Raw genomic sequence first — 55404 nt, 5'->3', positions numbered from 1 at the left:
CGAAACCCACAATACCCACCAAGTCATGGTGTGTGCGCCGAGTTTGTCGGAGAAGTAACCACCGACCGCCCGCAACACCCCGCCGGGGATACTGAACGCGGCTGCCAAGAACGCGGCGGTTTTCAGGTCGAAACCGTATTCGCTGACATAATATTTGGTCATCCACAGTGCCAACGCTACATAGCCGCCAAACACGATGGAATAATATTGGCTGTAACGCCATACTTTGGGGTCTTTGAACGCAGCGAGCTGTTCGCGTACCGTGACGGATTTACCGACCTTGTGACCCGGTTCACTGAAGGTGAAAAACCAGAACACAATCGCCGTAACCAACATCAGCACCGCGTAAACTTGCGGAACCATTGTCCAGCCATACCCAACGACAATGATGGGTGCGAGTAATTTGGTGACAGCCGCGCCGGTATTGCCTGCGCCGAAAATCCCCATCGCCAAGCCTTGGCGTTCTTTCGGGAACCATCGGGCGCAATAAGCAATCCCGACGGTGAATGAACCACCCGCTACCCCGACAAACAAGCCGGTCACGAGGAAATGCCAGAATTGGGTTGCCTGCGAAATCATCCAAATCGGGAATACCGTGGAGAGCATCAGGATGAGGAATACGATGCGCCCACCGAATTTATCTGTCCACATCCCCAGCGGGACACGGATCAATGAGCCGGTCAGTACCGGTGTTGCGATCAAAATCCCGAACTGGGTTTCGTTCAAACCCAAGGTTGCTTTGATAGGAATCCCGATGACGGCAAACATCATCCAGATCATGAAGCACACGGTAAAAGCCAGCGTACTCATGATGACGACCGACCATGCCTTGTATTGCTGCGTTGCCATAATTCACCTCGTGACGGAACCATAAGTGGTTTCAAGGCGATTCTATGCCGATAAAATCCTAATTCCAGTGGGGGTAATGACTGAGGAAAGAGACTAATTACCACTTTAGTGGTAGTGGTGTAATTATTTAATGCATTGTTTTATAATAATATTTTATTGAAGTCACAAACAAATGCAGAGTGCAGTAGCGCAAAAGTGGTACGCCTTTATTTTTCACACCTCCCACCCCTAAATATATTAACCTAGAATCGAAGTGCAGCATCCAATAACAACACTAGGAAACCCACCGCGTGAACCGCATTCTGTGGAAAAAACTCCAAAATTCCTTGCTGCTACGGCTGGGCGGGATGATCGCTGCCATCACGGTTCTGGCGATTGTCGGCATGTCCACGTCATGGATGGTCGCGGAAACCACCCAAGGCAACGGCGAAGCCATCAACGTCGCTGGAAGTTTGCGGATGCAAAGTTGGCGCATGGCATCCCTCTACCAACGCATCCTGCATGACCCCAACCCCACGCACCGCAGCGACTTGCAACAAGCCATCCAACGCTTTGAAACCGATTTAGCGGCGGACTCGATCCTCTCCGTATTGCCCACCGACGAAACCACCCCGCTCAAGCAAGTGTATCGGCAAGTCGAAAGCGGCTGGCAGCAACGCATCAAACCCGACCTGATTCCCTTACTGACCACGAGCACCACCACCTCCGCCGATGCCGCATTGCTCGATGCCATTCCCCAATTCGTTGCGCACATCAATGATCTGGTCAAGCAGATTGAAGAAGCCACCGAAGCCAAGATTTTGGTGTTGCGGGTGATTTTGGGTGTTGCCGTGATTGGCACGATCCTCGCCGTGATCCTCTCCATTTACTTGGTCAACAACATTTTTGTCACCCCGCTCAAAGGGCTATTGGGGCTAACCGACCAAATCCGCCAAGGCAATCTCGCGGTACGCACCGACCTTGCGGGTGAAGACGAAATCGGGCAACTGGGACGAGCTTTTGACCTGATGGCAGAGGATCTCTCCAAACTTTACCAAGACCTTGAAGCACGGGTCGAACAAAAAACCGCCGAACTTACCCGCAGCAATCGTTCACTGGATTTACTGTACCGCTCCATCACGCGCTTACACGGCATAGCCCCCGACCGCGATGTCTTCCACAACGTGTTGAAAGATGCTGAAGCGGTGTTGGGCTTAGGCAATGGCACGATTTGCCTCAAAGAAGACAATGACCAACAAGGCGATGTCGTCGCAACTACTTCCAGCGATGGCAAAAGCCCGCTGTGCCAACGCGCCAACAGTTGCGCCGAATGCCACGACCCGCACGCCGCCCGCATGGACACGCTCCCCGACGGTCGTCAAATCTTGCGGATGCCGCTCACCGATGCCGAAAAACGCTACGGCATGTTAGCTGTCGATGTCCCCGCCAACACCACTGCCGAACGCTGGCAAGTGCAATTACTGGAAGCATTATCGCGCCACATCGGTGTCACCATTGCCTCCGAACAACGCAGCGAACAGCACCGCCGCGTTTCCCTACTGGAAGAACGCGCCGTCATCGCCCGCGAATTGCACGATTCCTTGGCACAATCGCTGGCCTATATGAAAATCCAAGTCAGCCGCTTGCGCACGGCGGTAAAAAATCCGGCGGATGTCACAGAAGTTACCGCTGCACTGGAAGAATTGCGCGAGGGCCTCAATAGTTCCTACCAGCAATTGCGCGAACTGCTCTCCACCTTCCGTTTGCGCATGGAAGACGATGATTTAGGCATGGCACTGGCACAAACCACCACCGAATTTGCCGAACGCGGCAACTTACCAATTACGCTGGAGGTTAGTTTAGGCAACCTCAACCTGACCCCCAACGAAGAAATTCACCTGCTGCAAATCGTGCGCGAAGCCTTATCCAACACCCTCAAACACGCGCACGCCAGCCAAACGTGGGTGTCGTTGCAGCGTCAAGACGATAACAATAGCCTGCAATTGCGCATCGAAGATGACGGCGCAGGTATCCAAAAAACCGCCAACCTGCACCATTACGGCATGGCAATTATGGACGAACGCGCCCGCGCCCTGCATGGCATACTGCAATACCTGCCGCGTGCTGGTGGTGGCACTTGCGTACAACTCGATTTCACCCCCAAAACAAGGATTGCCCATGCCGCTTGAAACCCCGCAAAGCCTGCTGATCGTGGACGATCACCCCCTGTTTCGCAAAGGCGTGCGCTATTTGGTCAATATGGTGCCTGATTTCATCATTGTCGGCGAAGCCTCCTGCGGGCAGGAAGGCATCGACATGGCGTTGGAACTTGCCCCCGACATGATCTTGCTCGACCTGAACATGAAAGACATGAGCGGCATTGAGGTATTAAAAGTCATCAAAGCCTCTGGCAGCGATGCACGGGTGGTGATGCTCACGGTTTCCGATCAGGCGAGTGATTTGGTGGCAGCGTTACGCGCAGGTGCAGACGGCTATTTGCTCAAGGAAATGGAACCTGAAGATTTGGTGGAAAAGCTGGCGGAAGCGGCGGCGGGACGTATTACCCTCACCGAACGTTTGATCAACTTGCTGGCACACGCGATGCGCCACGACGCGATTCACCCCAAAACGCCTTCAGAAGCAGGCTTGACTGAACAGGAACAGCGTATTCTGGAGCGCGTCGCGGCGGGTAAAAGCAATAAGTTGGTAGCGCGGGAACTGGGCATTACCGAAGGTACGGTCAAAGTTCACGTCAAGCATTTACTGCGCAAACTCAACCTGCGGTCGCGGGTGGAGGCAACAGTGTGGTTTGTGGATCAGCAGAAGTGAAGCGCAAAATGTCGGAACGGGTGACTATCCCGACGACTTGCCGTTGATCATCAACAATCACAAGGCGCGTTACTTGATAACGGCGCATCAGCTCCAACCCCTCTTTCAGGGTTTGCTGAGGTTCGGCACTAACCACGGAACGGATCATGACTTCACCTACAGTACTCGAGGGACTGGTTGAGATCGGGTGTGGGTGTAACCACGAATCAGAGACTGTAAACTGAACTGTGTAACTGCTATATAACGTGAATCCCAAGAAGGAGCAGTAACATGGAACGCCTCGACCCGAAACTCATGGATGACTTACTCAGCGATTGCAAAACGCCTGCTGATGTCAAAAACCTTTACAGCCAGCTCTTGCAGCGGATGATCAACCGCAGCTTGGAAGCCGAATTGGATGTGCACCTAAACTACGACAAGGGTGAGCGTAGCGAAGCCGGGCAACGGCGCAGCAATACCCGTAACGGCAAAGGCAACAAGACCATCAAAGGCGAATTTGGTGAGTTGCAGGTAGAGACACCGCGTGACCGTGATGGCAGCTTTGAGCCGAAGTTGATACAAAAACGCCAAATACGGTTAGCAGGGATGGAAGAACACATCCTGACGCTGTACGCCAAAGGCATGACCACCCGCGACATCGAAGACACGATCAAACGCCTGTACGGGGTGGACATCTCGCATACGCTGATCGCGGAAGTAACCGAAGCCGTTCAGGGCGAAGCTAAAGCGTGGCAGACGCGAGCACTGGATAATATCTACCCGATTGTCTGGCTCGATGGGATTGTCGTTAAAGTTCAACAAGATAAGCAGGTCATCAATAAATCAGCCCATGTGGTATTGGCGGTCAACTTACGCGGTGAAAAGGACGTGTTGGGCATCTGGTTGGCAGAAAATGAAGGTGCCAAGTTCTGGTTATCGGTCTTGACGGAACTACGCCACCGGGGCGTACAAGACATCTACGTGGCGTGCATGGATGGCTTAAACGGCTTGCCTGAAGCCGTCAACGCGGTCTTCCCAAAACGCTGACCCAGTTGTGCATGGTACACATGGTTCGCGCCAGCTTGCGCTACGTCACCGCCAAGGATACCAAAGGTGTGGTCGCTGCCCTCAAGCGCATTTACCAGTCCAGCACTGCTGAAGAAGCCGAACACGAACTGGAAGCCCTCGACACCGAATGGGGTAACAAATACAAAGCAGTCGTGCGTCTATGGCGCGGTAACTGGGCGAATGTCATCCCGTTTTTCCAGTTCCAGCCGGAGATCCGCAAAGTGATTTACACCACCAATGCGATTGAATCCCTGAACATGAGTTTGCGCAAGTTTACCCGCAACCGGCGCATCTTTCCCAATGACAGTTCAGCCCTCAAAAGCCTGTATTTGGCGGTACGCGAAGCCTCGCAAAAGTGGTCGGTCATTCACCACTGGAAACCCGCTTTGCAGACTTTTTTACTTATGTTCGGTGAAGAGCGGGTTCCGCTCTCCGCCCTATGAAAAACGTGTTACACAGTTTATTTGACAGACTCACGAATCAAGGGCTTTTTTCATCCGTGAAGTTTGGGCAGCCCTCACTGGCACACCAAAACCTGCCATCAAATCACCTTCAGTAATAATGCCTACCAGCATCTTATTTTCCACTACAGGCAAACCGCTGATACGTTTTTCCAACATTAACCGCGAAGCTTCCATCAAGAAAGCCTCAGCACTTATTGTGATGGCAGGTTGCGCCATTAAGGCTGACAACGGGTAAGCCGCTTTTTCACGGATAACGGAATGAGTCACAGCAGATTGATAAATCGACCATAGTTCATCGGGCAATATACTGGGTTCTTCACTGTAGCTTTGTAAAGCAGCAATAAAGTCCTGTTTTTCCAACGTCATGGCGGTATCCTCGTAATTTATCGCGTGACTTGCGGATACCCTAGCCTAACCATCATTATTCCGTGGGACAATTACACTTTGGACGTAACCGAACTACCACGTAGGTGGTATTTTATTGGCTTGAAAAATAAACTCCTAAAAATTGAAACGAGTATCGTGTGCAAGAAATGCCGTCAGCTCATCCGTGCTCTAACATTTAGCCCTTTCGGATAAGTCCATTCCCTTATCTTTCCATTGCCCTTAACAGCCCTTTAATCCTTTTGCCCTTTCCCTTTGTTTTCCTTGTGCATTGTCCAAATTCGTTTGACTTGGCTCTCGCTACATCCCGCTAATTCAGATGTTCGGGAAATACTGTTTCCAGCTTGGCGCAGGGCAATGATGCGCTCATGCAAATTGGTATCTGGTTTCCGCCCTGTGTACTTGCCTGTTAGTTTGGCAAGTTCAATGCCTTGCCGTTGGCGTTCTCTACGATCTTCGTAATCATCTCGTGCCATTTGTAGAGCCAGTTTGAGTAGCATGTCTTGAACTGACTCCAAAACAATCTTTGCTACCCCTTGGGATTCGGCAACCAGATCAGACAAATCCACGACACCCGGTACGGCAAGTCTTGCTCCTGTTGCCCGTATAGAAGCAACCAACTGTTCTGCTTCAGGAAGGGGGAGTCGACTGATACGATCAATTTTTTCGGCGACCACAATTTCACCAACTTGTAAGTCAGAAATCATCCGCAGAAGTTCTGGTCGGTCAGCGCGTGCACCAGATGCTTTCTCACGATAAATGCCAGCAACATAACAACCACTGGCACGGGTAGCGTCAACAATCGCTGACTGTCGGGCAAGGTCTTGTTGCTCAGTGCTTACCCGCATATAGATACGCGCAATTTTCATACTGCTGGCTCATTTGGGTGGTTAAAAGCAAGGTGGTCAATTTAAGTTGCACATCTATTCTATTGGCCACCCAAATACTGCATGGCTCATTTGAGTGTACTCATTTTAACCTATTTCATCCATGAATTGTCTTTAAATATTAATATATTTATGAGACACTCGGAGTATAACATGATAAGCATGGTTACAATTGAGCTACTGGTTGCAACTTTAACTCTTTAAGTGTAAGACCTCTGTAAAGTGGCTGCGGCGGTGTTTCTCCACAAGTTGCAGCTCTTTTTATTGCTATCAGCTTCAACCTAGTTGAAGCAAGAGAGAGTTAGATCGTGAAACGCTCCATTTTTAAAGAAAATAAACGCTATACCTTTAGCGATTATTTCGACATGACCGCACCGACGGATGAGATTGTGGCAGAGTTTGGTTACAGCTTCGGCATGGAGATGCTGGAATTACCACAAGTCGCTCACCCTAATCCAGAAGCTGTCCAGCGTTTGAATGAATTGTACTACGCCATTCTTCCGCGCATCAGTCTCACATCGGAAATGGCGAAACGCGAATTTCTGATTGCGCCTTTGATTCTTGAAATTGCACGGAACACAACCGCCAAGATTAACGTGGAATACCTGTTGGATGTCAGTGACAAGCTCAGTGGCTCACTTGACTATTTGCTGCGTTCCACTCAAGAGTTGATTGTGATCGAAGCCAAGAAAAAAGATGTGGACAGCGGCTTCAATCAATTGGCTGCGGAAATGATCGCCCTTGATCAGTATCACGACAGAGAAGCCAACATATTATACGGGGCAGTGACATTAGGTGACATCTGGAAATTTGGCACGCTGGATCGTAAGCGTAAGCACATTGCCAAACATATCCGTACCCAAACCATTCCTGATGATACAGAAGAAGTGTTCAGTATTTTAATGGGGATCGTGGGCTAACGATGAGAATACAGGTCACTGAGGCTGGGAAATGGACATTGGATGCGCCACAGCAGGTATGGCGCGGTGAAGATGGCAAGGCTGACAGCGTACTGCAATCGGCCTTATTTGCTGGGCAAGCGATGTTAGTGGTCAAGGAAAGTGATGACACCGTAGGCTTTAGTTTGCGTTATTTGGGATTTAAGGCAACCGGATTCATGACGATGACGGCGGCAAAACAGAGCGCACCAGACTTTGCCCAGCGCGTGTTGGGACGAATGTTGAATATGACATCAAAATGAATATTGGTTATGCGCGATTCAGCACCACTGGGCAAAGTCTGGACATACAGCTAGAAAAGCTGCGGCAGTACGGTTGCGATACGCTGTTTCAGGAAAAGGATAATACGCTTGCCGAATTGGATGCGGTATTGGAATTTGTCCGGGAAGGTGATGCGCTGGTTGTTACTCGGCTAGATCGGTTAGCCTGTTCGCTGCATCACTTAGTTCAGGCTATGCTGGCCTTAGCCCATAAACAAGTGGGGCTGGTAGTTCTGGATCAGGGACTTGACAGCAGGAAGGCAAACTTGTACCAGACTGTATTGGCGATGGCGGAGTTTGACCGAAGCTTAGTCAATGAGCGCATTGCGGAAGGTGTGGCGAAGGCCAAGGCCGCTGGCGTGAAGTTTGGGCGTAAGAATAAATTGACTGCGGCAGAACTGAATGCGCTGCGGCAGGAGTTTCAAGCGTCAACCAACAAGGCTGAACTGGCAAAAAAATACGGCCTGCACCGTTCCAGCTTGTATAGGCTGGTGCAGGAAAATAATGGTGGGAATGAATAGAGGTTCATCATGGAAATCATACAATTGATTATAGGTTTGGCAAGCATCGTTCCCGTCGTTGCGGTTATATGGGCATTGCGTAAGGTGATGAAAATTTATGACATCACTGTTGATAGTAGTGGGTTTGATAAATATAAGCATGGTATCGACCCTTCTACAGGCAAATACGACTGCTATCCGAAATCATTCGATAACACATTTAAAACCCTGTTTAAGTGAGTGCATTTTTATCTTAAGGGGATTGACGCTGAGTGAAGCTACTATGCTGCAAAGCAGCTTCTGCGTCCGATTCGCTTTCCCAGTATTCAACCGATTCACGAGAAACAGGCATGGAATCCATGCTCGTTCCAATGTAGTAACCAGCACTGGATTTTAATACGGATAATTCCAGATCATAGCCCAACTGCCCTGCAATAAAACCCGTTGCATTCATGCCGTTGTTGCCCCACGTCGTTCTGTCAGCCCCGCTTTCCAGCCTTCATGTTGCGCCATTTTGTCTACCATGCTGGAGAATTGTTGGTCGCTTAACTCGCTGATCCGGGCAGATGGCGCAACCCCAGCAGCGGTGGCAATCACGGTGGCGTAACGCCCGGTATCGTTTTCATGCGGTGGGGCATACGCTGCGACCATACTGGCGATGGAGTGATCGCCGTACTTCCCGCGTAATAAGGCGACTCTCGCGGCATCACCCGTGGCTTTATCAGGGAACACTGCAAAGCGACCATCCGTGCCAATCGCGCCATGTTGTTTAGCGAATTTGCCGTATTCCAAGTTACCGGGGTTGTTGTTGCGCCAAGAGCGTGACCCGCCAATACGGGTTTCACCATCGGGGTAAGACACTTCTTTGCCCCGGCTAGTGGATACCACCGATGCAGCCCCTCCATGATTACCCCCACCATTGCCACCTTGTCCCGTTTCACTCAGAGAGCTTTTTTTTGAGCCTCGGCTTCGTCTTTGCCGTACAGCTCGTTATAAATGTCCTTGGTTGAGCCGTTCTGTGAAGGGGTGAGTAGTTCACTTTGGGCAACACGGTTAAACCCGGCACTGAAATCGGTGTTCCAGTCTTGCTCACGTCCGGTAGCAACCCGCTCCACCGCCCCGGCAATGCCTTGCGATAAGCCAGAACCGGTGGCAACGATGTCTGTTATGCCTTTATTGGCAAACTGGGCGGCGGCAGCAAGCGGTTCCGGGGTTACGGACAGCACGTTGTCAGAGGTGCGTTCTGCGGCAGCTTCACTGGCATCGCGCTTTGCCATGTCTTGGATCAGGGTACTGTCCCGGTCAGCCGTCTGCTGAATCCCCTCCTGCGCCACACTCATGTCCGTGCGTGTCTGTGCCATGCCTGCTTGTGCGCCATCGACTACGCCTTGATAGCCAGCCGGTACGGTGCGGTTAATGTCCAATCCAGCATTACCGGATGCGCCACTGATCGCACCTGCCCCAGTGTGTTGTAACCCCTGAACCCCCGCATGACCTTGTTGGGTAATGTCTGCGCGGTTAGCCGTATTAAATTCATTAACGCCAGTGGCCGTGGGTGCAGCCTGCACCCCTACCAATGCTGCTGCACCGCCTTGGTTCACAAAGCTGTCGACCCAACCCTGCATTTTCTGGATAGCTGCGGCGGCAACCGCCGAATCATTGGTTTGGTAAGCCATTGCTTGGGTGGAGGTAAACTCATTCGGGCTAACCCCTAAACGGTTACGCATGAAGTCGCTGATGTCCCCCCCAAAGCTGATCCCGTGTTCCTCCAACCGCGCCCTGACGGTTTCAAAGGCTTGCGCACGCTGGTAAGAAGCCGCTGCCTTTTCTGCCAAGGCGTTATTTTGCTGTAACCCGGCTTGCAGGTTACGTGCGGTGGAGTCGGATACCCCATCCTGACGGGTAGCCGCGAGCTGAGTGGAGAGCTGTTGGGCAGTTTGCATCGAATCCTTAAAGCCAGAGGATTCCGCCACTTTCACCGCTTCCCGGTAATCTTCTTGGGATTTGGCATCGGCTTTGCCACTTAAACCAACACCTGCGGATGCTTGTGCCAATAAACCCAAACCGGTTTGGTAACTCAAGCCCCGGCTAGATGCAAAATCACGCCCAATGTTTTCCATTTTATCCACGGATTGCGCCAATTGTGCCGATTTTTGCTGCGTGGCGGTGTCGGTCGTGCCGGTGGATTGCTGCGCCTGATGGCTGAAGGATTTCATATTGCTCAACAAGGACGAGGTGGAAGCCATGTATTCAGCGGAATCCATGCGGGCAGCAGTCACGGATTCCCGCGCACTGGCACTGACCGACGACTTAATCGCAGAATCCATCTGCGTGCCGTAGGCGTAATTGCTTTTCATCATGCTGGTGATTGTGCCACCCGTTGATGTGGTCGTGGTGGTCGTACCATCACCACCAGCGGTCACGGAGGTCATGCCAGCAGCCATGCTGCGGTTGGTGTCCATCTTGTTGGCATTCATGTTACCCCATGAGGCCGTGTCCATTGTCAGGGTGTTCATGCTCATGGCTCCGCTGGTTTGCTCATTGGCGGCGGCAGAGGCGGTACTGTTAGCCGGTTGCATCAAGCTGCTGTAGACCGCACCACCGGCAGCCATACCACCTTTGAGTAGCATGTAGGAGATCATCGGGATGCTGATTGCCATGTAACCCGCCAATGCCACCATGTCGGCATTGACGGCATTGACCGAGTTCATGCTTTCAAGGGTTAAGCCGTGCGCACCGTTGGAAAGCAGTGCGGCATTCAGGCTGCTTTGGGAGCCGTACCAGTACATTACTGAGTTGATCACCGCGTACAAAATAGGCCACATTTGCAGCCATACCATGAACATCGCGTATTGTCCGAGTGCGGTAACGCCACCGGGCATTAAAATAAACAGGAACACCAGCGGTGCAATCGCGTAGGCAATGGCCTCCATCACCGCTTTCATCACCGGCAAGGTACGTGAGGCGGTGTTGCCCATCATAATGTAGGTATTACGTTGCTGGGATTCGGCCTTGGCTTGGTAAATGGCTTGTGCCATTGATTGGTTGTCTGAGTCAATGCTCGCGCCCTCCAACGCCCCGGACACGGCTTTGATCATCATCGCTTGGCGGGTGAGATCAGCTCCGGTTTGGGTGTAACCTAAAAAGTCCGTGGCGGTTGTGCCACCGGCACTGGCTAAAAACGCGGCTTGCGCATCCGACACACCCTTGGTTGGCCAGATTTTCTGCCCTGCCTGCCCAGCAGCATTGTTGACCTGTGCCGTCATGCCGTTAGTACGTGTGTCCAGATCATTGGCGGCCTCACGGCAGGTGCGTGTCACCCCGTCACTAAATTCGATCCAGCGGTTGGTTTGGGCATAGGTTTTGAGGTGCGTCCACAAGTCACTACCGGTGGCAAACGCATCAATCGACAAATTGCCAGCGGTAATCTGCGGAAACAAACAATGCCCGATGAACTGGTTGATGTCGCTGGAGAACCGCGCATCCGGGAATTCCATTTCACCGAAGGAGCGCATCACATTGGCTCCAAACAACATCCCGTTGGTACTGTACTTTTGGTCGCCGGGAATGGTGATAAAGGTTTCGTACTTGTCCACCAAGCCCTTGCCAATGCCACTGGTTATGTAGGCAATAATCCCCAATCCCAGCGGCACATCCGTTACCACGGGTGAGGCCGTGGTTGGTGGATCAAGCGGGTCATTCACAATCAGGTCAACTTTGGGAACCAGCAAGCCGACGTAAAAGAACGCAAAGAACAGCAACCATGACCAGTCAGCCTGAATCCCCCCACCGTTTTTATTGCGTAACGCGACCAACATCACCCACAGCAACCCAATCAAACCCGCGATGCGTACCAGCGTGGTGTAACTGCCCGATCCCATGAACATCTTGACCGCGTGCAGGGCTTCCACCACATACGAACCACTCCCGAAGGTGTAAATATCCAATGCCATGCTTTTACTCCCTTAACGACGCAACACTTGTGCTAAACGTAGCCGTTGCGTCAGCGACGGTGCATAACGGGCTGTCGCCATTTTTTTCATTTGCATGTAGGTGCTAATGACATTGGTTAGCCCCCCTTTGCGCTGCTGCTCGGCATTGAGTTCTTGTTGTGACGACTCCAAAATGTGCCGCAAGTTGGCGGCGAGTTCCGCCCGCATCCCTTCCGTCCCTGCCACCGCTTCACCGTCATTGGCTAACGCGGTGAGTAACGGGGTAGCGGCTTTGGCAAAGAACCGGTAGGCGATTTCTTTGGCTAACAATTCCCGGTACTCGTTAGCGACTAACGAGCCTTGCATCCCGGCATCGTATTCGGCTTGCAGCATCGCAAAGATCGGGTATTCACTGAGTTCAATCACCGTGAGGGCATCCCCCGCATTGGGACAGGTGCTGCAATTGGCAATGTTCATGCTGGGATCAGCCACGGCCTTCACCACATGGTCGATCCCCAGTTTGACCCGCTCACGCAGTTGTGACAGTGCTTTACTGTTGCTGTACTGTTGTTCGGCAATTCCCATGCACTTCTCATGCTCGTTGCAGTGCATCAAGATAAAGTTGGTGTCACCCCGCAGGAATTGTCGTAGGTAATGGTGGCAGGCATCACTTGCGGCTTGGCAGGGTCTTTAGAATTCCCTTCGGGAATAATGATTGTGCCGGTAATCGACATGATCAGTTCGGCAAGGTTATTGTCACGGATACCTGCACCCTTGAGCGCACGCCACACAATATTGCCTGCCACCATTTCTTTCATTTTGCGGTCATCGTCATTTTTAGCCATGCCGGGAACCCAAGAAAAATCCCAGCCATCGGTATCACACGCCATCTTCGCGGTGAACTCATCCGCCAACACCCCTTTGCCGCCGTGATAACGTTTACACAAGTCGGTTTTATCCCCGCCCATATTGCGCCATAAGGACGCGCCCATTTTAGTGCCTGCCTCACACGAGTTAATATTGAACTGGTTGGCTTTGTTCGCCCACTCCTGCAAGCGTTTCATTAAGGCGGAGAGTTCCGGTGACATCGAGTCCAGTGCCAAATAAAACGCGGTGGATACGGCAGTGGAGCCGATTTGCCGCGCCATTGCGACCAGTTGTTCCTTGTTGATAAAGCTAAACCCACCAAGGAACGCATCAATCCCGCCACAGCCGTATTGCAGCTTCGGGGCTTGGAAGCTCATGAGCTGGTAATTGTTGACCGGCGTGCGGATACGGATACCACCACCAGAGAAGTGGTTAGCTGATTGCCCTTGGTACATGGCACTGGGCGAGAGCGACGCACCGCCGCCCAAGGAGCCGTAATATTCATTGAGCTTACCTTCCAGATCAGCCTGTGCCGTGCCACTGACCGCTACCAGTAGCAGTACCAGTGCCGCACGGGTGATCAAGCGGATGATTATTGTCGTTATTGAGGTGCGTTGCAGTGGCATCAGTACACTCCCGGCTGCATGGTCAGTAAACGGCGGATACGGGTTTCAATCTCATCCAACGGAATAACCCCGTAACCCAACGGTAGGGATTCTTTGGTATCAGGATTGACAATGAATAATGCTGGTGCATCCTGTACCCCCATCTTCGCCGCAATCCCGTTGTCGGGTTTGGCGTTCGGGAAATACGGGTTGGTTGACCCATCCAATGAGATCGGCATGATGGTCATGCGGTATTCGTTGGCGACGGCTTGCAAAATACGCCCTTGTTCATCACAAAATGGGCAATTGCGCTTAAAGAAGAAAAACAAACCGTTGTCTTTAGCCACGGCTTGCACCGCCGCTTTTTGTTCGGCACGGGTAAGCTGGCGGTCTACTCGTACCCCACCGGCTGCGGTCGGGTGAATAAAGGCGTAATCCAGTGCCGGATTTGCCCAGCGTACCCGTTGCCACATATCGGTAAACAACATGGCTTGGTTCATGGTCTGCTCTTGCAGCGTCAGGTACTTCGCCAGATTGTCCGGGGTTGGGGTGAGAATTGCGGCATTTTTGGCTTCTTCCAGTTCAGCACGCACAGCTTCCATGCGTTGCGTAGCCGTGGGTGGCTGCGGCATGGCTACTGGGGTGGGTATCGTTGCGGATACGGGTAGTGCAGCAGCCACAGGCACGGGTTCTTCCGGTGGTTTAATCGCTGGTGGTGAAGGAGGAAGCTCCCGCCAGAACCAACCACGTTCCTTGTCGTCGTACCATTGCGCCGCTGCCAGTGCGGGTGCGCTCCATCCACCGACCACTACCAGCAGTGCCAGACGTAACAAAGCGAGGCGATACGTTGCCAAAGGCTTTACCATAGCACCCGCCCTGCAATCTGTGCCGCACTCACCAAGCCGACATCCTGATAGCGGCTGTCGTAAGAATCCGGGTGTGCGGTGGCCACAAAATAATGCTCAGGCGGAATCACTCCTGCTGGGGTGCGTACCAAAACATCGCCACTAGGGGTGTGCGAATGCGCTACTCCCACGCGCCGTCCGCCGACATACGCGGTGTCACCTTGCCATACCAATACATCCCCCGGCATCCCCAAAACCTGCTTAATGAAGATCATGCCAGTGGGGTAGTGGCGTACACTCGCCCCAATCCGAAACGGCAATAACTCGCCGCGCTGCGGTACATGCTGACCCAGTGCCACAATAAAAAACGCATCGGGCAGGCTGTCGGTTTCATTACCGGCAAACCGGTAATGGGCAATCACCCACAACAAGGCATAGCCCCACACAGAACCCACCACCACGCTTAATAGCAGGTAATTGCGTAACCGCCGTGCCTTGTGCCAACGGGCTGTTGTAGCCAGTGTCGGGTTATTAAGGGTCTGTTCCAGCATCACTGTCTTTTACCGGGTTCAAAGGCAACAAAGGAGCATCTGGCGTTGCTGGTGCAGCCTGCGGTGCTGTTGGCGGGACTTGGTTCGTCACCTGATCGGCGGTCGGCATCGCAGGTGCAGGTACATCCTCCAGCTTGTTGAATTTGCCAGTACGCTTGAGCAACAACACCCGTAACTCGTCGGTGAAATCCGGGATCGCGTCACTGTGATACGCCAGTGCTTGCGGCTGGATCAAGGTGTAGCCGGGATGCACCTCAGTAACAAGGTACTTCATCAGCGGATCAAGCTGGTTTGCTGCCAATGCGGACTCTTCCAGTGCGTAATTCACCGCATTGGGATTATTAGGATCACGCAGCACCCGCTCGTTAAATTCCTGCATGATTTTGGCAATATCCGCCGTTGCCAATTTGACTGGTGGTGTCGTGGCAGGTTTAAAAAACACCTGCGACACCAGTACCACGGCGGTGGCGGCAATGGCTCCCCATAGCAGTGGTAATGCGGCATCCAGCCAACCTTGCCAGCGGTTGGTGGGTTTGGTGTGATTCACTGGGTTGTCCTTAGTGTCCATGTTTACTTGCTTCTTCTTGACGTACCAATTCCTCCACGGCATCGGCCAGCGAGTAGCCGCGTGCTACCAATTGATTGACCGCGTGAACCTCTTCGGCTTTGGTGGAATACACTTTAGCGGTATAGCTATCGACGATCAGTCGCCCGACAGCACCACCACCGGGCATGTGAATGTACACTTCCGAATATCCGCCGTGGCGGGTGCGGATGGAACGTAACACGCGCCCCAAATACTCACCGACCGAGAACCGCCCGGAGGCTTTGAGCTGTTCAATGGATTCGTCTTTTTGCCGCAGCATGAATACCCAGTCGGAGTTTTCCCACGCGGCTTGGGCTGCTGGGTTTTTGTAGTAGTCATTGACCGCCTGTGTGGCGGTTAGGAATGCCCCGCCGTATTTACGTACCCGGCGATAACCGGTTTCAATGAACTTGGTGGCTTGCCCACCGCTCATCAAATCCCATGCTTCATCAATCACGCAGATTTTGCGGCGGTTACGCTCACCGAGGTACATTTCCTGTTGGATACGCAGCATGATGATTAACAGCACAATGCCCTGTAGTTCCTTCTTGGATTTGAGTTCTTCCAGCTCCAGCACGATCAAATCATTGTCGAAGGTTAACGTGGATTTGCCTTCAAAGAAGCGTCCGTAAACCCCATTTTTGGTGTACGGGAACAGGATTTCGCCCATGTCCTTAGCGCGGTGATCCGGGTGGGTCAGTAGGAATTGGGCAATGTCAGTAAAGGTGGCAGTGTTGCCTTTGTCCTGCCATACCGAGGTAATCGCCTGCTCAATCCATGACATGGAGAGGTCATCAATCCCGCCTTCCGAGGCAATGGCTTGCGCCACGATTTGTTTGAGCATGGTCAGCTCGTCATCGTCAAACTCGCGGATGGTGCTAAACGGGTTAATGTTAATCCCGGCGTTCTCAGTAAACTCAATAAACTGTCCACCCAGCAACTTACAAGTACGCTCATACGAACGCCCTACGTCAATAATCCACGCTCGTCCCCCCGTACCCACCACGGAACTGACGATCTCATTCAAGAAAAACGACTTGCCCGAACCGGAGGAGGCCACTACTGCACCGTTGTAGTTGCCTTGGTTATTATCGAACATGTCAATGAACATCAATTGCCCACGTCGCCCGGACAACATCAGCAGCGGTGATGCAGTACCCGACCATTCCGCCAGTACCGGCATGGTATTCACCACGTTGAATTGGGTAATGGTGCGCAACCGCTTGAACTGGGCAAAATCTTGAGCTAAATGCGGGTCAAACCGTCCCGGTAATCCGGCAAGGAAGGATTGCACTTGTAAGAAGCGGTCAACCTCTAATTTCCAGCCCTTCGACAGATACAAACTTTTGACTTGGCTTTCGGCTTGATCCGCGAGTCCAAGCTGCGGGTACAACGTGACCCCGTGCCATACCCGCGCCAAGGAAATCCCGGAGTCCACATCGTCTTGCACTTTGCGCCATTCCCGTCCCCGATTCAGCAAGTCCGGCAGGAATTTCGCCATCGGTGAATCCGCCGTTTGAATAGCGCGACTGGCCTTCAGCGTCACCATGCGCTGCATTGCCTCCCTATCGGGTATCTGAATCCCGATGGTAGACACAAACGCGCACGGCACTTGCAGGGTTTCTTGGAAATAATCCCCAATGAAATCCTCCATCATCGCCAGTGACCATTCTTTGGGGTAGCTATTGACCGACAAGCAACGCACCGCCTTGTCACCGATCACTAAGCCGTCTTCCTTCATTTGCAGGTTGACCTCGCGGGATACCGCCTGCTCCCGTAACGGCACATGCGCATCGTACTGCGGCTTTAAATGCTTAAAGTCACCTTCACGGGCAGGACTCACCAGCTCATCCACCAATGCCAGCAAGTCCGGTGGAGCCACTACCCGTGCCGGAAACCCGGCAGCACGCAATACCCCCATCAAACTGTCACGCAATGACAGTGCGTCACTGATGTCGCCCTCATCGGGATTACCCGGCATCATCAAAGCAAAAGTACAACGGTAATCACGCACCAAGTAGGTGGAATCCTTAAACAAGGAGCGGCGTGTACCTTTTAACAGGTAATCGGCACGGCGTTGTGCCATGCGCTCATAAATCGAGCCGGATTGCCGCGCACCTACCCACGCCTGACACATCCCGGCAATTTCCGGGGAGGCGTACAAGCAGCATTGAATAGTCGATCCAGTCGGGTACTGCTGGTTAAACATCCCCAGCAGGATTTTAGCCATTTCCTCATTCGCACCCGCCGACGGCGGGATTTCTAAAATGAAACCGTAACTTTTTGGGCGTTCCTTGGGGTTAATAAACGCGGCATTTAAGCTGTTGTAGTAAAGCTGCGTTTCCGGGTCGTAGGATTCGTAATGCAGCAAATCCGCCAAGCCATAACGTTTAAAATGCTCACTAAAAACCGCAATGCTCGGTGGTGGTTCACCGCGCAATACATTGGCATCCGGGGTGGAACGCCGGTTCTTAGGGGTGATCAGGGCGGCAAGTTTGGCTAACATTACTCACCCGCCATGAAGTCAAGGGCTTGATCCTGCGCTTGTTGCGTGGTCATCGCCGCCTTGGGTTTGGCATCCGCCTTGTTGTCAGCCGGTGCAGCCGTTTTATCGGTAGGCCGCTCTAACAGCGCGTAGCCGTTGGGATACAGGCTTTTTTCGGTGTTGGCACGCAATGACCATTCCCCGGCATCCGCCACAAAATAGCTGTAGGATTGGTCGTGGAATACCCCGTTATTGTCTTCCCACGGCGCAATCCATACCCGCATCACTTGCGGTAGGGAGCGGATCGCCACGCCTTCGGGAATGTATTGTGTCACCCGTGCGCTGGCTTCAACCGCAGGCTTGCCGGTGGTGTTGGTCGTCTTAGTAGCCGTTGCATTACCTTTAAGCTTTTTACCCAAAGCACTGAGGTAGGAGTCAGACACCGATTGGCATTTACCGCCTTGCGGTGTACCGCACGCATAGTTGGGGCTGGTGCTGCACCCACTGAGTAACAAAACACCCAGTAATACAATGATCAGGTGGAAGGGCATCATCATCATGGGGTTGTCTCCGTTGTTGTCGGATTATTGGGTTGTATCCGTTGGTTTTTTTTCAGTTGGGTCAGGTCTTCGGCAGTGCTGAGGTCAAACAAATGCCCTACCAGCAAATACGGCTTACCGGGCTGCATGTAGAAAATGTTCTGACCTGCCACCACTTCGTACATCCCGTCCAACGGGGTTGGGTTAATGGCTTGGATGTCCGTACCGGGAACCAGTGTGTGAATGGCTGCATCCACACTCGGACGTGTTACCTGTACGACCCCAATCCACCCCAGCGACGGCACGAAAGCCAGCAGGGGTAGCCATAAACAGCGCGGAATACGCTTTAACCGTTGCATTACCATGCGGCTTCCTCCTCTCGGCGCAGTGATTTACTGGCCTGTCGCCGGTCAGCGTCGGTCACAATGCTGGTCAAGCCTTCACGTCCACCGGCACTGCCTGCGTCGGCCTCAATGTCCAAACCGGATAACAGAATAATGGTCACATCACGACCGGCTGCGACTTCCAGAATCGGGAAGGTCTTTTCAGCGGCTTTTATGTAGTATTCCGCCAGTTTGTTCAAGGCTGTACCCGATCCACTGTACATCCCAAACTCCAAGGCTTGATTCGGGGATACCGAGGTGACAGCACCCGTGCCAGTTTGGGTCACGGTAGTGGCGGCTTGCGCCAAACCTTGCCCAACACCGCCTAATGTTCCCGCCAACATCGCATTGGCAACCAACGCACCTTGCTTGGATACCAGATTACCGCGCAGCCCTGCCTTACCGTCTTCGCCTGCGACATACGCATCCAGTTTAGTGTCCACCACCGTGCCGTCTTTGAGCACACACGACAGTCGTTCGGTGCGCAGGTTGACCCGTTCAGACGAGATGTCACCGTACCCGGAGGCAATGACGTGACACTCTTTGACTTTGGAGCGGAAGCGGTTCGGCAGATTGGCGTTATCCGTCACCATCAGTAATACCGGGTGGGGATTTTGTTCAGCGTTACCCCCGGTGGGGGCATCCAGCGAAGCCACCAGTTGCGCCTTAAAGAACGTACCGGACGGGATGTAGGTTTTTGCCTTGGGGCGTTCGCGTTTTTGCGGTAATGGCCTACCACCCGTCGTCGGCGTACTGGCGGTTTGCTCGATGTCGATGCTGGTGGGAGTCACCAGCGGTTTGGTGGGATTGTCACCGTTGGGGTTTGCGACACCTGTACTGGTGGGCGTACCCACCGTGGTCACGGTATCCACCGGCACGGCTTGTTCACCCACGGTAATATGCACCATGCCTTCATCCACGTCGGGTGCTGGTAATGCCTGCATCGGCGGCATCCCCTCAGCACCGGGCATTCCTGCCATGCCCGGTGGTAAACCCGCACCGCCTTGACCCGCACCCGCAGGCAACGGCGGCACAATGCCATCCAGTGCAGGGTTAGCACCAGAGACCGGTGGCAAGTTAGGTAATGCCAGTGTTGTGGGCACTTTAGCGGCGGCTTCTTGTAAACTGGCTACCGTGGTTTGTTGCCCTTTCAATTGTTCGGCTAACTCCTCGTTACGGCGTTTGAGTTGCTCCATTTCTTGCAGGGCTTTTTCATTACCACGTTGCATCGCCTGTAACGCAGCATCGGCCTTGGCTGTCCACAATTCTTCGTCACTGATTTTCCGGGCAGCGGCTTCGACTTGCTGCACTGTCCCCACTTGCGTGGGTATGGCTTCTGCCTTGGGTTGGTCGTCTGCCAGCCACATCATGAAGATCAACAGCGCGAACACCGCCGATCCACCCCCGAATAACAACAGCTTTTGTTTTTTGGCGGTACTCGCCGCATCCGGCACACTGCTCATGGTGTCACCTCGCGCACGGTGTAGACGTAGGTGAACTCGTTGGCCTCCAGAATCGGGTTCTTCACCGCCACCGCTAACACGCCCTTGCCTTGAAACTCACTCTCGACAATGCGCATCTGTGAGCCTGAGCGATTGGTCAGGGTGTAAACTTCACCGAGTAAGCTGTCGCCTTCGTAAGAAGCCACTCGTAGGTAGTCCGCACCTGCCCACAATGTTTGCGGTTCACTCAGGTCACGCGCCACGTCGTACCCGGAAACTTCCTCGACATTACCCGTCATCACCTGCATTAAGGCCATCACCTCACTGGGTAACGACAAATCGTTTTGGATGACCACCCGTCCCGATTTGGCTTTCTCCACCACCATCGGTTTCAGCACAATGCTGGCGGAGGGATCATCCGTGACACTCAAATTAAGGGTAAAGGTGCGACCACCATCGTCGGTGACAAACGCGGCAAAATCCTGCTTACCACTACCCGTGGTTTGCTTGCGCTTTACCGAACCACCACCGGGCAGCTCCATTGCATCCAGCACTTTTTCTTTGCCGCCTTTGTAGCGCACAAACACCTGCCCGTTTTGCTTATCCACCTGAAACGTCAAATCCTTACCATCGGCGGAAAACACCTGTTCAATCCGCGCACCTTGTACCGTCACCCGCGTTAAACCGTCACGGGAAATTTTAGCAGTGACGGTATCACCGTCATTCACGGTGAAATCAGCCGCACTCACCAACGTGGGCAATAGCCATGCACCTGTCATGACCAGTAGCAGCGCATAACCGCTGCGAGTTAAACCTGTTAATGACATTTTCATGAGGTTGCTCCTGTGGTTGGGTTAGCCGGTGCGGTATTGAAGGGGTCGTGCGGGGAAGTTTCTACGAACTCCATCAGGTAGATGCGTCCTGCTTCCATGCTGAAAGTCAGGCGGTACAGGGCATCACGGTTGGAGGTGAGTTTGTCGCCCACCCATGTTTTGAGCGTGCCTTTGATCACGACCACCGGGCGGTTATCACCCATGCTGTATTCCACCGGGTAAAAGGCTTGCGTGACGTTCTCGGCCTTCATTTTCAGCGCGGCGGCATCCAGTTCGGCCTTGAGTACCCCACGGATGGAGGGATGTACCACGCCCATTAAACGGTCAATGCTGTAGGCGGCACTTTTGGCATCACCGGTTAACGCCAACTGCGCCACGTAATCGGCGGTCATCTGGAAATATTCCGGGGACGCGCCACTGTCCGCCACCCAAAATGGCTTTTGCGCCAATTCAGCATTGGGCGGTACAAAAATGGTTTTGGTGTCGTGACTCTTGCCCATTAACACCACCATCAGCAGTAGCAGGGCAAGCAGCAAGCCGCTGGCGATGTATTGCCACTGGCGTTTTTCCGCCATGACTACGCCGATGTCTTTGAGTTGTTGCTGGCGGTTCATCCCACGAACTCCCGAATGTAAGACGGCGGGGTGGATTTGAGCTTGCCCATGCCGATATACCAGTACAAAACGTGCAGCATGTAATACGCACCTCTCCCGGCTTTGAATTTGCCAATGGCGTAAGCCGCCAATAGCCCCAACACCGCACCGATAAAAAACCACCCCATGATCAGGCCAATCCCGATGGGTGCGACCATCGCCATGAATTCGTCCATCTCCCAGTAGAAGGCTTTGGGCGGGGCATCCAGTAAGCGCGGAATGTAATACTGCCCCAGTGCTTGTTCTTTACTGCTCATCGTGATTGTTCGCCCTTGTCGCGTGTATTTGTCAGGGGTATGGCCTGTCAGCGACCTGCCATACCCGGTTGGTGGTGGTTTACGTCATCACAACAATAGCCACGACGCTCATGCCCTCGTGGATTGCCGGAGCGTATACCAGTGTTGCGGTTGCAATGCCTTCCAACACAGCCGGGCCGAATGCCACGAACAGTGCGAACACGATCCCGGCAATGGCAGGAATCGGGCTGGATTTAGCCACCCCAATCCCTAAGCCCAGTAAAAAGGCAAACAAGGCAATCGCCTTACCCAAATAACCGGAAGTCCAGTCTTTGAGCTTGTCGTAAATCCCCTTGAACTCCGTGCCGGTCGTACCCGCATCGGCGTTAAAAGCAATCAGTAACAGCATCGCCAGCAACGCAAATGCAATCACCCATTTCTTGTGATCCATCACCCACAAGGTGAGGCGGGTAGTCGCGTCATCAACCGCTTGAGCCAAGGCTTGCGCGGGGTTTAGCATGGTTTTATCCATGTGTTATCTCCTGTTTATTGGTAAAAAAACCCTGCCCATCCTGAGCTGTGCCGATGGCTTAGTGTTTCGGGGCGTAATAGTGGTAATAACTACTTTCCGCACCCGTCCCCTGTCCGCTACCTGCGTCATATCCGTATTCTGTTGTCACCGCACTGCCGTCCTTGGGTGTGGGTGCGGCACACGGATAACTGTTACCGCACGTTACCCATTGCCCGTCGCATAAGCGTTGCCCGATGTGCTGATACCCCGGCATATACCAATCCGCTTGGGTTTTAGCTGCCTCACCCTGCGGACAAGCAGCCAATACACCACGGTACGGATCAGCAGCCGGGTTAACGTTAATCCCCAGTGTGCGTACCGGTGCAGGCAGTGTGCTTGTCACCACGGGTGCAGGTGGTGTCAGCGGCACAATGCCGTCCAAATCCACTAAACCATCCATCCAATCCGCGCCTGTCAACTCAGTCGAAGACGCTCCAAACGAGCTGTTCAGTGGTGGGGCTGTTGGTGATGACGGCACGCTGTTGGCGGCGGTGGGGTGACTGAACGTCGCCGCCTTTGGCTGGGGCAACTTGCACCCGCTCAACAGCAGTACCCCCAACAGTACCGCCACCATCCCCGTCAACCGGCTTGCCTTGCTGTTGTGCCAGCGCACGGAATACCTTGTTTGCATACGTTGTCCTCACCTGAGATTTTTTAGGGTCTGTGCCAGCACCATACGCACCAATGCCTTGGGCGTTGTAGCCGTAGCGGTCAATGCCTTGTTTGAGTATCCACGCACCCACATTGAGGTTGATGCAGGCATCATCCAGCAAAGTGGTTTTGGTAATCCCATAGCGTTGTAAGTGCGGTAGCCACCAGTCGTTAATCTGCATGTAACCGATGTCGAGTGACCCGTTGGTATTACGTGCCACCACCCGTGCGCGGTTGCTGGATTCCACCTGTGCCACCGCCTTGAGCAAAGACACCGGCACACCGTAACGCTGGGCTGCGTCTTGCCAGCACGGTGCAACGCCGTTATAGGCTTCATCACTGACTACCCGTGCCAGTGCCTTAGCCGGTAACAATCCGGCGCTGATCAACAACAACCCAGCAAGGTGTAAGAGCGGACGCTTCATGCTTTGGATCATGCCCCGAACTCCTCTTGCAGGATGTCCAACGGGTCTTTGTCCGGTTGGCGTACCCGTTGGCTGTCAATAATCAGGGTGGGTGTCGCAGTGATAGCGAATTGCTGGGTAAGGGTTTCCGAACGCGCCAGTAATTCAGCGGTGTCGGAGCCTTTCATGGTGTCGACAAAGGCGGCGGCCTTGAATCCCAGCGATTCCGCTACCGTGACCATCGTGCGTTCATCCGGTGCTTGGTTGCCTTCGTAAATGGCTTTGAAGAAAGCGGCCCGGTATGCCTCACCTTTGCCCAGCACCGCAGCGGCATACCCGGCAGCGGCTAGTTTCAGGTCATCGGGGGAGGACACAATATGCACCGCGTAATGCTTCACCTGCGGGTGCAGCGGCAACCAGATACCCAGTTGTAACGAGAGCTTGTAGCAGTGGGGACAGGCGAAAGAGAACACCTCAATAAACGAGCGTTGTCCGCCTGTACCTGTCCCGTTTGCCATCCCCACACGGGGAAGGTTTGCCAGAAAGAACCCAGTGGTTGCGCCAATCAGGAAGTTGCGTCGTGTCATCATGGTTGTGGCTCCTTGATTTCGGTGACGGGTGGCTTCCAGTTTTTGTCTTCTGATGCGGCTTTGTATTTGGTGTAGTTGGCGGTTGGCGGCATTTCGTCATCGCACATATCCAGTTCTGACCACACAAAGAACGGCTTACACGCCCGCGCTGCTGCTGCACCGTTGCAATCTTGGTAAATACGTCCCTTGAGTGGTACACGGTCTTGCCCGATACCGACCTTGACCCGCGCACACAAACGCCCTTCGTTATCCTCGGTTTTGTAGCGGGTGATCAAGGTTGCGCGGATACGTAGCGGGTCATCCGACAGGGTTTGTGCCTGCCAACGGGTTTCCATCTCCAGCGGGGCTAAACCTTCGGACTTGTCTTCACCGTTGATGACCGCCGCCATAAAAAAGGTGGGCGTTGCGCGTTCTGGTGCAGCTTGGGTGACAGGAGGGCTATCACCGTTTGCCCATGTACCCACCAGAAACACGCAGCCCACAACCGCTAGGAGGAAATAAACACGTTTGCGTAGCGTCGTCATGCGTTTGTTTGAGGTCATTATCGTCCTGCCCCATTTTGGTAATACTGATTCACTTTATCGCCCACGATACCGCTTTGCTTTTGCACCAAACTGTTCACCGTGGAGGCATTGGGTATCTGTGCATTCGCCATGATCTCGCTGATAAACTCCGATAAGTCCATTGCCCCGAAATCCAGCTTTTCGAGTTCCTCGGTAGTAAACCCGGAACAGTTCGGGCTATTGCCACTGCCCCAACCTTTACCGATCTGTGGGCGGCCTTGTTCATTGATGATGCGTGCTAATCGGGAGTTGAAGCAGCAGTACGACTCTTTTTTGACGTAGCAATACCCTAGAATTTTCTTGTCGCAGTAATTCCCGACGTAATGGCACAAGTTAGAACCGCGCTTCATTTGCAGGTAGGCTTCGTCTTCGGTACAGGATAAAAGCTGCATCAGCAGGTACAGCCCCACCTGCAAGGCGAAGGAATACGGATCAAACGAAAACGCGAAACCCGCGCCACTGGTGTAGCTCACGGTCAAACCGTAAAAACTCATGGAAGTGGAAGGATTAGGGTTCCATGCACCGGATGACCACGCATTGACTGCACGTTCCGTCATCCAGTTATTGCCCTTGGAAAACATGAAGTCGTACATGTAATTACTGCCCTTTTGGAAGCTGTAATCCAACAGGGCTTTACCAGCCGACATCGCCAGCATCATTGATTGGTTTGTTTGCGCACCACCTTTTGACTTACAGCAATTCTTTAAACCGGACAACTTAATGGAGCAACGCTCATCCGTGCCTTTGAATATCTGTAAATCATCGGTCATATACGTTCCGGCTTCACGCGCCGCCTCCATCATGGTGATGGCTTTGGCAAAGTCCGTATCGGGCGGACTCCCGGAATCGAAGCATTTACCTTCGAGGCAAAAGCTCTTGTTGGAACAGTCTTCGCGGGTATGGGTAGCACCGGGTGTTTTGCACAAGTACGCCACATCCCACACTTGGCAAGTACCATTGGGTAAGCGGTCAAGGCAGGTATCAGAGGATTGTTTGGTACACCCCTTGGCTTCCAAATCCTCGCAGGTATTCAGGCGATTGCCTAAACAGGTGTAGGTGTCTTCCCACGCCCAACAATCCTTGGTGACTGCCAAGCCGTTGATGGTGCGGGTTTCACCCGGTTCTACGCACTGATGCTCGGCAAGGGTGCAAGCGCTGTTGTCCTTGTTGGTTTTGCATTGGCTTTCATCCAGTTTGTCTTCGGTAATCGTGTGCGAATCATCCAGCACTACCGTGTTAGTGGGCTTCGGGGCAATCGGGTCAGCACAACGGTAGGTTTTTTGGTAGCGCATACACGCACCGTTAAAATCGGTTTCGACACACCGACTGGATGTTTCATTGCAACCGTGAGTCACCAAGGCATTGCAGTAATCTACTGCCATTGGTTTTATGCAGGAATACGTATCTTCATATTCCCAGCACCCACCGACAAGAGAAGCATCAACGACCAAGCCGGAAATGGTCTTGGTTGGCGAGCTATCCACACAAACAGACCCGATTTTTTTGCAATCACCGGCTTGTATCTGAAACGATGCCAAGAAAAGAAAGAGTGCTGTTATGGCTACACGAGTTATTTTAATGATCATTACTTAGCCCTGTTTTCCAACGCAGAACATTGGTTATCAACCAAGGAACCCAGAACCACTAATTCACGCGCCGAGCCTGTTATCTTGATAGCGCAGGGGCCGATACCATTTGCATTCGCACAGACCAAAACAACTTCGTTATTACCCTGCCTAATATACCGAGTAATATCCAAGTTAGGCGCTGCACCCCGGCAACCCCAATTGCAACCATCGTCATAAAAGTCACCCAGCGTGACACCACCGCTGTTTTTATAAACCATCCGGGAGTACCCACCCCAATCACCCCATCCCTCCACATACTCATAACCAACAGAACCCCAGCGCATATCAGAATAACCCGGCAGAACATTTTCATAGACTTTTGTGCCGTTTATCCAAACTTGCCCATAATTATCCACTTGATAACGCTCAATTTTAAAACTGTCAGGCGTACCCTTAACCGTAAAATTCATGGTGAATGTACTTGCTGACCACCCCGGCACTTCCGAACCACGATTAACATCAAACGATTCGGGTTTAATGACTGTTCCAACATTGACGGAAAACCCCCGGCGGCACTTGAGGCTCTCGTAAGAACTTACTGACTTTTCACACTGATAATTGGCATCACGATCCACCGTGACCACGCGCCCAATGGGGCAACGCTTATCCACGGGTTCTAAAAATTCCTCGCAGTGTTCGGTACTTTGTAAATCGGGGTCTTTGACTTCAACCGTCGTGCATCCACCTGTTCCAGAACCACCGTTCATACCGGAAACGGCATCACGATTATTCTTGGTAATGCCGTTGGATAAGTTGAATAAGGCATCGGTACGGGTTAATGGGTACTCCGGTCTGCCACTGCCCAAAAAGTTAATGGCATCACACTCTTTGCCATTAAAGCCGCTGGTACTGGCAGTGGTACACCCGGCTTGCTTGCCTAAACCGTCCCCGGACAAATTAACTTTGCCGTCACGCCATAAACCCGCCTCGGTTGGAGCGGTGTTGTAACCCGGCACATTGCCAGTGGCATTGGTGGCATTCACTGCACTGGCGGCGGCTGCACCACTGGCAGCGGTATCACTGCCTTGCTGGAATGCGGTAGCGGTATCCGCTTGTACGCCACTGCTGGCGATAAGCCACAACACGCCCAAGCCTGCCAACCACGTTACACACCTCACGGTTTCACCCCCAAGGCAGCAAGGTAACGTTGGGCGGCGGTATCCCAGTGCGGTTGTTTGGCTAATTCACGCAAGGCGTAGGTCAAGGAGACATCACCGCGTACCGCCACGTAATCCTTGCCCAGTTCACACGCCTGTTCAGCTTGGGGTGGTTGCTTTGCCAGTACGAAGGTGGGTACATCCTGCACCGCATACGCTTTGTATACATTCGGATCGACCTGAAAGGTGCTGTCACCGGCATCCTCACCCAAAACCTCGCGGATCGCTTTGGTAGTGGCTGTTAACGAATCATCCACCATCCCGCGCAGTACCAACACCGCACCGGCTTTGTCGGCTTGCAGGGCTAGGTTTTTCAGGGTGTCTTTGGGCATCGAAAACGACACCATGATCAGCAGCTCACCATCGCTGCGTAACGCCGGAAGCAACGGACGCTCCGCTTGCGCAAACAACTCCGCTAATGCACCGTCTACGTGCGGCGGCATCGGAATAGCGTTTAGGCGCGGTTGATGACCCGCCACCTTGTCGGCTTGCAGCCCCGGTGCAGCCAGCACGGTCGCCACTTTATCCGCAGCCGCCGCTACCGCAGCCTCATTAGGCAGTGTGGTGTCGGCTTGGCGTTGCTGTTGCGCAGCGACTTGTGCCGCCGTGGGCATGGCATCGGTAGGCTGGGCAGTCGCCGTCAGGCTCATGCAAAGCCCGAATAACACGTTGATCACGCTGGTGAGGTAGTGGGATTGTTTCATGTTAAAACCCAATAGCACCCTGACAGCAGTTACGTTTGCGGAAGACCATGTACGAGAAGTCTTCGCCTTTGTACGGGAACTCCTTGCCTGCACCCCAAATGGTCGTGGTACGCCCATAGGGTTGGCAGCAGCGTCCGGCAATCTTTTGGGTTTGCGGAACCGGGAATAACATCTGGTACTTGTAGTTGGATTTATCCATCTGCAAACGCGGGTAGTACCCGCACAAGCCGTCACCGCCACTGGCAGACCAGATCAGCCCTTGGCGGTGCATTTTGGCGGTGAGGCGTTGCATCAGGAGGCTGGAGGCTTGCACCCCGCCGATATGGTGTTGCACATGCCCGTTCAGCGGATACGCCGTGCCTTGGCAACCGCCACACCAAAACAATTCAGGGCGTGCAAACCCGGCGGAGGCTTGCACGCAATCCGCCGCACACGCCGCTTGCGCTGGTAGGTTGGCAAACAAGGACACATCAGGGTTGATGATGTAAGTCAGCTCATCGTCAATCCATAGCGGGTCAAGCTCGGTCAGGTACGCAATATCAAACGGGGATTTTTCGAGGCAGGCGTTATCCAGCAACACTTCCAACCAATACAAAATCGGGTTGACGTACCAGTGCGCTTGGTAAAACGAGGCCGGTGGTGCGCCGTCTTCAGGATCATCACGCCCCGCTTCCGGCGCATCAAACCCCGGATCAAGGTCGATACCACCCAAAGAGGCAAGGCAAAACGGTTTGCGCACAATGTCGACTTGGCGCACTGGCTCCCAAAAACCCACCTTAATGCCGATCTTGGGAATGCCATTCCCGGTACAGGTACACAGTACCCCGCCCGGATTGGCGGTATCCTCTTGCCCCATGCTCATTAACTTTGCCCCGCCCAATGTCAGCGGGAAAATGCACGACCAACAAATGTCCGTGATCGGGTTGGCAAACTTACCCTCGCAGGTCGGCTCCACCGCATGGGAGGGTAAGGGCGACAGCAGCAGGACAACCACCAGCAAGGTCAGCGATACGGCATGAGTGATGGGTAACGGTGGGGAGTTGCGGCGTGTCATGGGGTTGCACCCTCAGTAGGCGCGTGCGGCAACGCAATGCTATCAATGCGCAACACGCTATCCGTGGGCTTGTCCTGATACACCAGCGTCGGTACGTGTTTGATCGCTAAACGCTGGGTCAAATAACCGCCTTGGTCGAAATACACCGGACGCTTCCATTGACGCATGACCTGCATGTACGACCCGCCCACTAAAATCACTTTCACCGGCTTGTTGCTGGTTTGGTAATAGTCGTCGGCATAGGCCAGTTGCTGCGTGTCACTGCCGTCAATAAACAGCAACACTTTACTCAACCCTAAATATTCCAAGGGATTGACCCGCGTACCGGCTGCTACCACCACCTTGCCACTGGCATCGTGGATAGCCTTCTCGGCAACCACGCTGGGGTCGTAATAATGGGTTTGTGCTTGCGTGGCACTGCTAATGCCGGGAATCGGGGTGGGGTTTTCGATGGTGTTTAGCGCAGTGGCACGCATCGCCTGCTGCATCGCGTCGATTTCGCCAGCCGCTTGCTTGGCTTGCAGCCGTTCGTGGATCACCTCCAAAAAATCACGTTCAGCAATCGGGTAGGTTTTGCCCAATGCGGCTGCACTGGCTAGTGCTGGGGAATGCACGCACACAGCGATACCCAACAGCACACTCAGTGTTGTCAGGTGCTGTAAGCCCGTTGGTGTCCCCTTGCTGTGCATGATCTATTGTTAGCCTTTAAATGCGTATTAAACGTTGGCTAAATTATTTCAAGGGTGTCAACAACAAGGCAATGGAGTGCCGTCACCCCCCCCTGTCGCACTCAAACGTCACTCTCTTGACAATAGTTTTTATTTATGAATCTAAATGCGTGGATTTATGAAAATTAACGAAAAATGAACAAAAAAAACCCCGCACACGGCGGGGTTCAGGGTTAAGGTGAAGGTAAAAAAGTTACTTTGCCAGCATTCGCTTGGCGAGTGCTACCTCCACGGAATCACCATTGGGGTTTAGCACATCCAAACCGGTATCCGGCATATCACCGGACGTGCTTTGGCTAACAGCGATTTTTTCCGCCATTAACGCCAAACACGCGGTTTGCGCGGTATTAGCATAACCCAAGAAGTAAACATCAACGTCCAGCTTCTGCCCGATCCGCCAAGAGCGGCGTGCAGCCTGTTGCAGGGTGTAAACCGAGTAACCGGTTTGCATGAACGCGATTACCGGAAATTCCAGTAAATCCAGTCCCGTTTTTACCAGTTCCGGGTTACACACCAATACATCAATGCCACGGTCAACACGATCCAAAATCCAATCCTCACGCTGTTCAGTGGAGACACTGGAGCGCAATACATCGGTTTTCAGACCTGCCGCACTTAATAACGTTTTGAGGCGGTGCGCGGTGTCTTGTTTGCCGGTGTAGCTGGTGTAAATCAGTACCCGACGACCGTTGGCTTTTTCTGCTTTGCACAGGTCAATCAGACGTTGCTCTTTGGGAGTCAGCTCACTGTCCGTGTACTGTTGCGGTGCGCTTGCCAGCACCTCGCGGGTACGGGGATGGCGCACTGACTCAGCACGAAAGCAAGTTTCCGGCCAGCGCAATAACGCATTCAACACCACCCCTAACAAGGTGGTGTCACCCTTGGCTAACGCTTTACGCATGACTGCGGTCAGGTCAGTTGACAAGGTGTCATACGCATCACGCTGTTCACCGTCCATGTCCACCTCAACGTAATGCTCACGGTAAGGTGGCAACACGTCTTGCCCGATGTCTTTGAGTTTCAAAAACACGGTATAAGGCAGGATAAAACGGCAAATGCCAGTCGGGCCGAAACCCGGAGCTTTGGAAGTACGTTGTGAGCTTTTATCACCACGCGAGGTTTTGTGGCTACCGCCAGACGTGGTTTTAAACACGTCCTTGAGAATGCCATGATCCCGCATGAAACCCATCACCGCACCACCCAACGAGCGGTTGCGGTATTTGTACCCGTCCTCAATCATCCGACGCGGGTTAGCACGCCATAACAGGTGAAACAGATCATCGGCATAGCCACCCATTAGGGTTCCCGTCAGCAACAGCACCTTACGGGCTTTCGCTGCAAGTACCCCAAAGGCTTGGCCTTGGGCAGAATCACCGTTCTTATATTCATGACACTCATCGACTACCAAGGTGCCGAAGTAACCATCCGGTAAATGCCGTTTGATGAATTCCGTTGGCTGGTAGCCGCCTTGCCCCAAGGAAAACTCCATCTTAGCAAGGCTGCGTTCCATACGTTCGGCTTGGCGGTCACTGAATACCATATTGCCGCTGTCATCCATCAAGTTGGTGAACTCGTGGATATTATCGGACAACATATTACCCAGCATATCCTCACCAAACGCGGAAATCAGGCGTTCTGCCGTCTTGTCACCAATGGTTGGGAGTTGCTTTAACCCATCCAGTACCAGCTTGCGCTTGTCTTTCAGGGATTCCTTACGCAGCAGCGTCCACAGTTGTTCACCGCAGACATGCTCCGCACCGTCTTCATCCACATGCGTATGGTTACAAGCTAGACGTTGATCCGGCAAGAACTTCGCAGAACGGTAAGTATTGCCTTCCGCGTCACGGTAAACCGTGCCGCATTTAGGGCAAGCCAAAACCTTATGCGCATAAAACTCACCCGTATCGCTGCTGCGACCGCTGATAAGCTTGTGGGAAAACGAATGCTTCCACTCATAACCCATTCTCATGCGCACCCGTCCCATCACGAAATACTCTGGCGCATCGGCATTGCAGCCGGTTTTCACCAGCTCACGCAATTGCAGCAAACGTGCCAAGGTATCCGCACCGTTCAATACCCACACACGGGCATTGGGGACAGTTTCCTTGATCTCACGCCGCCATTTGTAAACTAAGTGCGGTGGGCAAATGACTAAAGTGCGTTGAAAGCCTTCAGCCTGCATCACCGCAGCGGCACAGATTGCCATCATGGTTTTTCCCGTGCCCATTTCTGCATTGATAATCCCGGCTTTTTCACCTTGATCGACCAATAAGGCAGTAATGGCTTGCACCGCTTCGCGCTGTGCAGGGAATGGCGCACGCAATAATCCATCCATCACCGCATCGCGGATCGGACAGGTATCTTCCGCATGAAAGACAGGCGGATTTTGTTGGTCTACGGCATCACGCAAAGCGTTACCGAAATCTTGAACGAACGCTGATAATGAAATAACAGCAGGTTCAGCTTGAGTGTTAGCGATAGCAGTCATGGTATTTCTCCTAAATGTGAGTTTCAGGAGAAACCTCCCCCACGGGAGTGATTCTCCCAAGGGGGTTAACAATAAAAGGTTGAGTAAAACGAACCGTTAGCAAGTCAGGCAATCACCCAACTGCTCAACGTTCAATGCGTATGAATGACCAGCGTATTGACCCTGCAACGGGTACAGGCTACTGATCTCGATAAAGGGAATGCCTTCAAGCCCATTCACTTCGTACCAATGCCCGACTTGAGCATCGCCGACCGGGAACAGTTCACCAAAAACGGCTAAACCCTTCCTGATGGGTTGATGATAAGTAGGCCATTTTTCGTACAGAAAGACCGCCGAAAACAAACCATTGGTGACTTCAAACAACCATTGGTCATAACGCTGCTTAAGCACCGTCTGACACCGTAACTTACGGACACGCAAACCGCTTTCGCGGTGTTCTGCCCATTCATGGTCGATCAATACAAGGGTTTCATCCAGCGCGGTGGGTGCTGCATTGCACGATTCAGGTTTCATGCAACACCTCCTTGCTGACGCTTTTCCCGGTAAAACGGGTCACAACGGGCAAGCCCTGCACGGGTCAGCGTGTAATACGCACTCCCATCGGTAACGGCATCCGTTTTATGCTTGACCAAAAATTGCAGAAGTCGGTTGCTTTCTGCTCGTGAAAAGTTTGCATCCTCGACAGTCTCTAACCAAAAATCCCAAAAATCTTGGGGATCAGCACTCGGAAGCGGCAGCTCCATCGCAACGGGTTGCAGGCTGTACTGGACACCCTTGCAAGTAGTGACTTGAATGATCGCCGTCATTGCACACCGCCTTCCACCAGAAAAGACTGGTTTTCGGTAATCGCACTTTCTGGCAACATCAACCACAGGTCTTCCAGGTAGCCAACGATGAAATCATCGCGCCCAACCAGTGTATGAGCATCCCAGTTCGCCAAGATGTCTTGGTTGCACTGAAACACATAAGACCCAAAGACCACGACGGCTCTGGCAACATCGACCATGCCCGTGCCACTTAAATCACACTTGCCGACAGCCTCTGTTGTCCACAGCGGCTTTTCGGGTGAGTAATCCAGCAAACCACCGGCTAATGTGTCACCTAAAAAGACAAATAAGCGTTTAAAGTTGCCATCTTGAACGACGACTAAACGGTATTGAGATTTCATGGGGTTTCTCCTCAAGTGAAAACATCGGGAGAAACGCTACCCCTAGGGAGTGGTGTTCTCCCGATAGGGTTGATTAAATAGTTAATTACGGAATCATTGGCTCACGACCATTAGGGAACAGGAGCAAATAAGCCTTGGCTCGGCGGCATCGTCCATCACCCGAATTCATTACATAATCACGGGCTTGAATATCATCGTCAAAACGACTTGATTCATCATGACGCTGAATCTCCAGCTTGCCGCCATCGACTTGAAATAATGCCCAACCATCCAACAATGCTGCTGCTTGGTCAGCACCAGACCAGTAAACCTCATTCACTGGCAACGTATCGTAAAATACGCCACTAGCCGATATTTCTAGGACAATTGCCTCTACAGCACCGTCACAACCATCAACAGTAATAACTTGCCCAACGCTATAGTCGCCACACATCACTATTTCTCCTCAAATGAAAACATCGGGAGAACACCGTCCCTAGGGAGTGGTGTTCTCCCATTGGGGTTGGTTAAAGGTTTAGGGGGATTAACGAATCATCAGCACATCGCCGTAGCTAGGGCTGTTGGGGGTAAAGTCCAATGCGCGAATCACGGGCACAAACACATCCGTGTCGATCCGCTCTTCGGTTTGTGATCCGTCGATATTTTCATGGATGCGGGTTTCAGTGCGCTTCTCTTTGTGGGTACTACCCTTGATCAGATAGACACGCCCATCCTCAGAATGCACCACACCACCGACTTGCCCCGCCGCCAATGCCAATGCCGTATGCCATTGGGTCATCTGACGCAGCGGATGGCGGTTGGCTTGCGCCTCAGCTTGCCGGAATAACCCGGTAAACTGCTGTTGCAGCACTGACTGGTGATTAGCCATCTCCTGTCGCAGTTGTGCAGCGTCTATATTGGCCGCAGCAAATTTAAACTGGCGACGACCTTCTTGAATCGCAGGTACATAGTACGGGGTATCCGTCCATGTTTCTGGCAACTCATCCGGGACAATATCACCGACACCAATACCCATCAGGTGCTGACGCAGGCTGGTATCGACATTGCCATTGGCTTTTTGCTTCACACCGAACAACACGGTTTGCTTGAACTGATTTGTCGCTGCCCGGAACACTTTCACATCCCGAAAGTGCATAGCCACCCAATTCGACAATTGCTTGTCATAACTGGTGGTAGGCAAAATCAGCACCATGACCCCACCGACCTGCAAGAGGCCGTGAGAACGCTGGTAAAAGTGTTTTTCCAAACGGGCACGGCTTTCTTTAAACAAGCCGTGTGCGCCGTTGCCTTCGTGATCTTTGACCATATCCCCGTAAGGCGGATTGAGCCAAAGCAAACCAAACGTACCGTAGGTCGTCATGACCCCGTTAAAATCACCGTGTAAACAGTGATCCAACAGGGTTTTCGCGTGCCAAGCACGCTCTTGGTCATATTCAACGCCATAAGCGACGGTGCGCTCTTTACCAAGGTGGTATTTGCATTCAGCCAATGCGACTCCTTCACCCGCACACGGGTCAAGAATACGCATCTGCCCTTCGTCCGCTGCTTCCAGTGCCGATAAAGTACGGGCAATGGTGGCATCGTCAGTTGGGTAATAGCCGTTCTTAATGAAATTTTGCGCCAAGCGCGGGAATACAAGAATTTTAGCCATGATGTTTCTCCTAAAAGTGAGTTTCAGGAGAAACCTCCCCCACGGGAGTGAATCTCCCAATGGGGTTAAAAATAAAAAAACAGTAAACAGAACAGTAAAGTCCCCTTGCGGGGTAGCCACCAACTTAACCGAAGTTAAGCCGCTATCAGCAGTGGCACAGATAGCTTTAAGGGTTGGCTACCAGTCGTAAGACCAATAGCTAAGGGCGTGTTCAGGGTGGAACACTACACATAGAAACCTTTCCACCGGACACGGATACTATTGCATCCCTGCCGACCGGAAAGGCCACCACACCCGAAGGTGTGATTTGCCCAACGTTAATGAATCACTGTTGTGACAACACGTTTAATGCTGCACTTCGTGTCAATGGCAATAGCGCGTATTGCTGTCCATGACTGACCAATACCAGCACATCACCATTCCCCTGCTGAAAATAATCAGACTTTGCCTTTAGCAAATGCTGGTACTCAGCTTCAGGTAACGGGATACCGATACAGGGTTGAGCGATTTTTTCAAATTCCCGAAACACATCCTGATCACACCGGCCTTTCAGCGGAATCAGCGACAGGTTGTATTGCTGTACAAACGCCAAATTGACGGATTTCTTAGCCATGCGCAGCCTCCAACTCATCATAAATATCTTGGAACACTGCAGCACCGGAAGCACCATCACGGTAGTCTTGCTCTGCACACCGGGTAATGAAATTCACATCGGTCATGCGGACGGTTTCATCAGTTAGGTATTCTTCAAACACTTCGGTGTAAACCGCTGCATATTGCCTGAATACACTAAGATCGGATTGATAACGCGCCAATACAGCATCGACATAATGCCCTGTTAAATCAGTCATGCGGATACCTCCGCAAAAACGTCTTCTAGCAAATCATCCGAAGGTGCACCTTGTTTCCATGCCTTGTCTATCAGCCGTGCAAACAGGTTTTCAAGCACATCGGGTTGCTCGACAGGTATCTTGAAATCGCGTTCACTGATTTCGTTAATCACTTGGTTTTTATCGACCAAATCCATAAACAGTGGCGCATCCAGACCTTGCTGCAAAACTTCCCGCAGCAAAATCACCAAAGCCACACCGACGCTACCGCCGTATAAGCGTTGCTGGGTGGGTAGATTTTCGTACTGAAATCCCTGATTAGCCATCAATTCAAGCAGTCGCTCAATAGAGTAGCGAGTCCATGTATCCATCGTATTTCTCCTCAATAAAGTCATACCGAGAGAAACACCCCCGGACGGGAAATGCTTCCCGGCAGGGTTGGTTAAAGTGAAAGGTTAGTTAAGTAAATGCTGGGCGACAGGATCACCCTTAACACCGTGATGCAGGCTCACACGGGAACCCGCATCTATACCGGCTTGAACGCCATCGGCATCCAGATCACGGTTTTGGCGGTGCTTATGGGTTTTGAGCTTGCCAAATTTGACATCAATCCATTCCTGAATGTCCTGATCAGGCTCATGCCCTGCAAAATTACGCACGGTTTCGTTAACGCGGTATAACCAGCCCTCACAAAATGAGGTCGTGGCTTTACGTGCATCTTCTTTAGCCGCTTTCTTGAGTGCTTTAGCCCGACGCAGGGTGTACTGCACTTCGCCATCATAAATATCCCGACCCAAACGCGCTGCAATGGTTGCACCACTGGCATCCCAATCAGGATCAAGCAGGCTGCACAACATCTGTTCATGGAAAGCATCACTTTCCACCTCCAAACGTTTCCACAACACCGCGTAAGTGTATTGTGCCAGCTCCGGGTAATGGCCTTTGCCGATAAACTCAAATGCACCACCCCTACTGGGGTGATGCAAGATCAACCGACAAGCAAATGCCAAAGCTATCGTATTAGCAAGACGAGCAGCCCGATCACGGGCAGGCGGTGCTTTGCTTTCCATCGACTTCACTTCCGCCAGTTTGACCTGTGCTTCCGTAATGCCGTGTTTGTCCATGAGCTTCTTAGCCTGACGTAATGCGGCCTCCGCTTCACCGGGGTTATCCGATGCAGCTAGTGCCAAGCACTTCTTGATCTTGTCTAAGATGCGGTTCATATCCACGTTTTCCATCACACGCCCTCCTGTTCTGAATCCATTACCAGCTCGTATTCGACATACGTTTCGTGGAATTTGGATACCAGTACCAAGTAGAACGTGAACGTAAAAGCACTGATTTCACCGTAACGATGAAATCGGTAGCAGTGGAATTGAGGACAATCCTCCAGTAAAGCGGGATCAACCTCATCACCTTCGTCACTAAAAAAATCATCTTGACCGTCAAGAATCATATCTATAGTCAATACCGAACTGGGCAAAGATTCCAGCAATAACCGAACTTCATCCCAATGCGCTTTGATCAATGTCACCTGTGCTGACGCTGGATACGTCATATTTTCTGCGAATTCACCACTGACCGTGGTAGCCACAGAGCGGAAGGTGTGTGTTTGCGTTTCAATAGCCATCGTGTTTCTCCTGAAAAAAATAACACCGGGAGAAACACCCCCTACGGGAAATGCTTCCCGGCGGGGTTGGTTAACAATGAGTGCTTAAAAAGCTAAGGGTTATAACAAGCCGCGTTCAGCGAATGACACCATAGCGTCAACACCGACCACGAAGTGATCCAATACCCGCACATCAATCAGATTCAGTGAATCCTTGAGCTTTTGGGTAATGCGTTCATCCGCTTGACTAGGCTCCGGGACACCTGACGGGTGGTTGTGTACAAAAATGACCGCAGCAGCGTTGTGCTTCAGGCATTCCCGTACAACCTCGCGAGGGTGAACGCTGGCTTTATCAATGGTTCCGAAAAACAATTCACCGACATGCAAAAGCCGGTGATTATTATCCAGAAACAAACACCCAAACACTTCAGCCTTGCGGTTCCCCAGCCATGACAGCAGGTAAGTACGCACCGCATCAGGATCGGCAAGGTTCAGGTCTTTGCGTTGGTTGAGTGCTTGCAGCGCAATACCACTGGCGATACCCATGAGGTCATCAGCACTAAACAAGCCACTCACGCGGTACATCCCGCCTGCTTCCATAACGCATTGGTTTTGATCTTGATAGTCCATAGTGTTTCTCCTTAACGTAAATATCAGGAGAAACCTCTCCCACGGGAGTGATTCTCCCGGTAGGGTTGGTAACAATGAGGTTTAAAGGGATGCTGCGACAATCCGCAACTTTTCCGCACGGTGATCACCTTGCTGCAAAGCCTTTAATACAGGCTCGGCTTCTTGGTAATCGGCAAAAACATGAGGCGGTGATGTCTTGCGACAATCATATCCGGCAATAAAGCAGATTTTCCCCGCCGCAATAACATGCCAGCACTGATTGGGTGTTTCGATAATAAAACCAGCCATTAATCAGCTCTCCACATCAAGGAAGCCAGCACCATTGCCTTCTGGATCACTCAAGACCCAAACAGTCTTTATCTCACCCGTGGGCATCCGTGCTTCAAAGCCAAAGCTGGAATAATCTTCAGCGACTACCGACTGGGTAATCACTGCTCCAACTAACGATTGACCGATAGCTGTCGCCATCATTTTTGTGTATTCAACATCTGACATGGTATTTCTCCTAAAAGTGAAGTTCAGGAGAAACCTCCCCCCACGGGAATGATTCTCCCAGTAGGGTTAACAATAAAAGATCAGTAACAAGCGAAACGGCTATTTCAGGCAGTGATTTCCATGATAACCATCCATTCTGAAGCAATATCTTCAGCTTTCATTTGTCCATTGGAAATCAGTTGTAATTGAATCCTCATGCTTTCAGCAGATTCGTCATATTTGGGAACACGATACCGAAAGCAGGTTGTTGACCTGTTAAGAAGTGTTGCCACTGCTTTGATGTTTCTGACAAAAACAATGGCTTCATCCCGTGATGGGCATATCCAACAAGCCTTATAACCAATAGGCTCTTTCATGGCCTCGGTAACGCTGTATCTGCTGTTCACAGAAACAAGATTGCTACCGCGTGTGTAATGAGGGTTCATGAAATTTCTCCATTAATCTCAAGGCAGCCAGCACCATTGCCTTCTGGATCACTCAAAACAAACACTGTTTTCAGCTCACCCGTTGGCATACGCACTTCAAAACCGAATCCCGGTATTCCAGACCAGTTTTCACCGACAAGGGATCGTTCAATAACGCCACCAATCAATTGCTGATGAATAGCAGCGGATTGTCGCTGTGAATATTTTGGATCATTCATGAGATAGCACCTCCTAAAAGTGAGTTTCAGGAGAAACCTCCCCCACGGGAGAGATTCTCCCGGCAGGGTTAACAATAAAAGATCAGTAAACAAAACAGTAAAGTCCCCTTGCGGGGTAGCCACCAACTTAACCGAAGTTAAGCCGCTATCAGCAGTGGCACAGATAGCTTTAAGGGTTGGCTACCAGTCGTAAGACCAATAGCTAAGGGCGTGTTCAGAAGTGGAACACTACACATAGAAACCTTTCCACCGGACACGGATATTACAGTATCCCTGCCCACTGGAAAGGCCACCACACCCGAAGGTGTGATTTGCCCAAAGTTAAACAATTAAGCGGTCAGGCATTCGCCGATCCATTCCTTGTGGGTTAGACGATACTCTGTACCGTCAAGCCATCCGCAGAGTGGATTGATGCGACTGATACGGACAATGCCGAGACTGTAAACCAAACTGTGTAACTGCTCTGATAGGCTACCCTAATGCGGGTAACGATGAGAGAGTACGACACAATGGAACAGGCACAACTCCAAGCTCTAGCCAAAGACTTGGCAAAAAGCATCAAGACGGAAGCAGACCTCAAGCAACTATCGCAACTCCTGCTGAAGATGACGGTAGAGGCTGCTTTAAACGCGGAATTGGATGACCATCTAGGGTATGACCGCCATGCGAAAACCCCAGAGGTAGGGAACAGCCGTAACGGTTACATGAGCAAGCTGCTGAAAAGCGACCAAGGCACGGTTGAAATCCAAACCCCGCGTGACCGTGATGGCAGTTTCAGCCCGCAACTGGTGAAGAAAAACCAAACCCGCTTCACCAAGATGGATGACCAAATCCTGTACCTGTATGCCAAAGGCATGAGTACGCGTGAAATCGTGGATTGCTTCCAAGAGCTGTACGGGGCAGAGGTTTCCCCGACCTTGGTATCCAGTGTCACGGCATCGGTGTTGGATCAGGTGACAACATGGCAATCCCGCCCGTTAGACCCGGTCTACCCGATTGTCTACCTTGATGCGATGGTGATGAAAATCCGCAAGGGAAAACAAGTGGTTAACCAATCAGTCTACCTTGCATTGGCGGTCAACTTGCAAGGGCATAAAGAACTGTTGGGGCTATGGCTGTCCGAAAATGAAGGTGCGAAATTCTGGTTAGGCGTTTTGACTGAACTGCAAAATCGGGGTGTCCAGGACATCCTGATTGCCTGCGTGGATGGGCTGACAGGCTTCCCCGATGCCATCAATGCGGTGTTCCCCAAAACTGACATCCAACTTTGCATCGTCCACATGGTACGCAACTCCTTGAAATTCGTGGCATGGAAAGATTACAAAGCCGTCACCACCGACCTCAAGGACATCTACCAAGCCAGCACCGAAGACCAAGGGAAACTCGCCCTCCAGCAGTTTGGTGAACGCTGGAATGACAAATACCCACAAATCAGCCGTTCGTGGCTCAACCACTGGGAAAACCTCAACACCTTCTTTGCTTACCCTGCGGACATCCGCAAAGCCATCTACACCACTAACGCCATCGAATCCCTCAACAGCGTGGTGCGCAAGGCGGTGAACAAGCGCAAGGTATTTACTAACGAAGATGCTGCCAAAAAAGTGGTTTTCCTTGCCATTGAACAGGCTTCGCGCAAATGGACGATGCCCATCCATAACTGGAAATCGGCACTCAACCGCTTTATGCTCCTGTTTGAAGACAGGCTCAAAGACTTTGTTTGATTTATGAGCAAAACGCAGTTACACAGATTTCTTTACAGTCTCACAATGCCTTCATTGGCATATTCGTACCACTGCCCAATTTCAAACGTGCGCTTTTTAGCACGGTGATAATTCCGCACCTTTTCGCGCCACTCAGGATGGGTTTCAGCCGCCATGTCGAGGTATTTCAACGGACAGGTGTAATAGACCGGGCCGCTGGATTCCTCCAACGGTTTGTATCCCCAATCACCACCATGCACTTGCAACAGATAGGCATAAATGAAATGCCCACCCCGATCATCTGACGTTGAAATCACCTGACCTTCAGCATCTACCCAGCGGTGAACAGCCCATAGGACATTGCCGCGCAACGTGTGCGCAACCGTTTCCATGTACTTTTCCCCGCTTTGCCAACGGGTTGTCAGCTCGGCAACCAGCGCAGGACGATTAGGATAGCCATAATAGGAACCCATATCAGACTCTCCGCCATTCGCCATGCTGGACAATGCCATCCGGCAAAAAAGACACGGCACGCACGCAGCCGCGCAATTGCACGGCACGGGCGATGGCTTGCTTCATTTGACGATGCCGGGTAACACTACTGTCAGCACCACTGACTGACTCCCACCGACAGTAGGCGTGGGCTTGAGGTTGCAGTAGGGTTTTACCTTTGGGTGTCCGGTGCAGTTTTACAGGGATGCCATTTAACTGCATGACTCACCCCCTTGATTCATTAGTTTCATGTGTTTCTCCAAAAATTAGCGTAGTGGTACGTCGGTAGAAACACACACCCACCGGGAATGCGTTTCCCGACAGGAATAAAATAAAAAATCAGTCTTCTTCCGGCAGCATGATGGTGATGACGTGTTCGCCATGATCACCCGCACCAGAATACAGCTTCAGCCTAATGCCACGCGGTGTGGTACTAAAACCATCGCGCTCAATGACGTGCAGATCGTAAAACAGCACATCACCGCCGCCCCGTGAATGGCGGATGGCATAAAACGCCATATACATGACATCCCACAAGCGTCCAGCGGTGCTTTGTCCCAATGATTGCTGCTCTTTACGAACATCATCATTGTCCCACTCGACGAAGCGATCCCACACCGCAGCCGTTAATGCGACCGGCACTTTAAAGCCTGCCTCACGAACCTCTTTGTGTGCAGATGCATCCACCAGTACCCCGTCTGCAATCGCTTGCGCACGGGAATAACAGTCGATGAAATCCGCATCGTCCTCAAAACCACCCTTTTTATCAGATGGTGTTTGAGCTGGTACAGGAGGTTGATAACGGTTTGCCTCTAAGTCGATGGTTAACTTGTCCGGGAAGGCATAACGCCCTTGAGAGTCCGCATCGACGCATAACGCACCGGCACGGATATTGGCACTGATCAAACCACCGATGTTATTACCGATCTTGATGTAAGTAGCATTACAGCCAAAGCCCGTTAACGTATCCAGCCATTCCAGCCGGGTTAACAACTGCATGACCACATCGCGCCACTCATCCAACAAAGGCACTTCGCAAACGTGTTTCACTAATTGCCAAGCGTCCTGCATCAAAGATTCTGTGATTTCCCCTAAATAGGGCAATACCGCCGTTTGATTGGCTTTATCGGGTGTGGTCAGTAACGGATGATAGAAAATCATTTGGGACACTTCCCCAAACAATTGGGTTTGCAGTTTTGCCCCGTGATATTCCATCTTCCCCAGCCATTCACGGCTGAACCAACCGCTAATTAACTTACCACCGTCCTGACGAATCAAGAAGGAGTTAAGCTTACCGGTAGTCATTAACCCGCGTAGTTCTTGGAAGGCCGTATCACGACCAACCAGCGACAAATACAGGAATTGCCCATCTGGTGCGGTTAATGCACCCACACAGTAAATGCCTGAAGGTACTTGCGCCGCACAAGTCGGGCCAGCCAACAGGGTATCAACAGAAAATAAAGGTTCGGCAATGCCGACGTTAGCGATAGCAGTCATGGTATTTCTCCTAAAAGTGAGTTTCAGGAGAAACCTCCCCCACGGGAGTGATTCTCCCAATGGGTTAAAGATGATTTAAAACAAGTAATTAAACGACCGTTTCAATAAGAAATTGTTCGAGCTGCTTATCTGACCATGCCATTTGGTGCGGCTCTATATAGTAAAATATTTCATCATCAATCGTTTGTGCCTCATCCGATACAGGCTCACCATCGTCATTCATCAGGGCTTTCTCTAAGTCCAGCGTTGATACATCAACGGTTCCCCAACCACTAAAGTGATGCAAAGCCACTTCAGATGAAAGATTTAGGCGACGTACTGGGTAACAACATCCATTAAACAAAACCTGCGGTAAATCAGTATCAACCGATGTATCCACTGCCTGCTCAATAGCAATCCAAAAGGGTTTGAATACTTGGCTTTCTTCCCAAAAATTACCAACAGGGATGACCCAATAACCACGATCAGGCTCTGGCCAGCTATCACTGGATCGACGAACAGCAGCAACTTGGTGTTTAGCCAGCACGGTAATCGCAGCCAAAATTTCAGCCTTCGCATCAGGTGCAACTTCAGGTGGCTGCCCCATCAATGGGCGAACATTAGTCGTCATGGTGTTTCTCCTTCAAAGTTAACATCAGGAGAACACCACGCCCCAAAGGGAGTGATATTCTCCCAAGGGGTGTGTTGCAAAGTAAATTAATCGGCTTTAACCCAAACTTGACGCGCTGCGACAAACTTGTAGCCCAAGGACTTCAAGCGGTCACACTGCGCACGCAGCTTGGTGCGTCCAACGGTTACATCCAGCTTAACTTCCGCGCCCAACGGATAAAACTCACCAAAGGTGTCTTTATCCATCTGTTGCTCACGAAAAACACGCTCTTCCTCAACCGACATCACCGCTTTGGTGTCGTCAGTGTCGGCTGCGTCATTGTCTGAAGCAGATGCGTCATCATCTGCCACAGGAGCAGCATCACCGGAAGCAGGTGCTACGTCTTCTGCTGCCTCAACAACCGTGGTAACAGGTGTTACGGTAACAGTAGACGTTTCTTCGTCAATGGGATCGACTTCGATGCTGTTTTCTACTTCTCCGGTGTCCTCATCGAACCCGGCAAGCACAAAGCACGAAAGCACCGCACGCATTTCAATAACGATTTTGCCACCAGCCACGTAATGTGACGGGTAAATTTTGTCGATACAAAAATTGCCGGAGTAGGTTCCCGCTTCGTATTGGTCAAGCTCAGGGTTCTTCACCTCGAACTGACCGATATGCGTTGAGAGTTTCCCAACTTTGAATGAGCCACCTGCACGTTTCGGAATATCACGGATCATCAATGTGCCGGTTACGATAACGGTAGAAGTAGCGGTGTTAGCAGTAAATGGTTGCATGGTATTTCTCCTAAAAGTAAGTTTCAGGAGAAACCTCCCCCACGGGAGTGATTCTCCCGGCAGGGTTAACAATAAAAGATCAGTAAACAAAACAGTAAAGTCCCCTTGCGGGGTAGCCACCAACTTAACCGAAGTTAAGCCGCTATCAGCAGTGGCACAGATAGCTTTAAGGGTTGGCTGCAACCTGTAAAGGCGACAGCTAAGGGCGTGTTCAGAAGTGGAACACTACACATAGAAACCTTTCCAGTGGGCACGGATATTGCGGTATCCCTGCCCACTGGAAAGGCCATCCTACCCGAAGGTAAGCAGCCCAACGTGAATAAGATCAACTAAGGTTTGTCACCATTGGTGCGTATTAGCGTGGTGACAAGTTTCAACAAAATCCCCAACAGAGCATTCAGCACGTCGCCATCGTTACAACTGCTTGTGTACTTACTGTTACCTTCCAAATGGGTGAGAAGGTCATGCCGTAGCGAACCACAACGAGGCGCGGACAGGTTCCGCACAAAGGGGCAAGCGTCTGTATGACCGGCGACGTGCAACCGGCAGTGTTGTACCGATAACGACTAAAAATCAGTCGCCATGAGTACAACACTGAAACTACGGCGTAGGGAAAAATACCGTACTGGGGAAGCAAAGCTTCCCCGCAGGCAGAGTGAACAGATCAGGCAACGTCAGCTTCTGTATCTTCAGCAGCACGTTTAGGTGCAGTGTAGACGGTTTGCCCATCTACCTTGATCCAGTCGATACGCAACAGACGGCCTTTCATCATGACCTTGGTTTCACCGTTGAACTCATAGAGATCAGGGTAAATGTCACCGATGTTGAACGCAATCAGTACCTTTTTATCGGCATTGACTGCATCCATGCAGCGATAAACGAGCTTTTCCGCTTCAGCACCGGATACCCGGCAATCGAAAGGACGGTATTCAACCGCATCCGCAGCACCGCACAAAGCTGAAACCTTGCAGGCGAGGAATGCACCACCTTTTTTCGGTTTTACTTCACGAATACGTGAAATATAGCCAATGCCAGCGGTGTGAAGATTGAAATATTGGGAATTAGAAGCAGTAGACATGGTGTTTCTCCTTGAAATGGACGCAATGATGCTGGAGAAACATTTCCCGTCGGGAGTGTTGCTCCCAGCAGGGTAAGTAAAAGATAAGTAAAAAATAACCACCAATATCCTATCAGGATACCGCCCTGTGCTAGTGGCACGACAGGGCTTTGCAGGGTTTGCTGCCAAACCGTAAGGTTCGACCGCTAGGGCTTGTTGAGAGTGCAACAATACACATAGAAAACTGTTCGCTATTTTTGGGCTGGTTGCGATTCCAGAGCCTTCCAACCAATGTTTCGGTTAAGTGGATTGAACGGAAGGACAGTCTCCCATTCCGTAAAGAATGAGGTGTGAAGATGCTAAAATCATTGTTCTATGCTGTCAAGGTTTTGATGGTTTCAATTCAATTTTTTCAATAATTTACCATCCTCGTAGACGAACTCACCCGCTTCATCAGTGGCTGTAATGCCCCAACCACCCCGTTCTTCAATCCATGTTATTTCCTGAAGCAGCCCCGGAATGTCGCCTTCAAAGTTGGCACTGCATTCCTGCCCACAGCAACCGATGAATTCAATACAATACGCCATTAAGCACCATTCAGTTTTACAATCGTCTTACACCCCGGAAACCCGCTGCACCCCCAAAAATCCCCGTACTTGCCGTTGCGTTTGAGCATGGGTTTACCGCACGCCGGACACGTTTTACCATCTGCATCCTGAGCCACTGCACCAGCTTGCAGGCCGCTGGTATTCCCGCGAGTAGTCATGGTTGCTCCATCAGCTTTCCCCACCACTGCTACAGATTCCGGCTGTACCGGTATGTTCACGCCTGACTTGGCGCGTTCCAGTACTTTCAGCAGCCAGTTTTGTTGCTTGTCCATGAACTGCGCCAGCGTCATCTCACCGCTGGCAATGGAATCGAGTGCTTGTTCCCATGCGGCGGTGAGTGCGGGGTCTTTGACGGCATTGGGTAACATGGCGATCAGTGCCATGCCTTTGGGGGTGGCGCGTAACTGTTTTTTCTTGCCAATCCGCTCCAGCAGTTTGCGGTGTAAGAGAGTTTCGATGATGTTGGCACGGGTGGCTTCGGTGCCGATCCCGGCATTTTCGCGCAAAATGGCTTTGAGCTTGGGATTTTCCACCAGCTTGGCAATGCCTTTCATGGCTTGGATCAGCGTGCCTTCGGTGTAAGGTGCGGGTGGTTTGGTTTGGCGTGTGAGACTGACCAAATCCTGTGCCAACACCGTGTCGCCTGCACTCAACTGTGGCAGAGCCTGCGCTTCTTCATGGCCTGCACCTGCTTTTTTGTCTTCCGCACCGGTATCAGTTTCGGGTTCTTGGTAGGCTGTTTTCCAACCTGCCACGCGGTCAACCCGCCCGGATGCCCGGAATTTGTAGCCTTGGCAATCCAACTCAATCACGGTCTGGTCATACTCGTGTGCCGGGAAAAATTGGGCAAGGTAGCGGCGACGGATGAGGTCGTACAAGAACAATTCGGGTTCGGATAAATGCTCCAAACTACCAGCAGCAGCGGTGGGAATAATGCCGTGGTGAGCGGTGATTTTGCTGTCGTCCCAAACTTTGCCCTTAATGCTGTGATTGGCTTGTGCCACCAACCCGGCGATATTGCTGTCGGTGGCGACTAACGCCTTGAACACCCCGGCTGCTTCTGCGTGTTGCGACACCGGCAGGTAGCCGCAATCGGTGCGTGGGTAGGTGGTGAGCTTGTGCTTTTCGTACAGGGCTTGAGCAATGTCCAACACCTGTTGCGCACCTAAGCCCCAACGCCGTGAGGCTTCGACCTGTAAACCGGATAGGTCATACGGTAACGGCGCGGCCTGCTTTTTACGCTCCGTGTCACAACGTAATACGCTCGCTGGTTGCCCCTGACAGGTTGTGACAACCTGCTGCGCCAAGGCACTGTCTAAACACCATCCTTCTGCATCAATACCGTCCATGCCCTTGATGGGAACCCAGTTGGCTTTAAAGCGGTGGGTGGTGCTGTCGGGTAAACAATTGGCTTGTACATCCCAGTAATCCACGGGTACAAAGTGTTGTATCTGCTGATCCCGATCCGCGACTAAGCGTAATGTGGGGGGTTGCACTCGCCCCACGCTCAATGCCCCGCCTTTGTCGCCTAATTGCCCGTTGTATTGAGCCACCAGTGTGTAGGCACGACTTAAATTCATGCCCACCAGCCAATCGGCACGGCTACGCGCTAATCCGGCTTGGTAGAGCTTTTCGGTTTCATGCCCCGGTTTGAGCTGTCCCAAGGCTTTCTTGATACTGGCATCGTCCAAGGCCGATAACCATAAGCGTGACACTTGCCCCCGGTAGCGGCACAGTGCCATGACTTCCCGTGCAATCATTTCGCCTTCGCGGTCAGCATCCGTGGCAATCACCACATGGTCGGCTTTTGCCAACAGGGCTTTCACCACCTTGAATTGCTTTGCCCCGGATTTCTTCACGTCCAAAATCCACTGTTCCGGCAAAATGGGCAGTACATCCAAACGCCAGCGTTTGTACTGTTGCCCGTAAGCTTCCGGTTCCGCCTGTTCCAGTAAATGCCCAAAGCACCACGTTACCGTGATGCCTTGCCCTTGGAGATAACCGTCACCACGCCCACTAGCCCCTAACACCTTGGCAATATCCCTAGCCTGACTCGGCTTCTCACACAGGTATAGCATCAACACACCTGCGGCATGGTGAATAGTTTATGGTTCATGATTCCCCCCGCTTTTCGATAAATTTGACGGATTCTACACGCACCAAATCCATATCCACACTATCCGCATCCAGTACCAGACGGCTTTTCTCCTCACCAGTGTCCTTGTCTGCCCATGTCTCCTGCACCAGACTACCGATCACCAGCACCCGACAACCTTTGACGAGGAGCTTGCCTGCCAACTCACCCCGTTTACCCCACTGGGTCACGTTCAACCAAAACCCGCCGTGTTCGCGCCATTCATCCCCGTCCCGCACTTGGCGGTCAAAGTACACCCGAAACTCACATACTGCCCGTTTCTCACCGGACACTTCCACGTATTTCAACACGGGATCACTCCCTAAGTTGCCACGTCCTTCAAATCGGTTTGCCATCGCTTAATCCCCTATCAACAAAAAATAATCAAAATAATCTGGCGCATTTTAATGCTGGTTCACATCCCGCATCCGATCACGCCACGCCTCAAATTCACTCTCTAGCCGCTTTAAACGCGCTATCTCATACTGCAACAAGCCCAGCACATGATTCAGGTGTATCCGCTTGAACTCAATGTTCAGCAGTTCACGTTGCTGCTCCGGTGGCAATGCTTTTAAAATCCCCTGCCCTTCCGGTGTCTCCAAACCTCCGTATAATCGACGATTGGTTTTTCCTTGTCGCCACATCAGCGGTGCATAGGCTTTATTCTTTCTGCGGCTCAGTGTGAGCGGCAAGCGATAACCAAACGTCGTGCGCATCACCTGCTGCAAAGCGTTCAACTCATCCATCCATTGCACCTCCTGCTGCTGCAACCTAGCAATCTCGCTGCGAATGCCCTTAATCCCTTCAAACGGTAATCCGTACAATCCCATCGTCACTACCTGCTGCATTGCCACTTTACCTTCCACCCTGCCTTGGGTTTCTCAAGGGGGAAAGCCACGCTCCCCCTTACCCTTAAAAGCCCTTTAGGCGGCACTAAATAGCCCACTAGCTAAATGAGCCATCAGCTAAATAACCTAAACCACGTCCTCGGTAGCGGCTGTCGCAACATCCTCCGCCACCGCTGCTGCTGTTGGCGTTAAGGGTGTCACCTGACCTGCGCTCACAATCGTGGGCGCATAACTCGCACGTCTGGATTTATCCAAGATGTCGACAGGAACTTGTTCCAGCTTTCTGTCTAAGCGTTTTTCAGCCTCAGCGATTCGTGCATTGTTTGCCAACACATCGGCACGAGTCAGTCCTGTAAAGCGATACCGAGCCGTTGATTCAAACACGCGCCGCAGGCTTGCCCCTGCATCGCTCAGCAGTTGATTAGCGGCCTCATGGCTGATCATCGCTACGTGTTTAGCGGTGAGTACTGCACGCACCACTTCGTCGTATTGCAAGATCAACCGCGCTACCCAGTAGGCATAACTGGAGGCAAACCCAATAGATACTTTCATCGGTTTGACCGATTCCGATACCTGCACATCCATCAGTTTATTCGTTTTCAAGACGCGCTCGATATTGCTGAGCTGCTGCGTCAGATGTTCCCCGGCTGCTGTCAACTTTTCTTCAAGTTGCACCAGATGCCAATCTGCCCACGGATCATCCTGTTTGGCTGCTGTTGTGATCTGCGTCAAAATACTGCTAAAACGCATCAGCCCCATGACAGGTGGCCGCCCGTCAACCGCCTCACGACCGGTCAATAATTGCTGTGCCTGCCGGGTATGAATCGTTACGCTAGCTTCACCCCGCAATGCGCCTATCTGTCCGTTACGTGCATCCAATAAACTGGGGGCATTCAAAAAGGAGCGTCCTAACGCGACGGCTTCACCCGCTTGTGCATCGTCCTTTTTAAAAAGCCGGTTCAGCTCTGCTCTTACTTCTTCTTTCGATTTCGCCATGTCATTTCTCACTACTTGTTGATTCAAACTCTGTTCCAGTAACCCGCACCTGAAGGTGATTCCTAGGGAATCACCTACCCCGACTGCACTCAGTCACACTGCAAGTGATTCCTAGGGAATCACCTACCCCGACTGCACTCAGTCACACCGCAAGTGATTCCTAGGGAATCACCTACCCCGACCGTACTCAGTTACACCACAAGTGATTCCTAGGGAATCACCCGCCTATGCTTGCGCTACTGCCGGTAATAAATCACGGCGGCGATACCACTCTGCTTTCTTCATTGCAATTTGATCCCCGTAGGCAATCCATTGAAGAGAATTTTCTGGTTCTGCTTTTTGGAATCCCTGTAAGGTTTTGATGTCATTGGCAAGGTCATTGAGTTCTTGAACTGTCACCGCATCACTGACGGATGCTTCTGCCTTCGTTGGGGGAGTTATGGGAATAATGGGATTTAACTGCCCAGCTTGTGACAACACACATAATCGGCGGGTGTAGGCCAATAACGAACGTAATGGTTTGGCATGACCGGTCGCGATGGCGGTCAACGTGGCAGACAATGCGTCAATAACAGGCTGGTGATGCACATCGGGTAAGGTTTTTAACTGCATCGCCACTAAATCACGGTTGCTGCCTTGCAAGCTGTCAGGCCATATCAGTACGGTTTCTGTACTCACTGAGACGGCTGTATTAGTAGTAGTATTTTTATAAATATACTTACTACTAATACTACGTAGTACAGTTTCTGTACTACCCCCACGTGCATCAGTACAGTTTCTGTACTCATCGCCATCAGATGGCGGTTTGGATTGACTGGGTACAGAAACTGTACTGGGTGATGTTGTGGCAGAGGAGGCTAAGTACAGTTTCTGTACTTCGGTGCGCTTGGTTGCTTTTAGGTAATCACGGCTGTTAACTTTTTCAATGCCTGACTTGGTAAAGGCAAAAAACCGGCCTTCAACGACCGTCTCTTGTTGCCATGCTGTTGCTTGTTTCCGACGTAAGAGTGGGGATTCGAGTTCGGTTATATCAATACCTGCACCAACTTGGCTTTGCATATCTTGTAAAACCGTTGTAGCAACACCAATGGCACGCGGATGAGGGTTTTGTTTATGTTGCGCGGTTTCTTGAAGAAAATGCAGGTAGGTATCATCCAGTTCTAGTGTTTCAGCCAATTGCAGTGGTTCATCATGTAGTGCATAAATGTTGCCTTTTACGCGCCCCTTGGCATCCCGTAAGCGGGCTTTGCAAACCGTTAGCCAGCGACACGCACGCAAGATGGCGATGCTACGGGATACCGTGGCTTTGGAGCCGATATTGCAACGCAGCATGATTTCTTCATAAGTAGGGAACGCAGTAACGGAATCACCATCAGCGGCATGGAGCTTGATGACTGCCCATACATTGCGATCTACCGGTTCCAGTACCGGATCGTCAAACAACAAACGCGGAAACACCAACTGCGGATTGCCTAAAAACAACAGGCCATCCTGTGCTGACTTACCCGCTTTCATCACGAGCGTTGCTTGGCTGCGTTCAATCATTTGCAGTAAGTAATGGTGCATACCTGACACGGATTACCTCCGCGCCATTTTAGCTTGGACGTATTGCCAATCTTGTAGCAAGCTCCAAATGGCATTAATGGATGCCCCACTGGATTCGTGTAACTGCAAGAGGCTTTCCGGCGTGACTGCCCGCTTCATAAGCTCCCAGTCGCGGTAAATACTGACCGAGGTTGCATCATCAATCGACTTGCGGCTCGGCGGTACTTTTAACCCTAACGCATGGCGAATACGGGTAAACGTGGCTTTATCCATGTTGCAGAGAGTATGCAACACGGTGAAGGAAGCACCACCAGCGACCAAGCGTGTCATCAAGTCCTGATGCGCAAACTCAGCCGCTAATTTGTGATGCTCCTCACGAATGACCCGCTCAAAGGTAAAGGTGCTAATGCCTAACTGATAACAGGAGGCTAATTGCAATTTCGCGGATACCCGTAGTGATGCTTCAATACGCTGATAGACTGCTGCGCGTAATACGTCTGGCTGTGCGGCTAACAATGCCCGTTGCGTGTCATTGAGCGTGGCTTCAGCCATGTCGCTAAAGCTCAAATCCATATCAATCTCAATAATCACGGGTGATGATCTCCCAAGGGCTTGCATCATCCGTGTATTGACGATGATCTGATACCAGCTCAACAATGGCTACGGTATTACGGATCAACTCAAAAATAAGCTCCAATTGGGTTAACGGCATCGCTAACCAAAAAGTACGTAACCGCGCTGAAATAGGCACAACGGTATGCACCTTGTGCAATAAATCTTCATCGCGGATATAACTATCGGCATCAATCTGTGCCGCCCTTACTGAATCGGGCGCAGTCATCCAAGGCTCATGCTGATCAGGAAACAAACCACACAATTCCGCCAATAACCACCAAAGGTTCGATGCGTGCATGTGGTCACGCTCAGCATCGGCTTTTTCTGTATCAGAACACGCTTCATCACCTAAGGTTTTGGCGATTAATTGCGCCATAAAATCTGGATTAAATACGTCGACCACGAAGAATCCATAACCGGTTTCAAGCGAGACAATGGCATTACTGGCTTGCGGAATGGGGCTGCTGTCTGTCAATTTACTGGCAATCTCGTAATTACGGGTGCGTAAGTGTTTGAGCTTTACCAGCCAACGCCCATTACCGCCAACAATAACCTCTTTTTGTTCAATAATATTCCCATCCGCATTATGATAGTGAATGTTATCAGTCGCCGTTGTATGACTAGCGAGTAAGTCATATTGGTTTAACGGTGCATCAACAGGTTCGGGATCTGGATAATCGGGGTATGGTTCAGGTAAAACATTAGCTATTGGTGACGACACAAATTCAAGCTGGGGATAATCTATTAATGCTTTACCGTCCATTGCCTGACTAAAGCCAGTCAATACCTGCGTCCTGTCAACACTTGATGGTAGTGCCGCTACTAACTTTTCTTTTACTAAAGTCTCTGCACGCTCGTATAACCAATCTTCAGCATCACTGCTGGCAAGGGCAGGTAAAAATACGGTTTCCCTAAACTGTTGTTCTGTGCCATTGCTAGGGCTATGGCATTGCCAAACTTTCAGTGCAGCTTTTTCGAGTTTGGTTAAACGTTCAATCTGAAGTTTGCCCATACCACAGGATAAAGCAATAGGAATGGCAATATTCAGTTTTACGGCGTATTCCAATTTTGAAATCATTCCCTGACTGATAGGGAATCCGCGCTGTTCAAGGGCTGCTTGTAATTGACGCTGAGATAATAGCTCACCCAATTCTTGCTCTAGTGTCGCTTTGGCTGCTTGTACCGCTAATGCCCTGTCAATCAAGGTCATATTGCCACGCAAATCGTTTTCACGCAGGTGGCTGATTAATGCGTCGATGTCCGAGATAAAGGGGTGAAACTCACAACGAACCCGAAAGAAACGTTCATCATGGGTTTCTTCCCATAATTCTTGTAAGGCACGTAAGCGCGTATTACCGCCTTTATAGATAATGTAATGTCCCGGCTCATCGGTGGGACGATGGCTAATGGGCAGTGGGGTATCCAAACCAATTTCACGGATGGATTCTTTAATCGCGGCGTAGCATTCATTCGGTGAACGACGTGGATTGCCTTCAAAGAAACGAATCCTATCCACAGCAACCACCATGCCGACTATCGTACCAACAACTTGATCCGATGAGCTGACATTCTGGTTATTATCAAAATGCTCAACCAGCAAACCGCGTCTTGAAGGTATTTTATTGACCGTCATGTTCTCCCCTATTTTGCATGAGGTTGTTGTTTTGAGGTATTCATGCTTTACCTAGCGCAAGCGAGATGCTCAACAGATTCAATGTTGCCATGATGGAACGACTAACCCCTTCGCGGGGTTAGCTCCGTATGTTCTCGACCTGTGCCGTCGGCACAACCTGCAACTCGGCAAGGATGGCCAACAATTGCAGCTTTGCCAGTGGGTATTTCGTCAGGGTGTGGATGGGCACACCCAGCGTGGCAGCTTCGCGCCAACAAACTGAGGCTGAGATATGAGCATCCAAAATGCTAATGGCTAAGTTCGGCAGGCCATCCGCGTTTGCTTGAGCGGCTTGCAAGGTTTCGATGACGTGACCGCGTAGATCAGCCGTTACCAGTGCGGCATCACGGGTACGGTCGACACGATAGAGCATCCCAACAAGTGGTGGTATCGTTAACCCGGAGTAATAAAATGCGGTACGTAATCGGGTCAACATACCCACCATTCCCCGCGAGAACTCACGAGCCGACAGTGTTTCGGTGGGAATGGGTGAAATCAACTTATCGGCGGCAAAAATAGCGGCATCCTGTAACGGCCCTGCCGCTCCTTGGGTATCAATTAAAATAAAATCATAGGATGCTTTTATTTTTTGCAATCGGTAACTGAGAAAACGCCAACAATCCCGACAATTAATCATCCAATTGGATAACTCCCCCACAGAATCATTGGAATAAATCAAGTCACACCCGAAATCGGTGACACTAATACTATTAGATGCCTCTGCATTCATCAGTAGATTTTTCAATCCTTGCGGTGCTTTGGTAGTTAGTGCGTAATAGGTGGAGAGTGCGGGTTGTATATCCGCATCCACTAATAACACGCGATTCCCAAGGCTGGCGAGCAACCCACCTAAATTGGCGGTTAATGTCGTTTTTCCAACACCGCCTTTGGTTGAACACACAGTCAAAATCATAGCCGTACTCCGTTAATCTATCGCAGCAAATAAAGCGTGCTTTACGTTGGTGTTAAAACACTAACATCCTAAAGTAGGTATGGGCTTTTTTAACGTATGCGGGCGTTAGATAATGATGCTTCGCCGCGTGTCAGCAGAAACTCATCAAGATCATTTTTAAGGTAAACGATTTTCTTACCAATCCGATAGAAATTGGGCTGTTCAAAACCCAGTAAACGTTCTTCGGCACGCCAACGTGCCAACGTTTCTGAACGAATACCTA

General features: G+C 51.5%; 68 protein-coding genes and 1 pseudogene (2 of these 69 cut by a window edge). 8 read left to right on the top strand and 61 right to left on the bottom strand.

All coding sequences use genetic code 11. The features are described 5' to 3' along the window. On the bottom strand, nt 1-849 hold the 5' portion of the coding sequence (locus J9260_RS06250; protein ID WP_210220161.1) for an MFS transporter. The gene continues 408 nt to the left of window position 1, outside the view; the window shows 849 of its 1257 coding nt (coding positions 1-849); its start codon is at nt 847-849; its stop codon lies off the left edge, out of view. A 290-nt stretch (nt 850-1139) separates the two neighbouring features. Here J9260_RS06250 and J9260_RS06245 point away from each other — a divergent pair, with 290 nt between their 5' ends. Both J9260_RS06245 and narL read left to right on the top strand, forming a co-directional pair. After that, nucleotides 1140-3017 (top strand): type IV pili methyl-accepting chemotaxis transducer N-terminal domain-containing protein, encoded by a 1878-nt coding sequence (locus J9260_RS06245; RefSeq protein ID WP_246499368.1) that lies wholly within the window; start codon nt 1140-1142, stop codon nt 3015-3017. Beyond that, nucleotides 3007-3657 (top strand): two-component system response regulator NarL, encoded by a 651-nt coding sequence (narL, locus tag J9260_RS06240; RefSeq protein WP_210220160.1) that lies wholly within the window; start codon nt 3007-3009, stop codon nt 3655-3657. The genes J9260_RS06245 and narL overlap by 11 nt, the downstream gene beginning before the upstream one ends. On the opposite strand, the gene J9260_RS06235 is transcribed toward narL, so the two are convergent. Then, the gene (locus tag J9260_RS06235) at nt 3602-3805 is read right to left on the bottom strand and encodes a CBS domain-containing protein (protein ID WP_210220159.1); all 204 of its coding nucleotides are present in this window, start codon (nt 3803-3805) and stop codon (nt 3602-3604) included. The two genes, narL and J9260_RS06235, sit on opposite strands and share 56 nt — an antisense overlap. Nucleotides 3806-3927: 122 nt before the next feature. Here J9260_RS06235 and J9260_RS06230 point away from each other — a divergent pair. After that, nucleotides 3928-5147, top strand: a pseudogene (locus J9260_RS06230) (IS256 family transposase). Between the two features lie 30 nt (nt 5148-5177). Here the strand turns inward: J9260_RS06230 and J9260_RS06225 are convergent. Together J9260_RS06225 and J9260_RS06220 are read right to left on the bottom strand one after the other, a co-directional pair. Next, complete coding sequence (locus tag J9260_RS06225) at nt 5178-5534, bottom strand: CBS domain-containing protein (protein WP_210220158.1); 357 nt, start codon at nt 5532-5534, stop codon at nt 5178-5180. A 251-nt stretch (nt 5535-5785) separates the two neighbouring features. Beyond that, nucleotides 5786-6421, bottom strand: coding sequence for a recombinase family protein (locus J9260_RS06220; RefSeq protein WP_210220157.1), 636 nt, complete (start codon nt 6419-6421; stop codon nt 5786-5788). A gap of 326 nt (nt 6422-6747) precedes the next feature. Here J9260_RS06220 and J9260_RS06215 point away from each other — a divergent pair, with 326 nt between their 5' ends. From J9260_RS06215 to J9260_RS06200, 4 genes are read left to right on the top strand one after another with little or no spacing between them, the layout of a single operon-like run. Next, the gene (locus J9260_RS06215; RefSeq protein ID WP_210220156.1) at nt 6748-7359 is read left to right on the top strand and encodes a hypothetical protein; all 612 of its coding nucleotides are present in this window, start codon (nt 6748-6750) and stop codon (nt 7357-7359) included. Nucleotides 7360-7361: 2 nt separating this feature from the next. Then, nucleotides 7362-7640: a hypothetical protein gene (locus J9260_RS06210; protein WP_210220155.1), complete on the top strand. Its 279-nt coding sequence runs from the start codon at nt 7362-7364 to the stop codon at nt 7638-7640. Beyond that, on the top strand, nt 7637-8179 hold the full coding sequence (locus J9260_RS06205; protein WP_210220154.1) for a recombinase family protein: 543 nt from the start codon (nt 7637-7639) through the stop codon (nt 8177-8179). The genes J9260_RS06210 and J9260_RS06205 overlap by 4 nt, the downstream gene beginning before the upstream one ends. Before the next feature lie 9 nt (nt 8180-8188). After that, nucleotides 8189-8398, top strand: coding sequence for a hypothetical protein (locus J9260_RS06200; protein WP_210220153.1), 210 nt, complete (start codon nt 8189-8191; stop codon nt 8396-8398). A gap of 13 nt (nt 8399-8411) precedes the next feature. Here J9260_RS06200 and J9260_RS06195 read toward each other — a convergent pair whose 3' ends face one another. The 41 genes from J9260_RS06195 to J9260_RS05995 all read right to left on the bottom strand — a co-directional run bounded on the left by J9260_RS06195 (nt 8412) and on the right by J9260_RS05995 (nt 39679). Then, complete coding sequence (locus J9260_RS06195; RefSeq protein ID WP_210220152.1) at nt 8412-8612, bottom strand: hypothetical protein; 201 nt, start codon at nt 8610-8612, stop codon at nt 8412-8414. After that, nucleotides 8609-9046 (bottom strand): hypothetical protein, encoded by a 438-nt coding sequence (locus J9260_RS06190; protein ID WP_210220151.1) that lies wholly within the window; start codon nt 9044-9046, stop codon nt 8609-8611. Before J9260_RS06190 ends, J9260_RS06195 begins: the two co-directional genes overlap by 4 nt. A 53-nt stretch (nt 9047-9099) precedes the next feature. Then, nucleotides 9100-12111 carry a conjugal transfer protein TraG N-terminal domain-containing protein gene (locus J9260_RS06185; RefSeq protein WP_210220150.1) on the bottom strand — a complete coding sequence of 1004 codons (3012 nt, stop codon included), beginning with the start codon at nt 12109-12111 and terminating at the stop codon, nt 9100-9102. Nucleotides 12112-12123: 12 nt separating this feature from the next. Further along, a complete protein-coding gene (locus tag J9260_RS06180) occupies nt 12124-12675 on the bottom strand; it encodes a hypothetical protein (protein WP_210220149.1) in 552 nt (183 codons plus the stop codon). 26 nt (nt 12676-12701) lie between these two features. Further along, nucleotides 12702-13583: a conjugal transfer protein TraH gene (locus tag J9260_RS06175; protein WP_210220148.1), complete on the bottom strand. Its 882-nt coding sequence runs from the start codon at nt 13581-13583 to the stop codon at nt 12702-12704. Beyond that, nucleotides 13583-14428 (bottom strand): conjugal transfer protein TraF, encoded by an 846-nt coding sequence (locus J9260_RS06170; RefSeq protein WP_210220147.1) that lies wholly within the window; start codon nt 14426-14428, stop codon nt 13583-13585. The genes J9260_RS06175 and J9260_RS06170 overlap by 1 nt, the downstream gene beginning before the upstream one ends. Then, nucleotides 14422-14958 (bottom strand): S26 family signal peptidase, encoded by a 537-nt coding sequence (locus J9260_RS06165; RefSeq protein ID WP_210220146.1) that lies wholly within the window; start codon nt 14956-14958, stop codon nt 14422-14424. The genes J9260_RS06170 and J9260_RS06165 overlap by 7 nt, the downstream gene beginning before the upstream one ends. After that, the gene (locus tag J9260_RS06160; protein WP_210220145.1) at nt 14939-15526 is read right to left on the bottom strand and encodes a hypothetical protein; all 588 of its coding nucleotides are present in this window, start codon (nt 15524-15526) and stop codon (nt 14939-14941) included. The genes J9260_RS06165 and J9260_RS06160 overlap by 20 nt, the downstream gene beginning before the upstream one ends. Further along, entirely contained in the window at nt 15516-18050 is a 2535-nt protein-coding gene (gene traC, locus J9260_RS06155) for a type IV secretion system protein TraC (RefSeq protein WP_210220144.1), read from the bottom strand. Before traC ends, J9260_RS06160 begins: the two co-directional genes overlap by 11 nt. Then, entirely contained in the window at nt 18050-18589 is a 540-nt protein-coding gene (traV, locus tag J9260_RS06150) for a type IV conjugative transfer system lipoprotein TraV (protein WP_210220143.1), read from the bottom strand. Before traV ends, traC begins: the two co-directional genes overlap by 1 nt. After that, nucleotides 18586-18933, bottom strand: a complete 348-nt coding sequence (locus J9260_RS06145) for a disulfide isomerase DsbC N-terminal domain-containing protein (RefSeq protein WP_210220142.1) — start codon at nt 18931-18933, stop codon at nt 18586-18588. The genes traV and J9260_RS06145 overlap by 4 nt, the downstream gene beginning before the upstream one ends. Next, nucleotides 18927-20414, bottom strand: a complete 1488-nt coding sequence (locus tag J9260_RS06140) for a TrbI/VirB10 family protein (RefSeq protein ID WP_210220141.1) — start codon at nt 20412-20414, stop codon at nt 18927-18929. The genes J9260_RS06145 and J9260_RS06140 overlap by 7 nt, the downstream gene beginning before the upstream one ends. After that, nucleotides 20411-21226 carry a TraK domain-containing protein gene (locus tag J9260_RS06135; protein WP_210220140.1) on the bottom strand — a complete coding sequence of 272 codons (816 nt, stop codon included), beginning with the start codon at nt 21224-21226 and terminating at the stop codon, nt 20411-20413. Before J9260_RS06135 ends, J9260_RS06140 begins: the two co-directional genes overlap by 4 nt. Beyond that, entirely contained in the window at nt 21223-21840 is a 618-nt protein-coding gene (locus J9260_RS06130; protein ID WP_210220139.1) for a TraE/TraK family type IV conjugative transfer system protein, read from the bottom strand. Before J9260_RS06130 ends, J9260_RS06135 begins: the two co-directional genes overlap by 4 nt. Further along, a complete protein-coding gene (traL, locus tag J9260_RS06125; protein ID WP_210220138.1) occupies nt 21837-22136 on the bottom strand; it encodes a type IV conjugative transfer system protein TraL in 300 nt (99 codons plus the stop codon). The genes J9260_RS06130 and traL overlap by 4 nt, the downstream gene beginning before the upstream one ends. Before the next feature lie 79 nt (nt 22137-22215). After that, nucleotides 22216-22647 carry a TraA family conjugative transfer protein gene (gene traA, locus J9260_RS06120; protein WP_210220137.1) on the bottom strand — a complete coding sequence of 144 codons (432 nt, stop codon included), beginning with the start codon at nt 22645-22647 and terminating at the stop codon, nt 22216-22218. Between the two features lie 58 nt (nt 22648-22705). Next, complete coding sequence (locus J9260_RS06115) at nt 22706-23086, bottom strand: hypothetical protein (RefSeq protein WP_210220136.1); 381 nt, start codon at nt 23084-23086, stop codon at nt 22706-22708. 19 nt (nt 23087-23105) lie between these two features. Beyond that, nucleotides 23106-23774, bottom strand: a complete 669-nt coding sequence (locus J9260_RS06110) for a lytic transglycosylase domain-containing protein (protein WP_210220135.1) — start codon at nt 23772-23774, stop codon at nt 23106-23108. Further along, nucleotides 23771-24331 carry a DsbA family protein gene (locus tag J9260_RS06105; RefSeq protein WP_210220134.1) on the bottom strand — a complete coding sequence of 187 codons (561 nt, stop codon included), beginning with the start codon at nt 24329-24331 and terminating at the stop codon, nt 23771-23773. The genes J9260_RS06110 and J9260_RS06105 overlap by 4 nt, the downstream gene beginning before the upstream one ends. Further along, the gene (locus J9260_RS06100; RefSeq protein ID WP_210220133.1) at nt 24328-24873 is read right to left on the bottom strand and encodes a hypothetical protein; all 546 of its coding nucleotides are present in this window, start codon (nt 24871-24873) and stop codon (nt 24328-24330) included. Before J9260_RS06100 ends, J9260_RS06105 begins: the two co-directional genes overlap by 4 nt. After that, complete coding sequence (locus J9260_RS06095; RefSeq protein ID WP_210220132.1) at nt 24873-26480, bottom strand: conjugal transfer protein TraN; 1608 nt, start codon at nt 26478-26480, stop codon at nt 24873-24875. Before J9260_RS06095 ends, J9260_RS06100 begins: the two co-directional genes overlap by 1 nt. Beyond that, nucleotides 26480-27640: a hypothetical protein gene (locus J9260_RS06090; protein ID WP_210220131.1), complete on the bottom strand. Its 1161-nt coding sequence runs from the start codon at nt 27638-27640 to the stop codon at nt 26480-26482. The genes J9260_RS06095 and J9260_RS06090 overlap by 1 nt, the downstream gene beginning before the upstream one ends. After that, nucleotides 27637-28383 (bottom strand): type-F conjugative transfer system pilin assembly protein TrbC, encoded by a 747-nt coding sequence (trbC, locus tag J9260_RS06085; protein ID WP_210220130.1) that lies wholly within the window; start codon nt 28381-28383, stop codon nt 27637-27639. The genes J9260_RS06090 and trbC overlap by 4 nt, the downstream gene beginning before the upstream one ends. Nucleotide 28384: 1 nt before the next feature. Then, nucleotides 28385-29437, bottom strand: a complete 1053-nt coding sequence (gene traU / locus J9260_RS06080; RefSeq protein ID WP_210220129.1) for a conjugal transfer pilus assembly protein TraU — start codon at nt 29435-29437, stop codon at nt 28385-28387. Beyond that, entirely contained in the window at nt 29434-30126 is a 693-nt protein-coding gene (traW, locus tag J9260_RS06075; protein WP_210220128.1) for a type-F conjugative transfer system protein TraW, read from the bottom strand. Before traW ends, traU begins: the two co-directional genes overlap by 4 nt. 232 nt (nt 30127-30358) lie before the next feature. Next, nucleotides 30359-32653, bottom strand: a complete 2295-nt coding sequence (locus J9260_RS06070; RefSeq protein WP_210220127.1) for a DEAD/DEAH box helicase — start codon at nt 32651-32653, stop codon at nt 30359-30361. A gap of 96 nt (nt 32654-32749) precedes the next feature. Continuing rightward, complete coding sequence (locus J9260_RS06065) at nt 32750-33166, bottom strand: hypothetical protein (RefSeq protein WP_210220126.1); 417 nt, start codon at nt 33164-33166, stop codon at nt 32750-32752. Continuing rightward, a complete protein-coding gene (locus J9260_RS06060; protein ID WP_210220125.1) occupies nt 33163-33459 on the bottom strand; it encodes a hypothetical protein in 297 nt (98 codons plus the stop codon). Before J9260_RS06060 ends, J9260_RS06065 begins: the two co-directional genes overlap by 4 nt. Then, nucleotides 33456-33821: a hypothetical protein gene (locus tag J9260_RS06055; RefSeq protein ID WP_210220124.1), complete on the bottom strand. Its 366-nt coding sequence runs from the start codon at nt 33819-33821 to the stop codon at nt 33456-33458. The genes J9260_RS06060 and J9260_RS06055 overlap by 4 nt, the downstream gene beginning before the upstream one ends. Before the next feature lie 85 nt (nt 33822-33906). Continuing rightward, complete coding sequence (locus tag J9260_RS06050; RefSeq protein WP_210220123.1) at nt 33907-34254, bottom strand: hypothetical protein; 348 nt, start codon at nt 34252-34254, stop codon at nt 33907-33909. Between the two features lie 90 nt (nt 34255-34344). Beyond that, on the bottom strand, nt 34345-35472 hold the full coding sequence (locus tag J9260_RS06045; RefSeq protein ID WP_210220122.1) for a DUF6094 domain-containing protein: 1128 nt from the start codon (nt 35470-35472) through the stop codon (nt 34345-34347). Nucleotides 35473-35797: 325 nt separating this feature from the next. Then, nucleotides 35798-36085, bottom strand: coding sequence for a hypothetical protein (locus tag J9260_RS06040; RefSeq protein WP_210220121.1), 288 nt, complete (start codon nt 36083-36085; stop codon nt 35798-35800). Then, complete coding sequence (locus tag J9260_RS06035) at nt 36078-36323, bottom strand: hypothetical protein (protein ID WP_210220120.1); 246 nt, start codon at nt 36321-36323, stop codon at nt 36078-36080. Before J9260_RS06035 ends, J9260_RS06040 begins: the two co-directional genes overlap by 8 nt. After that, nucleotides 36320-36673, bottom strand: coding sequence for a hypothetical protein (locus J9260_RS06030; protein ID WP_210220119.1), 354 nt, complete (start codon nt 36671-36673; stop codon nt 36320-36322). Before J9260_RS06030 ends, J9260_RS06035 begins: the two co-directional genes overlap by 4 nt. Before the next feature lie 84 nt (nt 36674-36757). Beyond that, on the bottom strand, nt 36758-37540 hold the full coding sequence (locus J9260_RS06025) for a DUF2786 domain-containing protein (RefSeq protein ID WP_210220118.1): 783 nt from the start codon (nt 37538-37540) through the stop codon (nt 36758-36760). After that, nucleotides 37540-37932, bottom strand: coding sequence for a hypothetical protein (locus J9260_RS06020; protein WP_210220117.1), 393 nt, complete (start codon nt 37930-37932; stop codon nt 37540-37542). Before J9260_RS06020 ends, J9260_RS06025 begins: the two co-directional genes overlap by 1 nt. A 99-nt stretch (nt 37933-38031) precedes the next feature. Continuing rightward, the gene (gene radC / locus J9260_RS06015) at nt 38032-38541 is read right to left on the bottom strand and encodes a RadC family protein (protein ID WP_210220116.1); all 510 of its coding nucleotides are present in this window, start codon (nt 38539-38541) and stop codon (nt 38032-38034) included. Nucleotides 38542-38622: 81 nt separating this feature from the next. Further along, the gene (locus J9260_RS06010) at nt 38623-38829 is read right to left on the bottom strand and encodes a hypothetical protein (RefSeq protein WP_210220115.1); all 207 of its coding nucleotides are present in this window, start codon (nt 38827-38829) and stop codon (nt 38623-38625) included. Between the two features lie 3 nt (nt 38830-38832). Next, on the bottom strand, nt 38833-39036 hold the full coding sequence (locus tag J9260_RS06005) for a hypothetical protein (protein WP_210220114.1): 204 nt from the start codon (nt 39034-39036) through the stop codon (nt 38833-38835). Nucleotides 39037-39140: 104 nt separating this feature from the next. Beyond that, nucleotides 39141-39461, bottom strand: coding sequence for a hypothetical protein (locus tag J9260_RS06000; RefSeq protein ID WP_210220113.1), 321 nt, complete (start codon nt 39459-39461; stop codon nt 39141-39143). After that, nucleotides 39458-39679 carry a hypothetical protein gene (locus J9260_RS05995; RefSeq protein WP_210220112.1) on the bottom strand — a complete coding sequence of 74 codons (222 nt, stop codon included), beginning with the start codon at nt 39677-39679 and terminating at the stop codon, nt 39458-39460. Before J9260_RS05995 ends, J9260_RS06000 begins: the two co-directional genes overlap by 4 nt. A 509-nt stretch (nt 39680-40188) precedes the next feature. On the opposite strand from J9260_RS05995, the gene J9260_RS05990 reads away from it, so the two are divergent. Then, on the top strand, nt 40189-41400 hold the full coding sequence (locus tag J9260_RS05990; RefSeq protein WP_210218710.1) for an IS256 family transposase: 1212 nt from the start codon (nt 40189-40191) through the stop codon (nt 41398-41400). Nucleotides 41401-41432: 32 nt separating this feature from the next. On the opposite strand, the gene J9260_RS05985 is transcribed toward J9260_RS05990, so the two are convergent. The 16 genes from J9260_RS05985 to J9260_RS05910 form a co-directional block, all read right to left on the bottom strand. Continuing rightward, complete coding sequence (locus J9260_RS05985; protein WP_210220111.1) at nt 41433-41852, bottom strand: hypothetical protein; 420 nt, start codon at nt 41850-41852, stop codon at nt 41433-41435. Between the two features lies 1 nt (nt 41853). Then, on the bottom strand, nt 41854-42093 hold the full coding sequence (locus tag J9260_RS05980) for a hypothetical protein (protein ID WP_210220110.1): 240 nt from the start codon (nt 42091-42093) through the stop codon (nt 41854-41856). A 117-nt stretch (nt 42094-42210) separates the two neighbouring features. Then, nucleotides 42211-43368 (bottom strand): DUF6573 family protein, encoded by a 1158-nt coding sequence (locus J9260_RS18645; RefSeq protein ID WP_246499661.1) that lies wholly within the window; start codon nt 43366-43368, stop codon nt 42211-42213. 88 nt (nt 43369-43456) lie between these two features. After that, nucleotides 43457-43978: a hypothetical protein gene (locus J9260_RS05970; protein WP_210220109.1), complete on the bottom strand. Its 522-nt coding sequence runs from the start codon at nt 43976-43978 to the stop codon at nt 43457-43459. An 86-nt stretch (nt 43979-44064) separates the two neighbouring features. After that, nucleotides 44065-44754, bottom strand: a complete 690-nt coding sequence (locus J9260_RS05965) for a DUF3275 family protein (protein WP_210220108.1) — start codon at nt 44752-44754, stop codon at nt 44065-44067. 664 nt (nt 44755-45418) lie between these two features. Next, on the bottom strand, nt 45419-45832 hold the full coding sequence (locus J9260_RS05960) for an STY4534 family ICE replication protein (protein ID WP_210220107.1): 414 nt from the start codon (nt 45830-45832) through the stop codon (nt 45419-45421). Between the two features lie 377 nt (nt 45833-46209). After that, nucleotides 46210-46398, bottom strand: a complete 189-nt coding sequence (locus J9260_RS05955) for a hypothetical protein (protein WP_210220106.1) — start codon at nt 46396-46398, stop codon at nt 46210-46212. Further along, nucleotides 46398-48497 carry a DNA topoisomerase III gene (locus J9260_RS05950; protein ID WP_210220105.1) on the bottom strand — a complete coding sequence of 700 codons (2100 nt, stop codon included), beginning with the start codon at nt 48495-48497 and terminating at the stop codon, nt 46398-46400. Before J9260_RS05950 ends, J9260_RS05955 begins: the two co-directional genes overlap by 1 nt. A 34-nt stretch (nt 48498-48531) precedes the next feature. Next, nucleotides 48532-48909 carry a single-stranded DNA-binding protein gene (ssb, locus tag J9260_RS05945; protein ID WP_210220104.1) on the bottom strand — a complete coding sequence of 126 codons (378 nt, stop codon included), beginning with the start codon at nt 48907-48909 and terminating at the stop codon, nt 48532-48534. Nucleotides 48910-48957: 48 nt separating this feature from the next. Beyond that, nucleotides 48958-49407, bottom strand: a complete 450-nt coding sequence (locus J9260_RS05940; protein ID WP_210220103.1) for a hypothetical protein — start codon at nt 49405-49407, stop codon at nt 48958-48960. A gap of 120 nt (nt 49408-49527) precedes the next feature. After that, nucleotides 49528-50397 (bottom strand): PFL_4669 family integrating conjugative element protein, encoded by an 870-nt coding sequence (locus tag J9260_RS05935; RefSeq protein WP_210220102.1) that lies wholly within the window; start codon nt 50395-50397, stop codon nt 49528-49530. 225 nt (nt 50398-50622) lie between these two features. Continuing rightward, nucleotides 50623-51963, bottom strand: coding sequence for an STY4528 family pathogenicity island replication protein (locus J9260_RS05930; RefSeq protein ID WP_246499752.1), 1341 nt, complete (start codon nt 51961-51963; stop codon nt 50623-50625). Between the two features lie 12 nt (nt 51964-51975). After that, the gene (locus tag J9260_RS05925) at nt 51976-52533 is read right to left on the bottom strand and encodes an STY4526/YPO1902 family pathogenicity island replication protein (protein WP_210220100.1); all 558 of its coding nucleotides are present in this window, start codon (nt 52531-52533) and stop codon (nt 51976-51978) included. Continuing rightward, complete coding sequence (locus J9260_RS05920) at nt 52523-54190, bottom strand: ParB family protein (protein WP_210220099.1); 1668 nt, start codon at nt 54188-54190, stop codon at nt 52523-52525. The genes J9260_RS05925 and J9260_RS05920 overlap by 11 nt, the downstream gene beginning before the upstream one ends. A gap of 118 nt (nt 54191-54308) precedes the next feature. Beyond that, nucleotides 54309-55142 carry a ParA family protein gene (locus J9260_RS05915; RefSeq protein WP_210220098.1) on the bottom strand — a complete coding sequence of 278 codons (834 nt, stop codon included), beginning with the start codon at nt 55140-55142 and terminating at the stop codon, nt 54309-54311. Nucleotides 55143-55231: 89 nt separating this feature from the next. Next, nucleotides 55232-55404, bottom strand: the 3' portion of a protein-coding gene (locus tag J9260_RS05910) for a helix-turn-helix domain-containing protein (RefSeq protein ID WP_210220097.1). It continues 163 nt past the right edge of the window; 173 of the gene's 336 nt are visible here — the last part of the coding sequence; the start codon falls outside the window, past its right edge; it ends in the stop codon at nt 55232-55234.

It is taken from the genome of Thiothrix unzii (assembly GCF_017901175.1).
In the GTDB taxonomy this organism is placed as follows: Bacteria; Pseudomonadota; Gammaproteobacteria; order Thiotrichales; family Thiotrichaceae; genus Thiothrix; species Thiothrix unzii.
This window is presented reverse-complemented; position numbering and strand designations above follow the sequence as displayed.

What these genes read in the sequence shown, in the direction of transcription:
- J9260_RS06040 (WP_210220121.1), bottom strand. Translation starts at nt 36,085, where the DNA reads ATGGCTAAGAAATCCGTCAATTTGGCGTTTGTACAGCAATACAACCTG.
- J9260_RS06110 (WP_210220135.1), bottom strand. Translation starts at nt 23,774, where the DNA reads ATGATCCAAAGCATGAAGCGTCCGCTCTTACACCTTGCTGGGTTGTTG.
- J9260_RS05915 (WP_210220098.1), bottom strand. Translation starts at nt 55,142, where the DNA reads ATGATTTTGACTGTGTGTTCAACCAAAGGCGGTGTTGGAAAAACGACA.
- J9260_RS06010 (WP_210220115.1), bottom strand. Translation starts at nt 38,829, where the DNA reads ATGGCTGGTTTTATTATCGAAACACCCAATCAGTGCTGGCATGTTATT.
- J9260_RS06095 (WP_210220132.1), bottom strand. Translation starts at nt 26,480, where the DNA reads ATGATCATTAAAATAACTCGTGTAGCCATAACAGCACTCTTTCTTTTC.
- narL (WP_210220160.1), top strand. Translation starts at nt 3,007, where the DNA reads ATGCCGCTTGAAACCCCGCAAAGCCTGCTGATCGTGGACGATCACCCC.
- J9260_RS05920 (WP_210220099.1), bottom strand. Translation starts at nt 54,190, where the DNA reads ATGACGGTCAATAAAATACCTTCAAGACGCGGTTTGCTGGTTGAGCAT.
- J9260_RS06145 (WP_210220142.1), bottom strand. Translation starts at nt 18,933, where the DNA reads ATGGTAATGCAACGGTTAAAGCGTATTCCGCGCTGTTTATGGCTACCC.
- ssb (WP_210220104.1), bottom strand. Translation starts at nt 48,909, where the DNA reads ATGGCAAACCGATTTGAAGGACGTGGCAACTTAGGGAGTGATCCCGTG.
- J9260_RS06115 (WP_210220136.1), bottom strand. Translation starts at nt 23,086, where the DNA reads ATGGATGGTTTAGTGGATTTGGACGGCATTGTGCCGCTGACACCACCT.
- J9260_RS06200 (WP_210220153.1), top strand. Translation starts at nt 8,189, where the DNA reads ATGGAAATCATACAATTGATTATAGGTTTGGCAAGCATCGTTCCCGTC.
- J9260_RS05960 (WP_210220107.1), bottom strand. Translation starts at nt 45,832, where the DNA reads ATGTCTACTGCTTCTAATTCCCAATATTTCAATCTTCACACCGCTGGC.
- J9260_RS05965 (WP_210220108.1), bottom strand. Translation starts at nt 44,754, where the DNA reads ATGCAACCATTTACTGCTAACACCGCTACTTCTACCGTTATCGTAACC.
- J9260_RS06025 (WP_210220118.1), bottom strand. Translation starts at nt 37,540, where the DNA reads ATGGAAAACGTGGATATGAACCGCATCTTAGACAAGATCAAGAAGTGC.
- J9260_RS06140 (WP_210220141.1), bottom strand. Translation starts at nt 20,414, where the DNA reads ATGAGCAGTGTGCCGGATGCGGCGAGTACCGCCAAAAAACAAAAGCTG.
- J9260_RS06130 (WP_210220139.1), bottom strand. Translation starts at nt 21,840, where the DNA reads ATGAACCGCCAGCAACAACTCAAAGACATCGGCGTAGTCATGGCGGAA.
- J9260_RS05950 (WP_210220105.1), bottom strand. Translation starts at nt 48,497, where the DNA reads ATGCTATACCTGTGTGAGAAGCCGAGTCAGGCTAGGGATATTGCCAAG.
- traU (WP_210220129.1), bottom strand. Translation starts at nt 29,437, where the DNA reads ATGACACGCCGCAACTCCCCACCGTTACCCATCACTCATGCCGTATCG.
- J9260_RS06210 (WP_210220155.1), top strand. Translation starts at nt 7,362, where the DNA reads ATGAGAATACAGGTCACTGAGGCTGGGAAATGGACATTGGATGCGCCA.
- J9260_RS06235 (WP_210220159.1), bottom strand. Translation starts at nt 3,805, where the DNA reads ATGATCCGTTCCGTGGTTAGTGCCGAACCTCAGCAAACCCTGAAAGAG.
- J9260_RS06165 (WP_210220146.1), bottom strand. Translation starts at nt 14,958, where the DNA reads ATGCTGGAACAGACCCTTAATAACCCGACACTGGCTACAACAGCCCGT.
- J9260_RS06225 (WP_210220158.1), bottom strand. Translation starts at nt 5,534, where the DNA reads ATGACGTTGGAAAAACAGGACTTTATTGCTGCTTTACAAAGCTACAGT.
- J9260_RS06100 (WP_210220133.1), bottom strand. Translation starts at nt 24,873, where the DNA reads ATGACCTCAAACAAACGCATGACGACGCTACGCAAACGTGTTTATTTC.
- traV (WP_210220143.1), bottom strand. Translation starts at nt 18,589, where the DNA reads ATGATGATGATGCCCTTCCACCTGATCATTGTATTACTGGGTGTTTTG.
- J9260_RS06035 (WP_210220120.1), bottom strand. Translation starts at nt 36,323, where the DNA reads ATGACTGATTTAACAGGGCATTATGTCGATGCTGTATTGGCGCGTTAT.
- J9260_RS06045 (WP_210220122.1), bottom strand. Translation starts at nt 35,472, where the DNA reads ATGGCTAAAATTCTTGTATTCCCGCGCTTGGCGCAAAATTTCATTAAG.
- traW (WP_210220128.1), bottom strand. Translation starts at nt 30,126, where the DNA reads ATGCACAGCAAGGGGACACCAACGGGCTTACAGCACCTGACAACACTG.
- J9260_RS06065 (WP_210220126.1), bottom strand. Translation starts at nt 33,166, where the DNA reads ATGAAACCTGAATCGTGCAATGCAGCACCCACCGCGCTGGATGAAACC.
- J9260_RS05930 (WP_246499752.1), bottom strand. Translation starts at nt 51,963, where the DNA reads ATGCACCATTACTTACTGCAAATGATTGAACGCAGCCAAGCAACGCTC.
- J9260_RS06205 (WP_210220154.1), top strand. Translation starts at nt 7,637, where the DNA reads ATGAATATTGGTTATGCGCGATTCAGCACCACTGGGCAAAGTCTGGAC.
- J9260_RS05955 (WP_210220106.1), bottom strand. Translation starts at nt 46,398, where the DNA reads ATGGCGTATTGTATTGAATTCATCGGTTGCTGTGGGCAGGAATGCAGT.
- J9260_RS06055 (WP_210220124.1), bottom strand. Translation starts at nt 33,821, where the DNA reads ATGAAATCTCAATACCGTTTAGTCGTCGTTCAAGATGGCAACTTTAAA.
- J9260_RS06180 (WP_210220149.1), bottom strand. Translation starts at nt 12,675, where the DNA reads ATGGGAATTGCCGAACAACAGTACAGCAACAGTAAAGCACTGTCACAA.
- traA (WP_210220137.1), bottom strand. Translation starts at nt 22,647, where the DNA reads ATGGATAAAACCATGCTAAACCCCGCGCAAGCCTTGGCTCAAGCGGTT.
- J9260_RS05990 (WP_210218710.1), top strand. Translation starts at nt 40,189, where the DNA reads ATGGAACAGGCACAACTCCAAGCTCTAGCCAAAGACTTGGCAAAAAGC.
- J9260_RS06195 (WP_210220152.1), bottom strand. Translation starts at nt 8,612, where the DNA reads ATGAATGCAACGGGTTTTATTGCAGGGCAGTTGGGCTATGATCTGGAA.
- J9260_RS06170 (WP_210220147.1), bottom strand. Translation starts at nt 14,428, where the DNA reads ATGGTAAAGCCTTTGGCAACGTATCGCCTCGCTTTGTTACGTCTGGCA.
- J9260_RS06105 (WP_210220134.1), bottom strand. Translation starts at nt 24,331, where the DNA reads ATGATGACACGACGCAACTTCCTGATTGGCGCAACCACTGGGTTCTTT.
- J9260_RS05935 (WP_210220102.1), bottom strand. Translation starts at nt 50,397, where the DNA reads ATGGCGAAATCGAAAGAAGAAGTAAGAGCAGAGCTGAACCGGCTTTTT.
- J9260_RS06020 (WP_210220117.1), bottom strand. Translation starts at nt 37,932, where the DNA reads ATGGCTATTGAAACGCAAACACACACCTTCCGCTCTGTGGCTACCACG.
- J9260_RS06005 (WP_210220114.1), bottom strand. Translation starts at nt 39,036, where the DNA reads ATGTCAGATGTTGAATACACAAAAATGATGGCGACAGCTATCGGTCAA.
- J9260_RS06070 (WP_210220127.1), bottom strand. Translation starts at nt 32,653, where the DNA reads ATGACTGCTATCGCTAACACTCAAGCTGAACCTGCTGTTATTTCATTA.
- J9260_RS06175 (WP_210220148.1), bottom strand. Translation starts at nt 13,583, where the DNA reads ATGCCACTGCAACGCACCTCAATAACGACAATAATCATCCGCTTGATC.
- traC (WP_210220144.1), bottom strand. Translation starts at nt 18,050, where the DNA reads ATGTTAGCCAAACTTGCCGCCCTGATCACCCCTAAGAACCGGCGTTCC.
- traL (WP_210220138.1), bottom strand. Translation starts at nt 22,136, where the DNA reads ATGAGCAGTAAAGAACAAGCACTGGGGCAGTATTACATTCCGCGCTTA.
- trbC (WP_210220130.1), bottom strand. Translation starts at nt 28,383, where the DNA reads ATGAAACAATCCCACTACCTCACCAGCGTGATCAACGTGTTATTCGGG.
- J9260_RS06060 (WP_210220125.1), bottom strand. Translation starts at nt 33,459, where the DNA reads ATGACGGCGATCATTCAAGTCACTACTTGCAAGGGTGTCCAGTACAGC.
- J9260_RS06185 (WP_210220150.1), bottom strand. Translation starts at nt 12,111, where the DNA reads ATGGCATTGGATATTTACACCTTCGGGAGTGGTTCGTATGTGGTGGAA.
- J9260_RS05970 (WP_210220109.1), bottom strand. Translation starts at nt 43,978, where the DNA reads ATGACGACTAATGTTCGCCCATTGATGGGGCAGCCACCTGAAGTTGCA.
- J9260_RS06160 (WP_210220145.1), bottom strand. Translation starts at nt 15,526, where the DNA reads ATGGACACTAAGGACAACCCAGTGAATCACACCAAACCCACCAACCGC.
- J9260_RS06030 (WP_210220119.1), bottom strand. Translation starts at nt 36,673, where the DNA reads ATGGATACATGGACTCGCTACTCTATTGAGCGACTGCTTGAATTGATG.
- J9260_RS05985 (WP_210220111.1), bottom strand. Translation starts at nt 41,852, where the DNA reads ATGGGTTCCTATTATGGCTATCCTAATCGTCCTGCGCTGGTTGCCGAG.
- J9260_RS18645 (WP_246499661.1), bottom strand. Translation starts at nt 43,368, where the DNA reads ATGACTGCTATCGCTAACGTCGGCATTGCCGAACCTTTATTTTCTGTT.
- J9260_RS06000 (WP_210220113.1), bottom strand. Translation starts at nt 39,461, where the DNA reads ATGAACCCTCATTACACACGCGGTAGCAATCTTGTTTCTGTGAACAGC.
- J9260_RS05980 (WP_210220110.1), bottom strand. Translation starts at nt 42,093, where the DNA reads ATGCAGTTAAATGGCATCCCTGTAAAACTGCACCGGACACCCAAAGGT.
- J9260_RS05995 (WP_210220112.1), bottom strand. Translation starts at nt 39,679, where the DNA reads ATGAATGATCCAAAATATTCACAGCGACAATCCGCTGCTATTCATCAG.
- J9260_RS06050 (WP_210220123.1), bottom strand. Translation starts at nt 34,254, where the DNA reads ATGTGTGGCGACTATAGCGTTGGGCAAGTTATTACTGTTGATGGTTGT.
- J9260_RS06220 (WP_210220157.1), bottom strand. Translation starts at nt 6,421, where the DNA reads ATGAAAATTGCGCGTATCTATATGCGGGTAAGCACTGAGCAACAAGAC.
- J9260_RS06135 (WP_210220140.1), bottom strand. Translation starts at nt 21,226, where the DNA reads ATGAAAATGTCATTAACAGGTTTAACTCGCAGCGGTTATGCGCTGCTA.
- radC (WP_210220116.1), bottom strand. Translation starts at nt 38,541, where the DNA reads ATGGACTATCAAGATCAAAACCAATGCGTTATGGAAGCAGGCGGGATG.